Annotated in this window: 44 protein-coding genes (2 of these 44 only partly in view); 21 read left to right on the top strand and 23 right to left on the bottom strand. The window is 41.4% G+C overall.

Annotated features, from left to right (window positions below; translation table 11 throughout):
• A protein-coding gene (locus PSPO_RS14030; protein WP_010561403.1) for a DUF6482 family protein crosses the window boundary here: on the top strand, nucleotides 1-246 show its 3' portion. 54 nt of this gene lie to the left of the window's left edge; 246 of the gene's 300 nt are visible here — the last part of the coding sequence; its start codon lies beyond the left edge, outside the window; the stop codon is at nucleotides 244-246.
• On the opposite strand, the gene PSPO_RS14025 is transcribed toward PSPO_RS14030, so the two are convergent.
• Nucleotides 227-823, bottom strand: coding sequence for an acyl carrier protein phosphodiesterase (locus PSPO_RS14025; protein WP_010561404.1), 597 nt, complete (start codon nucleotides 821-823; stop codon nucleotides 227-229). The two genes, PSPO_RS14030 and PSPO_RS14025, sit on opposite strands and share 20 nt — an antisense overlap.
• A 225-nt stretch (nucleotides 824-1,048) precedes the next feature.
• Here PSPO_RS14025 and PSPO_RS14020 point away from each other — a divergent pair, with 225 nt between their 5' ends.
• On the top strand, nucleotides 1,049-1,594 hold the full coding sequence (locus PSPO_RS14020; RefSeq protein WP_010561405.1) for a glutathione peroxidase: 546 nt from the start codon (nucleotides 1,049-1,051) through the stop codon (nucleotides 1,592-1,594).
• Between the two features lie 179 nt (nucleotides 1,595-1,773).
• The gene (locus PSPO_RS14015; RefSeq protein ID WP_010561406.1) at nucleotides 1,774-4,533 is read left to right on the top strand and encodes a PKD domain-containing protein; all 2,760 of its coding nucleotides are present in this window, start codon (nucleotides 1,774-1,776) and stop codon (nucleotides 4,531-4,533) included.
• Nucleotides 4,534-4,585: 52 nt separating this feature from the next.
• On the opposite strand, the gene PSPO_RS14010 is transcribed toward PSPO_RS14015, so the two are convergent.
• The 4 genes from PSPO_RS14010 to PSPO_RS13995 form a co-directional block, all read right to left on the bottom strand.
• Nucleotides 4,586-7,402 (bottom strand): TolB family protein, encoded by a 2,817-nt coding sequence (locus tag PSPO_RS14010; protein ID WP_010561407.1) that lies wholly within the window; start codon nucleotides 7,400-7,402, stop codon nucleotides 4,586-4,588.
• 96 nt (nucleotides 7,403-7,498) lie between these two features.
• The gene (locus PSPO_RS14005; RefSeq protein ID WP_010561408.1) at nucleotides 7,499-9,010 is read right to left on the bottom strand and encodes a PH domain-containing protein; all 1,512 of its coding nucleotides are present in this window, start codon (nucleotides 9,008-9,010) and stop codon (nucleotides 7,499-7,501) included.
• The gene (locus tag PSPO_RS14000; protein ID WP_010561409.1) at nucleotides 9,000-9,524 is read right to left on the bottom strand and encodes a PH domain-containing protein; all 525 of its coding nucleotides are present in this window, start codon (nucleotides 9,522-9,524) and stop codon (nucleotides 9,000-9,002) included. Before PSPO_RS14000 ends, PSPO_RS14005 begins: the two co-directional genes overlap by 11 nt.
• A gap of 91 nt (nucleotides 9,525-9,615) precedes the next feature.
• Complete coding sequence (locus tag PSPO_RS13995) at nucleotides 9,616-10,467, bottom strand: D-hexose-6-phosphate mutarotase (RefSeq protein ID WP_010561410.1); 852 nt, start codon at nucleotides 10,465-10,467, stop codon at nucleotides 9,616-9,618.
• Between the two features lie 186 nt (nucleotides 10,468-10,653).
• On the opposite strand from PSPO_RS13995, the gene PSPO_RS13990 reads away from it, so the two are divergent.
• The 4 genes from PSPO_RS13990 (at nucleotide 10,654) to PSPO_RS13975 (ending at nucleotide 15,529) form a co-directional block, all read left to right on the top strand.
• The gene (locus PSPO_RS13990) at nucleotides 10,654-11,580 is read left to right on the top strand and encodes an endonuclease/exonuclease/phosphatase family protein (protein ID WP_010561411.1); all 927 of its coding nucleotides are present in this window, start codon (nucleotides 10,654-10,656) and stop codon (nucleotides 11,578-11,580) included.
• A gap of 171 nt (nucleotides 11,581-11,751) precedes the next feature.
• Complete coding sequence (locus PSPO_RS13985; RefSeq protein ID WP_010561412.1) at nucleotides 11,752-12,831, top strand: DUF2157 domain-containing protein; 1,080 nt, start codon at nucleotides 11,752-11,754, stop codon at nucleotides 12,829-12,831.
• Nucleotides 12,828-13,622, top strand: coding sequence for a DUF4824 family protein (locus tag PSPO_RS13980; protein WP_010561413.1), 795 nt, complete (start codon nucleotides 12,828-12,830; stop codon nucleotides 13,620-13,622). The genes PSPO_RS13985 and PSPO_RS13980 overlap by 4 nt, the downstream gene beginning before the upstream one ends.
• 209 nt (nucleotides 13,623-13,831) lie before the next feature.
• Nucleotides 13,832-15,529 carry an alkaline phosphatase D family protein gene (locus PSPO_RS13975; protein WP_010561414.1) on the top strand — a complete coding sequence of 566 codons (1,698 nt, stop codon included), beginning with the start codon at nucleotides 13,832-13,834 and terminating at the stop codon, nucleotides 15,527-15,529.
• A gap of 58 nt (nucleotides 15,530-15,587) precedes the next feature.
• Here PSPO_RS13975 and glmS read toward each other — a convergent pair whose 3' ends face one another.
• Together glmS and PSPO_RS13965 are read right to left on the bottom strand one after the other, a co-directional pair.
• The gene (gene glmS / locus PSPO_RS13970; protein ID WP_010561415.1) at nucleotides 15,588-17,411 is read right to left on the bottom strand and encodes a glutamine--fructose-6-phosphate transaminase (isomerizing); all 1,824 of its coding nucleotides are present in this window, start codon (nucleotides 17,409-17,411) and stop codon (nucleotides 15,588-15,590) included.
• Between the two features lie 74 nt (nucleotides 17,412-17,485).
• Nucleotides 17,486-18,250 carry a DeoR/GlpR family DNA-binding transcription regulator gene (locus PSPO_RS13965; RefSeq protein ID WP_010561416.1) on the bottom strand — a complete coding sequence of 255 codons (765 nt, stop codon included), beginning with the start codon at nucleotides 18,248-18,250 and terminating at the stop codon, nucleotides 17,486-17,488.
• Nucleotides 18,251-18,450: 200 nt separating this feature from the next.
• Between PSPO_RS13965 and PSPO_RS13960 the strand changes: the two genes are divergently transcribed.
• Complete coding sequence (locus PSPO_RS13960) at nucleotides 18,451-19,134, top strand: hypothetical protein (RefSeq protein ID WP_010561417.1); 684 nt, start codon at nucleotides 18,451-18,453, stop codon at nucleotides 19,132-19,134.
• Nucleotides 19,135-19,157: 23 nt separating this feature from the next.
• On the opposite strand, the gene glmU is transcribed toward PSPO_RS13960, so the two are convergent.
• Entirely contained in the window at nucleotides 19,158-20,519 is a 1,362-nt protein-coding gene (gene glmU / locus PSPO_RS13955; protein ID WP_010561418.1) for a bifunctional UDP-N-acetylglucosamine diphosphorylase/glucosamine-1-phosphate N-acetyltransferase GlmU, read from the bottom strand.
• 364 nt (nucleotides 20,520-20,883) lie between these two features.
• Between glmU and PSPO_RS13950 the strand changes: the two genes are divergently transcribed.
• Entirely contained in the window at nucleotides 20,884-23,130 is a 2,247-nt protein-coding gene (locus tag PSPO_RS13950) for a TonB-dependent receptor domain-containing protein (RefSeq protein WP_010561419.1), read from the top strand.
• A 41-nt stretch (nucleotides 23,131-23,171) separates the two neighbouring features.
• On the opposite strand, the gene PSPO_RS13945 is transcribed toward PSPO_RS13950, so the two are convergent.
• Nucleotides 23,172-23,984, bottom strand: coding sequence for a class I SAM-dependent methyltransferase (locus PSPO_RS13945; RefSeq protein ID WP_010561420.1), 813 nt, complete (start codon nucleotides 23,982-23,984; stop codon nucleotides 23,172-23,174).
• Between the two features lie 220 nt (nucleotides 23,985-24,204).
• Here PSPO_RS13945 and PSPO_RS13940 point away from each other — a divergent pair, with 220 nt between their 5' ends.
• Entirely contained in the window at nucleotides 24,205-27,393 is a 3,189-nt protein-coding gene (locus tag PSPO_RS13940; protein WP_010561421.1) for an amidohydrolase family protein, read from the top strand.
• Nucleotides 27,394-27,467: 74 nt separating this feature from the next.
• Here the strand turns inward: PSPO_RS13940 and PSPO_RS13935 are convergent, their stop codons facing one another.
• Both PSPO_RS13935 and PSPO_RS13930 read right to left on the bottom strand, forming a co-directional pair.
• Nucleotides 27,468-28,454: a response regulator gene (locus tag PSPO_RS13935; protein ID WP_010561422.1), complete on the bottom strand. Its 987-nt coding sequence runs from the start codon at nucleotides 28,452-28,454 to the stop codon at nucleotides 27,468-27,470.
• Nucleotides 28,455-28,463: 9 nt separating this feature from the next.
• A complete protein-coding gene (locus tag PSPO_RS13930) occupies nucleotides 28,464-31,781 on the bottom strand; it encodes an MHYT domain-containing protein (RefSeq protein WP_010561423.1) in 3,318 nt (1,105 codons plus the stop codon).
• A 171-nt stretch (nucleotides 31,782-31,952) separates the two neighbouring features.
• On the opposite strand from PSPO_RS13930, the gene PSPO_RS13925 reads away from it, so the two are divergent.
• Nucleotides 31,953-33,026: an ABC transporter substrate-binding protein gene (locus tag PSPO_RS13925; RefSeq protein ID WP_010561424.1), complete on the top strand. Its 1,074-nt coding sequence runs from the start codon at nucleotides 31,953-31,955 to the stop codon at nucleotides 33,024-33,026.
• Between the two features lie 55 nt (nucleotides 33,027-33,081).
• On the opposite strand, the gene sodX is transcribed toward PSPO_RS13925, so the two are convergent.
• From sodX to PSPO_RS13900, 5 genes are all read right to left on the bottom strand, one after another.
• On the bottom strand, nucleotides 33,082-33,372 hold the full coding sequence (gene sodX / locus PSPO_RS13920) for a nickel-type superoxide dismutase maturation protease (protein WP_010561425.1): 291 nt from the start codon (nucleotides 33,370-33,372) through the stop codon (nucleotides 33,082-33,084).
• Nucleotides 33,350-33,484: a hypothetical protein gene (locus PSPO_RS21960; protein ID WP_010561426.1), complete on the bottom strand. Its 135-nt coding sequence runs from the start codon at nucleotides 33,482-33,484 to the stop codon at nucleotides 33,350-33,352. Before PSPO_RS21960 ends, sodX begins: the two co-directional genes overlap by 23 nt.
• A gap of 205 nt (nucleotides 33,485-33,689) precedes the next feature.
• Nucleotides 33,690-34,133, bottom strand: a complete 444-nt coding sequence (locus PSPO_RS13910) for a tetratricopeptide repeat protein (RefSeq protein WP_010561428.1) — start codon at nucleotides 34,131-34,133, stop codon at nucleotides 33,690-33,692.
• A gap of 130 nt (nucleotides 34,134-34,263) precedes the next feature.
• On the bottom strand, nucleotides 34,264-35,646 hold the full coding sequence (ccoG, locus tag PSPO_RS13905) for a cytochrome c oxidase accessory protein CcoG (RefSeq protein ID WP_010561429.1): 1,383 nt from the start codon (nucleotides 35,644-35,646) through the stop codon (nucleotides 34,264-34,266).
• Between the two features lie 203 nt (nucleotides 35,647-35,849).
• Complete coding sequence (locus tag PSPO_RS13900) at nucleotides 35,850-37,271, bottom strand: sigma-54 interaction domain-containing protein (protein WP_010561430.1); 1,422 nt, start codon at nucleotides 37,269-37,271, stop codon at nucleotides 35,850-35,852.
• A gap of 174 nt (nucleotides 37,272-37,445) precedes the next feature.
• On the opposite strand from PSPO_RS13900, the gene PSPO_RS13895 reads away from it, so the two are divergent.
• The 3 genes from PSPO_RS13895 (at nucleotide 37,446) to PSPO_RS13885 (ending at nucleotide 40,009) form a co-directional block, all read left to right on the top strand.
• Entirely contained in the window at nucleotides 37,446-38,402 is a 957-nt protein-coding gene (locus tag PSPO_RS13895; protein ID WP_010561431.1) for an ABC transporter ATP-binding protein, read from the top strand.
• Nucleotides 38,395-39,579: an ABC transporter permease gene (locus PSPO_RS13890; RefSeq protein WP_010561432.1), complete on the top strand. Its 1,185-nt coding sequence runs from the start codon at nucleotides 38,395-38,397 to the stop codon at nucleotides 39,577-39,579. The genes PSPO_RS13895 and PSPO_RS13890 overlap by 8 nt, the downstream gene beginning before the upstream one ends.
• A 220-nt stretch (nucleotides 39,580-39,799) precedes the next feature.
• Nucleotides 39,800-40,009: a hypothetical protein gene (locus PSPO_RS13885; RefSeq protein ID WP_010561433.1), complete on the top strand. Its 210-nt coding sequence runs from the start codon at nucleotides 39,800-39,802 to the stop codon at nucleotides 40,007-40,009.
• A gap of 348 nt (nucleotides 40,010-40,357) precedes the next feature.
• Here PSPO_RS13885 and PSPO_RS13880 read toward each other — a convergent pair whose 3' ends face one another.
• The 3 genes from PSPO_RS13880 to PSPO_RS13870 all read right to left on the bottom strand — a co-directional run bounded on the left by PSPO_RS13880 (nucleotide 40,358) and on the right by PSPO_RS13870 (nucleotide 42,091).
• Nucleotides 40,358-40,831, bottom strand: a complete 474-nt coding sequence (locus PSPO_RS13880; RefSeq protein ID WP_010561434.1) for a Dps family protein — start codon at nucleotides 40,829-40,831, stop codon at nucleotides 40,358-40,360.
• Between the two features lie 82 nt (nucleotides 40,832-40,913).
• Nucleotides 40,914-41,543, bottom strand: a complete 630-nt coding sequence (locus tag PSPO_RS13875; RefSeq protein WP_010561435.1) for a PGAP1-like alpha/beta domain-containing protein — start codon at nucleotides 41,541-41,543, stop codon at nucleotides 40,914-40,916.
• Between the two features lie 11 nt (nucleotides 41,544-41,554).
• Complete coding sequence (locus tag PSPO_RS13870) at nucleotides 41,555-42,091, bottom strand: YaeQ family protein (RefSeq protein WP_010561436.1); 537 nt, start codon at nucleotides 42,089-42,091, stop codon at nucleotides 41,555-41,557.
• 85 nt (nucleotides 42,092-42,176) lie between these two features.
• Here PSPO_RS13870 and ylqF point away from each other — a divergent pair, with 85 nt between their 5' ends.
• Both ylqF and PSPO_RS13860 read left to right on the top strand, forming a co-directional pair.
• The gene (gene ylqF / locus PSPO_RS13865; protein WP_010561437.1) at nucleotides 42,177-43,121 is read left to right on the top strand and encodes a ribosome biogenesis GTPase YlqF; all 945 of its coding nucleotides are present in this window, start codon (nucleotides 42,177-42,179) and stop codon (nucleotides 43,119-43,121) included.
• A gap of 62 nt (nucleotides 43,122-43,183) precedes the next feature.
• Nucleotides 43,184-43,987: a hypothetical protein gene (locus tag PSPO_RS13860; protein WP_010561438.1), complete on the top strand. Its 804-nt coding sequence runs from the start codon at nucleotides 43,184-43,186 to the stop codon at nucleotides 43,985-43,987.
• An 865-nt stretch (nucleotides 43,988-44,852) separates the two neighbouring features.
• Here the strand turns inward: PSPO_RS13860 and PSPO_RS13855 are convergent.
• Both PSPO_RS13855 and PSPO_RS13850 read right to left on the bottom strand, forming a co-directional pair.
• Nucleotides 44,853-45,356, bottom strand: a complete 504-nt coding sequence (locus PSPO_RS13855) for a hypothetical protein (RefSeq protein WP_010561439.1) — start codon at nucleotides 45,354-45,356, stop codon at nucleotides 44,853-44,855.
• Between the two features lie 151 nt (nucleotides 45,357-45,507).
• Entirely contained in the window at nucleotides 45,508-47,523 is a 2,016-nt protein-coding gene (locus tag PSPO_RS13850) for a glycoside hydrolase family 97 protein (protein ID WP_010561440.1), read from the bottom strand.
• A gap of 191 nt (nucleotides 47,524-47,714) precedes the next feature.
• On the opposite strand from PSPO_RS13850, the gene PSPO_RS13845 reads away from it, so the two are divergent.
• The gene (locus PSPO_RS13845) at nucleotides 47,715-49,145 is read left to right on the top strand and encodes an HlyD family efflux transporter periplasmic adaptor subunit (RefSeq protein ID WP_010561441.1); all 1,431 of its coding nucleotides are present in this window, start codon (nucleotides 47,715-47,717) and stop codon (nucleotides 49,143-49,145) included.
• Nucleotides 49,145-51,772 (top strand): glycosyltransferase, encoded by a 2,628-nt coding sequence (locus PSPO_RS13840; protein ID WP_010561442.1) that lies wholly within the window; start codon nucleotides 49,145-49,147, stop codon nucleotides 51,770-51,772. The genes PSPO_RS13845 and PSPO_RS13840 overlap by 1 nt, the downstream gene beginning before the upstream one ends.
• A 13-nt stretch (nucleotides 51,773-51,785) precedes the next feature.
• On the opposite strand, the gene PSPO_RS13835 is transcribed toward PSPO_RS13840, so the two are convergent.
• Nucleotides 51,786-52,988, bottom strand: coding sequence for a hypothetical protein (locus PSPO_RS13835; RefSeq protein WP_148665248.1), 1,203 nt, complete (start codon nucleotides 52,986-52,988; stop codon nucleotides 51,786-51,788).
• A 124-nt stretch (nucleotides 52,989-53,112) separates the two neighbouring features.
• Nucleotides 53,113-53,973 (bottom strand): polyamine aminopropyltransferase, encoded by an 861-nt coding sequence (speE, locus tag PSPO_RS13830; protein ID WP_010561444.1) that lies wholly within the window; start codon nucleotides 53,971-53,973, stop codon nucleotides 53,113-53,115.
• A gap of 172 nt (nucleotides 53,974-54,145) precedes the next feature.
• Here speE and speA point away from each other — a divergent pair, with 172 nt between their 5' ends.
• The 3 genes from speA to PSPO_RS13815 all read left to right on the top strand — a co-directional run.
• On the top strand, nucleotides 54,146-56,020 hold the full coding sequence (speA, locus tag PSPO_RS13825; RefSeq protein ID WP_010561445.1) for a biosynthetic arginine decarboxylase: 1,875 nt from the start codon (nucleotides 54,146-54,148) through the stop codon (nucleotides 56,018-56,020).
• Nucleotides 56,021-56,115: 95 nt separating this feature from the next.
• The gene (locus PSPO_RS13820) at nucleotides 56,116-57,003 is read left to right on the top strand and encodes an acyltransferase (RefSeq protein WP_040641467.1); all 888 of its coding nucleotides are present in this window, start codon (nucleotides 56,116-56,118) and stop codon (nucleotides 57,001-57,003) included.
• Nucleotides 57,003-57,671, top strand: the 5' portion of a protein-coding gene (locus tag PSPO_RS13815) for an acyltransferase (protein ID WP_010561447.1). 243 nt of this gene lie beyond the right edge of the window; only the first 669 of its 912 coding nucleotides appear in the window; its start codon is at nucleotides 57,003-57,005; its stop codon lies off the right edge, out of view. Before PSPO_RS13820 ends, PSPO_RS13815 begins: the two co-directional genes overlap by 1 nt.

The raw sequence follows: 57,671 nt of genomic DNA, 5'->3' as shown, positions 1-57,671 counted from the left end.
ATTTTTGGCTATGCAGATGCCAATCATTATTTAGTTGGCGCAGAAGATGAAGACGGAAATTTTTATTCCCTTTCTGATGAGCAAGATAAAATCATGGTTTTTAACTCGATGTTTGAAGCTGAAACGTGTTTAAAGTCGCTAGGGTTTACCAGTGCAAGTCTGCATTTTCAAACAGCGTATGATGAGATGATTGGTAACGACACAAGCAGTGATACTCGCATTACAATCAGTTTAGGCGAGCAATAAGCTCGTCTCGCTTGCCTAGAGCAAACAAAGTGGTGTCGTGGTAAAGCAATTGAAAGTTTGACTCTATGCGATCAGAATTAACATTGTACCAATCCACTAATATTTCGAGTGGAACAGCATTTCTGAATCGTTTTCCTGTGTTATGCAGGGCGAGTTCAATACCTTGCTGATGACTGTAACTAGCAAACCAGTTTTCGTTAATAATACGCGACGTTTTGGTTTGGTATTTTTCGGGCAAAGTTGCTCCGTACAGAGCAAGCTCAGCTTGCAAAACTTGATAGAAGGAGGTGCACAAAGTTTGATACTTAGTATCTAGCAGTTTTGCCAGTAAATGATCAAATAAAATATCCAGCCCGACACCAGCATAACGACGTATTTCTTTAAACTCACTTTTAAATTGTTGGCACACAGGATGAGCGTCTGTAAAGCTATCGATGCCACGATGTAAACGTATTCCTACCTCTAACTCTACCGGCAGAAAACTAAGCTGACTGCCTTTCACAAAGTCGCCAAGTAAGTTGCCAGTTAAGCTAGTCGATGTTAAGTGAGCCAAGTGTAAATGTGCAAAATAATTCAAATTTTGTTCGATCTTAAAAGTAAAAATAACCGTATACTTGATGTCTGACGATCTTTGTTGCTCCAATGCTCGGTTTGAGCATGTTTTTGTTAAGGCGCTTAATGTATAGCCTAGTAATCTAAACGGACATCAAGCAACAATGACAAAAGCGAGCCTTGCGGCAGCTGCAAAAACGAACTCGAAAGGTCATCAGACCCTAGTATATTAAAATAACTGGAATCACTTATGAAACGTTTAAAAAATATTATTTTAACCTCTTTGCTCGCGCCATCTCTGTTTGCATTTTCGGTTTCGGCTAACGAGTGTAATGACTTTACTAATCAAGATGTCCGCAAACTACGCTCTAAAGAAAGCATCAATTTATGCCAGTTTAAAGATAAGCCACTATTGATTGTGAATACTGCAAGTAACTGCGGCTTTACACCTCAATTTGAACAACTTGAAGCGCTTCATAAAGAATATAAAGAACAAGGTTTAGTTGTGTTGGGTTTTCCATCTGATAGCTTCTTTCAAGAAGAAAATGATGAGAAAGACACCGCAGAAATGTGTTTTATCAATTACGGTGTGACGTTTAATATGATGGCAACGAGTGATGTAAAAGGCAGTGATGCTAATCCTATATTTAAACATTTAGCGAATAAAACGCGTTCGCCAAGTTGGAACTTTAATAAGTATTTGGTCAGTAAAGACCGTCAAACAATCACGCATTTTGGCTCTCGTGTAAAACCACAAAGTGATGAATTAAAGCAAGCGATAGAAAAAGCGCTTTGATTACGTTTTTAAACAATTGATACTGTGCATATGGTTTTAGTCTGACACTATATTTGGTACAGTCTGAACACGTTGCGCCACATGTTGGCGCAGTGAAAATACCTTTAAACATGTAAAAGGAATTACATGCAGGCCATAAACATTGGGTGTTTGTGATTCCTCAGCAATAAGGATATTCAATGAAGTTAACAGCTCCCTCTTTTCGTTTTCTAGCCTACAGTACAGCTCTATCTATATTTTTATCTGGTTGTGGCAGCTCTTCCAATGATGATAAATCACCCAATCCCGATCAAGGTAATCGTGTCCCGTCTGTAACCATTAATGGTGACAACAGCGCGCAGGAGGCGAGTATTGTTACACTCAATGCAGCGGCTAGCGATAGCGATGGCTCGATCAGCAAATATGCGTGGTCTATTACATCTGGTGAGAACGTTACTTTAAACAATAGTGATCAAGTCTCTGTCGATCTAACGTTGCCAGACGTAGATAGTGATACCCAAATCACCATTAGTGTTACAGTAACCGATAATGATGGCGCCACCGCGCGCGATGAACACACACTTACAATTGTCGATAACGTAAATAACCAAGCGCCGAATGTGGTAATTAATGGGGTTACTGAAGTCGATGAGCAGAGCGAGCTCAATCTTACCGCTACCGCCAGTGATAACGATGGCGAAATTGTCAGTTATTTATGGCAACTAGTTGGCGGTGAAGGGGTCACGTTAAGCGATACCGATAAAGCACAAGTAAAAGTCACCACAACAGATATCGATGAAGATCAGCAAGTTGTTATTGCCGTTATGGTAACCGACGATGATGGCGCAGTTGCGACTGCACAGCATCAGCTGCTAGTAAAAGCAGGTGCGCAAACTCAAGTATTTACTTTGAAAGGCCGCGTTAATAACGCTGCTAACTCAACCGTAAATTTAACGGTTGGTGATCAAACATTAACAGCAACAACAAATAGTAATGGTGAATTTAGCTTGCCCGTTGAACTCGATGAAAGCTATGACGCGCATTTGGTTAAGTTATCAGCACCCAGTAATTCGGTATTTTTTCCTGAGTTTAATCTTGTTGCGCAGTTAGTTACTTTAGGCGACCTTAAACAACTTGCTGGCAGCGATAATGTGTTAACGGATGACGAGTATTTTGCGGTTAACGTAAGTAGCTTCTCTACAGCCCTGTTTTATATGTTTGATAGTAAAGATAGTTTAACAACATCTGAACATGTAACGGCTAACTATGAAAATATCAGTTTTGAAATTGTCACATTGCGAGCCACTATGATTGACATGCTGTTAGGAGGAAATTCAGGGTCCGCTTTTGCCTTACCAACAGGTATTACTACGATGGAGCAGTTACTAACAAATGAAAATATTGTGCGAGAATTTGAAACGCGTATGCATGATGTATATGCGCTTGAGGCATCTGAAAGTGCGCAGGCAATTTTTACTACTGATATTGCGAAATTCCCCCAAATAGATAGCACTAAGCAGTTGGTATTTTCGCCGACTATTATTACACGTAGTGTCGGGCGCCACCTAACACTTAACCCAAATGGTACAGGCAGTATTGTTCTGGAGAATGGTAATAGTACAGGGCTTACGTGGCAGATAAATGAACTCGGTAATCTTAAACTTGTTTATAACACTCCGATTACACTAAGGAATGACTTATATGCTGTAGATGGCCGACCAGAAGTGGTTGATGAGCAAATTCTTACCTCTGAATTTTATAATGTGTTTTCGCGAGATAAAACGAAACATGGCATGATGAACGAAGAATTCCGCCGTGTTGATAATAATGGCAATGTGGTAACCGAGTACTATCAGCAATCAGAGTTTGGTGGACTAACAGATAAACAAGACGTTGATAAATTAATGGCTGCGGATATTCCAGGTGTCTGGGTGATTGACGATGTATTTACTCCTTCGAATGCCGTTTACTCAGAGCCCGCGATTGCAACGTTAATGGCTGATGGCTCAGCGACAATAGAGGTACCCAGTTCCGACTTTTATAGTGATACAGTGAAATGGCAGCTAAGTGATGGAAACTTAGAGCTGATTTCGGGAAGTGGTGACAGCGAAATACGTTTCACTTATTACATTGTTTACAAAAACAATTTTGGCTATGCATTTGTTGCTGATGTAACAAATGGCAGTCAACAATTTGCCCGTAATGGCATGATGTTTAAGCAGCAAACTAATTCGGGGTTTAATTTAAACGACGTCTATGGCCATTACAAACTTACATATGCTGATAGAGTATCCGTTACGAATGAATTAATTATTTATCAAGATAACATTGCCCGTAACGGTGTTGATATGGACAGTCATATCGCGCGAGTGGACGAAAATGGAGTTCTACACCTAGAAACCTATCTTGATAACGAAACGCTTGAATTATGTCGCTCTACCGATGGTGGTCGTTGTCGATTAAATCGTCAAGAATCTTATCGTTTGTTTGCAGCAAACGATAACTCTTATCATGTTATGCAAACAGTTTCTGGGTTTACTAATACAGGCTCGCGCGCATATGGTGTAAGTACGTTGCTTAAATTAGAGAAGAAAGAAACATTGGGCTATGACAAATTTGAGTATGGTTTGTTGCAAAACTTGTATTTGGTTGAGCATCTCAATAGTGGCTCTGTTAACGAATACCACTTTGATCAAACACAGTTAGGCGAAGACGCCAGCGCATATAACAATGCGTTAAGTATAAATTACGCTAATGGTGATTATGAAGAAACTGCCTACTATCTTGATAATGGTATTGCTTATTTCACGTTAGCGGGTAAATCAATGCAAATGTCGCTTGAGCAGTTTGAGCGAGATACTTTGACTATTTGTTTGCATGAAGCGGGCGGCACATGTACCGACGCAGATAAAAAGCAGTTAGATATGCGTTGGGGATTGGCAGAAATACCGGCACAATAATTAAAAGAGAGAGGCTTAGCTAAGCCTCTCTTTTTACTTTTCTAGTCTGTTGTTACAGGCTATACCATAGACCAATCCAGCCCCGTACCTCATCTTGAATGGTATCGCCTTCAATTTTGGCAATGCCAAAATCAATATTAATATCATTTAATACAGAAGGTGCGACGGCAAAGTCGAATTGGCTATTTAACTTAATTCCGTAGCTAGTGGCAAGTTCGCTATTATTGAGTTCATGCTGCGATACATAAAGCCATGGTGTATTTTGCTTAAACGCAAACCCAGCCCCAAAGCGCTGATAATCATCACTTAATGCGGTATAAAACGGTAGTTCATTAATGAGTGAGCGATCAGCTTGTGCTTCTGGCTTAATTAAACTGGACGCGAAGCCACCAATATTCATTAGCATGTCATCACGTTGTTTTGTTTGGTAATCAACGTAAAGTGGCATATTCCAAGCTTTACCGAATAGCGCTACGTTTGCATCAAAGCCTTGCCAACTGCCATGTGAGCTATCACCACTGTAGATACGTGCAGATGCAGTTTGACCAATCGCAAATGTTTGCCAATCACGTTGCCAAATTTGATTCGCGCCGAGAGCAAGCCATTGGTTATGGCTATCACCAATATCTTTGTAGCCATAAGCAAGATGACTATTCAATTTAAATGCCCCGTTGCGATAAGGGTAACTGGCCTGCAGATAGGCTCCGGTAGCGTCTTCCTCAGCAGCTAAGACATCAGGGTGTTGATATTGATTTGCGGCTTTAAGTTTATAATCAAATGCGTGTGCTAAAAATTGCCATTTATCGAGTTGATATTTCACGTCTAAATAAGCACCGTTTAAAGCATTTTTATTGTCGATTGCGCCACCAAATTGCCAACTCAACTTATTGAGCAGATCTTTACCTTTTACACCCACGTGTAACAGTGCAGTACTGGCACTATTGTATTGCTCAGCAAGTGTAAACGACATTGTTTGATTTGATGGAGAATAATCGCGCTGTGCGCCAGGCGTTTGCTGATAAATCTTAGCTGGCGGTAAGCTTGGCTGCTCTGCTTTATCGGTTGCGGCTTTTGGTGATAATGCGCGCTCTGTTACTTCAGTTACACTTGCATTGTCACTTAATTGGTAAATATCAGGGCCTTCAGAATTAACCGCTAAATACAGTAAACCATGCTGTTTGCTTGGCATTGGGTATTGCATAACTTGCTGCCCAGCGCTTAGCTGCTCTAACTTATCTGATGCAAAGGTATAACGATAAAGATTAGTTTGACCATTTACCCCTGCAACATAGTAAATACTTTCGCCATTTTCGCTCCATTTCGGGTATGACAAAAATTGGTAGCCCTTTGGCATTGGCACACTTACATCGTTATTTGATGTTAAATCTTTTACCCATAACGCCCAATTTTGGTTTAGCTCAGTTTTAAGATAAGCCAGTTTGTTATTTTGGTATTGTGGGAAGTCGTAAACTGTTTGTAGTGATGGCTGGGTTAAATCGCTCATTTCACCCGACGTTAAATCAATTTTTACCAGCTGTGAGTAGCCATATTCAACGCGCTCGGCATAAGCCGTATTGTTGTCAGCTAAGGTAAAGCGGCGCACATTAGCAAACTGAGTAAGTTGTTTGGTTTCACCAGTCTCGCTGTTCCAGCTGAAGAGATCTTGGTGCAGTGTATTCATTTCGTTGTTAGCAACGCTAAATGCACCGTATACAAGCGTGCTATTATCACGCCAAACTGGGTTTAAAATACCTTTGCGATTAATAGAGTTAAGGGTGTCTTTTGTTTCTTTTTTAAAGCTGGTGGGTTTGCTATTTGCAATGTCTTTTGCGTCGTCTTCTAGCAGCTCTTTTTGCGCTTCTTCAAACTCTTTAATGGCGTCAGCATTTTCTTCTGTTGCATAAATTGTGAGCTTGGTATTGCCTTCTTTGTCTTTACTAACAATGGCAATTTTGTCTTCATCTGGTGACAGGCTCGGCGCCGTTTGAATGTAATTGAGATCAAACCAGCGTTTCGTTTTAAGTGCGGTTTGATTTGCTTCTTGTGTTAGTGCTTTATGGGTATATTCCGCAACAAAACGGCGATACAGTTTACTTGGCTTTTCAAGAAATACGCCGGTAAACGCACTATCAAAGTCACGTTTTTTAACCGCTTGCATACGTGTCCATACTGCATCTAATTGTTCTTTGCTGTAGTTATGCTCAAGCCATTGTAAAAAACGCACACCAACGAGATACGCCATAGAACCTGCCATATAGCCACCATCCTCTTCGCTTAGCTGGCTATAACTTGGCAAACTTCCTTCTTTAGCAAATTGCGTGATGAGCGATTCAACATAGTTATCGTGTAAACGGCCGCGGCCAGTCATTTGCGATTCAAGCAGTGTTGCATAGCCTTCAGCTGCCCAGCGCGGTGTTGGGTTGTGAGCAATATCATAGGCACTTGAGAAGTTACGTAGCTTTTGGCGCCACTCACTGCGTGTTGGCTGTGCTAAATGCACTAAGTGTACGTATTCATGCAATACGAGTAGTTGCTGCCAGCCCGAACTATTTGAAATAACCGTATCTGACTGGGGAGGTGTGGCAAAAAATGCCATCATAGGGTCAACACTGCTTGGAATAGCAAAACCGTTTGACTGGTTATAAGGGTCGAAAACAACTACATCAACTTGTTTTTCTAATACACGATTTTGCTGCTCTTTTACTTTTTCGCGAACAATCTCAAGTTCGTTGGCAGCTGATGTAGCCCAGCTTTGGTAAGCTTTCGGGAAATGAACTTTAAAGTTTTCAGTTTCAATGGTTTGCCAGTTATCGTTGGCTGAGGTTGCAAAGCTTGCGGCAACCATCAATGAGAGTAGCGACTTTTTCATATTATTTGTTCCTTTAATTTTATGCGAGCTAGCTTACTGCACGCATAAAACTAAAAAAAATAATAGTGATAAGCGGTTAATCTTAATTATTGATGGTTACATCCAGCGCTTTTTCGATGTTTCTGCCAGCAGCACTAGCCTGTTCATAACGTCATTTACATCACTTTGTGGTAAATAGGGCACGCTAATGCCACCACTCGCTAACTGAAAGCGCAATGAACTAATGTGTTGTTTGCGCATTGGCGGTGTTTGTGTAGTAGCAATTTGTTGAATTTTAAAGCCTTTAAACACTTTATAACTTACGCCAATCAGCCCTTTTCGAGTAAACACTTGCTCTCCGTCAAAGTAAAAGCCAAAGCGCTTGTAGCGCAAAAAACTCAAAATCATACCCAGTAATAATGGTGCAATTAATACTGGCCACGCGCCATCAAGTAGCGGTTTAAATAAAAAGGCACTAATGATGGAAATAGGCAGAAGCCAATAAAGTACGAAAGTCTTGTAAAAGTAGTTAATGGCGATTGGCTGAAATGGCACATTAGTAATGTCTAACTGTTTATCCCAGCATAAATTCATAACATCGTTTACTTGGCTTTTTGTCAGTACAGGCACAATTAACGACTGTCCTTTTTTTACCGTATTTGCATGGCTGTTATTAATTTGTTTGCAGTTAATGGTGTAGCGTTTAAGCAGTTTTGCAATCCAGTTTTGTTTGACTTCAATTGACTGAATTTTACTAACGCTTAGCGACATTTGATGGCGTTCAAATAATCCTGAAATACGCTTTATTTTGTTGTTTTCTAAGCTAAGTTCATAGTTGTAAAAGCGAATAATTGCGCCCAGTACCGATGCGAATACAAACAAGGCAATACCGCTTAGAATAATGGTGGCACCCGCGGCCATCTCGGCATATTCATTATTGGTCACAAGATTATTAAAAAACTGTGTAAGCGGCGCGGCAAAGTCTTGTTTAATATAGTCAGTAATTTGCTCAGTGAAAGGCGCAAGTGCTGCCAATACTAAAAACATCATGCCTGACATTAAGCCAAACTTTGCTACTTCAAAATTCGCTAATGTTAAATCAGGAGACTGCACAGCTTGTTGCGATTTGCTTTGTTGCTCGGTTTGCTGTGGCTTGGCTCGGTAATTAAATATTTGGTCACGCAACATATTTGCGTAGTGATCCGATACCCCCGGTAACACAACTTCTTGCTGGGCTGAGCCTGCAGCATCAAAGTGACAGTTCACCGCTGAAAATGGCGAAAAGTAAAATGGTATTGCTAAATTAACGTTTTGTACTTTGGCAAAGTTAAGTGTGACGCGCTCTTTTTTAAATACACCTTTACGCAAAATAATTTCGTGCTCGGTAACTTTGTAGCGAAAATTAAAGTAATAAAGAGTCGCGTAAGTCACTAAAATCAATGCTAATACGCTGGCACCTGAAGCAAACCAAAACAGTTTATTCTCAACTTGGGTGACCCAAATAGCAAAGGCTGGCGCAATATTAATGAGTCCGTCTTTCACAAAACGCACGATAAAGTGCAGCACAAAATAAATAATCGCAATTGGCGACAGCTTTTGCCAAGTGGCTGTATTGCTATTACTCATCATCGTGACGCTCACTTGCGGTGTTTGCCAAGATAAACTGTCTTAGTTTACTGGCGCGCTCTTGGCTTAGACCATGAATTTCGAGATCAGCGCCAGCACCGCCAGCGGTAAACAGTTTTAACGTGGCGAGTTTGAGCTTGCGTTCAATAGGATTACGGTGGGTTTCAATATGTTGAACACGATTAAAAGGTATGGCAATGGTGCGCTGCCAAAATACTCCGCGTTTTAATAGTAGATCGTGTTCTCTCAGTGCGATAGATGTCATTGCGACGCTACGCTTGGTAAACCAAGCGACGTATAAGTTTATCAATACTAATGCACCTGCAACCAATGCGGTTATGATATTTTCAACTGGCGATAAAAAATAAAGAAAGATCACAACAGCGATACTTGCTGGTATTAAAAATACAAAGGTGCCAATCAGTGCTTCTTTGCTTGCCAGTTTATCCAAAGGTTTAAAATCTGCTTGGGTAAAGTCTGGTAGTGTTTGTTCGGAAATTTGATGGTTGCTAAACACGTGATGTCTCGTTGTTTTTATAATCTTTGCCTATTAAAGCAAAAAACTCAGCAAATGCTGAGTTTTTATGATTTTCGGCAATATAGCGTGATTAAAGCCAGCGCACAGTATGAATTAACGAATGGCTTTCGCCAGGTTGCAGTGTCACTTTGTCATCCATCACGTTAGCGGCTTCTAAACACAGCATGGTATGGAACTCGTCATCGCGAAAGTTACTAAGGCGCTTTGATTTTTCAACCCACGGATTCCACAGCACACACGAACTTGAATTTTCACGGCCAACTTCAATAATACCGTCAGGCGTATTAATGGTTTGAACCAAAGGAGTGTTTTGATAAACCATATCGGTTTCACGGGCAAAATTGACAATGTCATTTTGTGCAAATGGGCCTTCGCCAAACTCAATATAGTTAGCACCTTGCAGGCCATCGACTGTGGTGTTTTCAATTTTAGGGGTAGGGAAATAGGTATGCAGCGCTTGTGTTAACTCAAATGCCGCATTGCCAGTATTCGTGTTTACCAGCGCGATGTGCAAACTATCGCTCAGCGTGAATACGACTTTTAAACTCGATTGATGTGGCCAGTATTCTGGATTTACTTGGCCCATCGGCAATGAAAAACTCACAACAATATTATTGTCGTTTTCTATCACTTCTTCTGCGCGCCAAAGCATAGTGCGGGCAAATCCGTGTTGCGGCCAACCGTCATTAGCACTCATGCCAAACCAAGGCCAACAAATAGGAATACCGCCGCGAACGCCTTTGCCGACTTGATAGTCTTCATCTTGCGATACCCAAATTAAAGGCTTTTTGCCTTTTGGCGTAAATTCGGTAAGTTGCGCGCCTTGGAGAAAAATTTTAGCGCTGCAAAAGCTCGATTCAACTGATAGGTACTCTAGTCCTGAATCAGTATGCTTAACGGTAACAGAAGGAGATAAATTCATAAGGCATCCTTGTAAAAGGGAACTTAATTTAATGCAGAAAACAAGATAACTAATGCGTGATCAATTAGCAAATCAGTAAATTTCATATAGTTCTAAGTAAACTAACGTCATCTTATCGCAAACTTCATGTGATTTAGTTATTTGCCTTGATATACTGAAATTCTTTTTCACAATATGAACACACACATGAAAAAATCTCTTATTGCACTTGCAGCAGTGGCAGCGTTACTGGGCTGTCAGCAACAAGAACAGGTGTCATCGCCGAGTGTTGTAGCAAGTGATACTACTAACTTAAAATTAGTGAGCTGGAATATTGAGCATTTAGCTGACGAGGTTGGTAAAGGCTGTAAGCCACGTAGCCAAGCTGATTACCAAGCGCTCGCAAGTTATGCCGCAACCTTAAACGCCGACATAGTTGCACTGCAAGAAGTGCAGTCAGAAAAAGCGCTTAAGCGCGTTTTCCCTGAATCACAGTGGCAATATGTGGTTTCAAGTCGTGCCGATAACGAGGCGTATGAGTGCCGCGGTCACGATGGTTTGTTTTCAACGCCGCAGCGTACAGCATTTGTTATAAAAAAAGGTATTAACTTCATCGCTCAAGGTGACTTTAAAGCACTTGCCCTTGATAACCCAGGGTTACGCTACGGTACCTCAATTAGTCTTAATAATGGTCAGCTAGAACTACTGAACGTGCATATGAAAAGCGGTTGCTTTGTTAGCGACTATCGCAAAGATACTAAAAAAGCCTGTACTACTTATCAGCAGCAAGGGCCTATTTTAGAAAATTGGGTTAACCAGCGTGTTGAAAACAAGCAAGCGTTTGTTGTACTAGGTGATTTTAACCATCGCTTGGTTGATCAAAATAATAGTTTTTGGCAAGAGCTAAGCAAAGAAGACGGCGAACGTATTTTGTTAAGCAGTATGCAAAACTTAAAAAGTTGCCATCCTAAATACAAAGCACCAATCGATCACATTATTACCGGCCCAATTTCAACTCAGTGGGTTGTTGATGGCTCTCAAAAAGTAGACGCGTTTGGTAAGCAAGGCGAGCTAGATTACAAAGATATGTTAAGTGATCACTGCCCAATAAGTTTAACGCTATCAATTAAATAGTTGAAAGAAAGCGCACGATAGTGCGCTTTCTTTTCTTTCTAACCTTTCTCTACTCTTCGCATATAAATAAACCTGTACACCCAAGCTAATATCAAACTGGTGTTATATTGCTTGTTTTTTAGCTACCAGTTGAGCCAATATAATACGTACATAACGTGATTGGGCTTTTACATGGATGAATCTCAACTAAATCAAGCGGATGCTCAGCAGAGGGTGGATCAAATACACGCCTTTGAATCTGAACTGGCAAAATTACAACATGCTGGCGTGATCACCATGCCAGTTGATCAGCAACAGGCTGTTTCTCAGTATCATCAGCAGCTTCTCACCCAGTTAGCCAAGCAATTTGACGTTGATACGACAGCTCAGTCTAAGCACCTAACATTAGGTATGAAAATCGCTTCGCTGTTTGGTGCTTTGGCAATGGCAGTGAGTTTATTCTTTTTGTTTTATCAATTTTGGGGCTACTTAAGCACAAGTGTGCAAGTGGGCATCTTGGTTACTACGCCCATTGCATTGCTCTGTGGTGCGATAAAGTTAGCTGAAAATGAATCCCACGGCTATTTTGCCAAAATAGCGGGTTTGGTTGCGTATGCGGGGTTCGTACTTAACGTAATGCTGCTTGGGCAGATTTTTAATTTAATCCCGTCGCCCAATGCGTTTCTGATTTGGTCAGGACTCGCCTTTATTTTGGCGTATGCTGTTAACGCGCGAGTATTGCTGTTTTTTGCAATTGTGAATGTGTGCAGCTTTATTGCAATGAAGGTGGGCGCATGGAGTGGCATGTATTGGATCAGTTTTGGCGAGCGCCCTGAAAACTTTATTGTGCCGAGTATATTACTGTTTTTAGTCCCGCATTTTATCAATCAGCGTGCATTTATTGGCTTTGCTGCAATGTATCGTGTTTTGTCTCTGATCATACTGTTTCTAGTTGTGCTTATTTTGTCAAACTGGGGTGGCGTAAGTTATTTCAATTATGATAATGACCTTGTTGAAGGCGTGTATCAAGTTGCTGGGTTTGCGTTAAGTGCAGCGGCGATTTGGCTTGGAATTCGTAAAGAGTGGTCGGGCGTTGTGCAAACTGGCAATGTATTTTTTGTGCTGTTTCTTTACACCAAGTTCTTTGATTGGTGGTGGGATTGGATGCCTAAGTATCTATTTTTCTTTGTACTTGGGTTATGTGCGCTGCTTGCATTATTGGTATTTAAGCGAATTCGTAAGTTAGACAAACACACGAGGACAAGCGCATGAAAAAGTACTTAATTTACGGTATCGCGTTAATTGTTTTTACCAATATTTTTATTTTAGGTGGTGTTTTTTATAATCGCTCTGGTGAGCCAACGGCGCAGCTAGTTTTATCTGAACGAGAAGCACGCTTGCCATACTTATCTGGTTTTGAAAAAGAAAACTCGGGCGTAGGGCTTTCAATCTCTTGGCGTGCATTGGCAAACAAAAAAGACGAGCTTGCTTATTACAACAACCGCAGTATAAACCTAACCAAGCAGCAGTTAATAGCGTTAGGGTTTACTGAACTTGAAGTCTCTGAAGATGGCTGGGCGCAGGAACGTACGTTATTTTTTGCGCTTGAATACAATGGCGAGCAATATCAAAAGTCATTAGCAAATGCGCAGAGTTATTATGAAAAAGCGCTTGCTCGTTTTGAGTTGGATATTAATGATGAACAGCTCAAATATGCCAAAGAGCGAGCCTCTGAGGCATATCAACAAGAGTTGCATCGCAATAGTCGTTTGTTCTTTTTAGAAGCGGCACAAGACTATAAAACACTTGCAACTAAATATGCAGCGCAAAGCAATATCGTTATCGTAAAAGGAAATGCGAAGCCCTATTTTAATGATTACAGCAAAGATCACTCTTTGCATTTGCGTGCGCTGTTGGTGAACAGAATTAATGTACCTGCTCATTTCGTAGAAACCTTGGCAAGCTTAAAAACATCACGAGGACAAACAAAGCCAGACTATAGCGTGACGGTTAATTGGGGCAAACGTTTGGAACCTTGGATTGTAGATATACAGATGAACTAATACACAGTTTTAAAGCGTATATCTAATAGCTTGATCAAAGCGCAAAATACAATGCGGCTGCAAAGTTACGGCAGCCGCATGTTTATTGTCATTTTCTTGCCGCAAATGTGACACTTAACTGTAGTCAGTTCTCAATATCGGAACGGTATATTTTCTCAAGGGACTATTACGCATCGGATGCGCCAATTCACAACTGAGAAAATATAACAATGAAAAGAGTAATTCTATTAAGCTTATTGCTGCCTAGCGCACTATTTGCAGCACCCGAAGTTCATTATCAAGAATGTAAAACAACCTTTGACTATGCGCTGGCAAAATACCAAGGTACAACCGACAAAAATAATAGCGGTAGCCAGTGGTGCTATTTAAAATCACCGAAAGACGGTGAAAGTTGGGGCAATGTACGCACTGAGTCTATTCCTGAGTTTAAAACAGTTTCTGGTAAAACGTGTTTAGCGCCGTCTAGTTATCAAGGTGAAAAGTTCTATGGCTGTACCACCCGCAATCATTCATCACCATGGTGTTATGTTGCTGAAGGTGATTGGGAAGAATGTGACGCGCCAGCGCCTGAACCGCTGTTAACTCATACACAACCACAGCAAAGCAAACGTTTAGACAGAGTAGCATTAGGTAGCTGCTTTAAAACTAAAGGGGATATGCCAGCAGCGTTAGCGCGTTTGATAGGTCATCAACCTGACCTATTTTTATGGTTAGGCGATAACATTTATGCCGATACCACAAACATGGCCTTAATGCGTCAGAAATACGATGATAAAAAGCGCAACCCTGATTATCAACAGTTTTTAAAAGCCAACATTCCAGTTATGGCAACATGGGATGATCATGATTTTGGGCGCAACAATGATGGTAAATATTATCAAAAACGTGCAGAAAGCCAGCAAGAATATTTACGTCACTTTGATGTTGAAGCATCGGATCCGAGACTTAATGGTCAAGCAGGTATTTACGAAGCTAAATTGCTCGGGCCAAGTGGTGAGCAAACTCATGTGATTACACTTGATGCACGATATTTCCGTTCTCCTACTTTTAGTAACTATGGCACCTGCGAAGGTGATAACAGCACGATTTTGGGCGAACAACAATGGCAGTGGCTTGAAGCAGAGCTCAATAAGCCGAGCGAAATTAAAATTATTGCCAGCGGTATTCAAGTATTACCACCGCTTCACAAAGGAAGAAGCTTAAATAGCTACTGTGCTTACGGAAATGGTAACCAGTTTAATCAAGCGATTGCCAATTTGAATGAAGAAGCAATGTCTGGCACCAGTTATGAATCATGGGCTGAAATGCCAGCTCAGCGAGAAAAGTTATTAAGGCTTGTGCAAAAATCGGTAAATTCAGGCAAGACGAAAGCGGTGATTTTCTTATCAGGCGATCAGCATTGGGGTGAATTGTTACAAAAAGAGATACCAGCCAGTACAGAATTTGGTGCACCGGTCACCGTATACGAAGTGACGGCATCAGGCTTTGGTCAAAATTGGCCGTATCATATTGAAAACCCGTTGCGCTTGCCGATTTATGCCGATTTGCAAGGCAACGGTGACTATTCAAAACAATGTAAATTACCTTACAAATATGCGCTGGTTGAATACCAAGGGTGTATTACACGTGATCACGACAAACCTTGGTGCTATACCGAAGTGGATGAAAACGGAAAAGGCATTGAAGGCGCTTGGGGTAACTGCGCACCAAGCGGCGCTGTAATTCCAACCGGTAAAGTTGGCGTTGTGAGTAACAATATTAGCTCGCTAACAACGGGTAATCGTCATTTGATTAATAAGTCAGGCAGCAACTACGGCATGCTTGATATCGATTGGCAAAACCGAGAAATAAAACTGTCAATTCAAACAGCCAAAGAAGAAGCGGTTTCTACAATTGTGACGTTTTAATACTGCTTAAAAGGGCAATAAAAAAGGCGCTAATGCGCCTTCTTTAGTTTGAAAATGCTTACTCAACCGTAACTGATTTTGCCAGGTTACGTGGTTGGTCTACATCGGTACCTTTAATTACCGCTACATAGTAAGACAGTAATTGCAGTGGAATGGTGTACACAATTGGTGCCAGTACATCGTCAACTTGATTGACGTTAATAACACGCATTGTGTCATCTGAGACAAATTCAGATGCTTTATCAGCGAATACATAAATAATACCGCCGCGTGCACGCACTTCTTCAACGTTCGACTTCAGCTTTTCCAGTAGCTCGTTATTAGGTGCAACAACAATGATTGGCATATCGGCATCAATCAGTGCCAATGGACCGTGTTTTAGCTCACCTGCTGCATACGCTTCGGCGTGAATATATGAGATTTCTTTTAGCTTAAGTGCACCTTCCATTGCGATTGGATATTGATCGCCGCGGCCTAAGAAAAGTGCGTGATGTTTATCTGCAAACTCTTCTGCTAGGTCTTCAATACCTTCAGCAAGAGACAATGACTCTTCAAGCTTGTTTGGCAGTGATTTAATCGCATTGACAATTTCTGCTTGTGGCTGGCCTTTTTCTTGGGCAATTGATGCAACTAACATAAGTAAACCAACAAGCTGAGTGGTAAAGGCTTTTGTTGATGCAACGCCAATTTCAGCACCCGCTTTCGTCATAAACGCAATATCTGATTCGCGCACTAGCGAGCTGCCAGGCACATTACAAATCGTCATTGAGCTCATGTAACCTTGCTCTTTAGCTAGGCGAAGTGCAGCTAAGGTATCGGCTGTTTCACCTGATTGTGAAATGGTTACCAGTAGGCTGTTTTCATGAACAAATGATTTGCGATAGCGGAACTCAGAAGCAATTTCAACGTTACAGCTAACACCTGCGTATTGTTCTAACCAATAGCGTGCGACCATACCTGAGTGGTATGAAGTACCGCAGGCAATAATTTGCACATGCTTTACTTGCTTGAAAATATCCGATGCCGTATCGCCAAATGCGTCAACTGCAACTTTATCGCCATCAATGCGCGCTTCTAGGGTATTGCGCACCGCAACAGGCTGCTCGTAGATTTCTTTGAGCATGTAATGACGGTACTCACCTTTGCCTGACGCATCTTGGGTGATGTTAGACTCAACCACGTCGCGTTCAACAGCGTTGCCATCGATGTCGTAGATTTCAACTGAATCACGAGTAATACGGGCCACGTCGCCTTCTTCTAAAAAGATAAAGCTGCGTGTTACAGGTAGTAACGCTAACTGGTCAGAAGCAATAAAGTTTTCGCCTAAGCCTAAACCGATAACGAGTGGGCTACCAGAGCGAGCCACGACAATTTCATTAGGGTTTTCTTTATCAAAAACCACTGTGCCGTAAGCACCTTCAAATTCTTTTACAGCTGCTTGCACAGATGCAAGTAACGAGTCATGACTTTGACGAAGCTGGTGGATTTTATGCACCATCACTTCCGTATCAGTGTCCGATAAAAACTCGTAGCCATCACCGCGCAGCTGGGTGCGCAATTTATCGTGATTTTCAATAATACCGTTATGCACGAGCGCAAGCTGCTGGCTCGAAATATGTGGGTGAGCATTGGCTTCAGTCACACTGCCATGAGTTGCCCAGCGGGTATGGGCAATTCCCGTTGTGCCTTTTACATTCGCATCTGTAAGTGCTGCATCGAGGTTTGCAACTTTACCGACGGCTTTAACAGTATTAAGTGCTTTATCGTTGTTGCCTAATGCGACACCTGCAGAGTCGTAGCCACGGTATTCAAGGCGCTTTAGGCCTTCAATTAAAATTCGGTTAACTGGGCGTTCTGCCACAGCGCCAACAATGCCACACATAATAATCTCCTTAAATTGCACGGTATGTGAGCGTTAAATGGGTTACAGGTTTGTTGTCGGAACCTGCAAATGCGTTATTCGGCGCAAATAACAGTAACCTGATGTTGTTCAATTGCCTGCTTAGTGTTGTCGTCTAAGCCATCATCCGTTACTAAATAATCTACTTGCTGCCACGGTATTTCTAGATTCGGTATCTTCTTACCAATCTTGTTTGATTCAACAAGCACAATTACTTCCCTTGCTGAATCAGCCATAACGCGACTCAAACCGATCAATTCATTGAATGTAGTAGTACCTCTATCAATATCAATGCCATCGGCACCAATAAATAATTGATCGAAGTCGTATGAGCACACAACTTGCTCGGCAACTTGCCCCTGAAATGATTCAGAATGCGGATCCCAGGTGCCGCCAGGCATTAATAAAGTTGGCTCATTTTCTAATGAAAGCAATCGGTTAGCTACATTTATGGCGTTGGTCATGACGACTAAACCACGCTTGTGTGAAAGCTCAGGGATCATTGCCGCTGTGGTGCGACCGCTATCAATAATAATGCGGTTATGATCTTTAATGAGATCAGCTGCTGCTTTTGCTATTTGCATTTTGCGAATCGGATCGAGCTTTTCGTCGCTATTTGCAACGATCTCTTGTGGCAATGCCATTGCGCCACCGTAACGACGTAATAGCAGTCCACTCTGTTCAAGTGCGGTTAAATCTTTTCGAATCGTAACTTCTGACGTTGCAAACTGTTCAGCGAGCTGTTCAACGCTCACTTCACCAAGTTCATTTACTTGCTGCAAAATAGTATGGCGTCTTTGTTGGGTGTTACGTTTCGTCATTTTTCCAATAAGTTTCGTTTCGAAAGATGTGGTATTTTAATTGAAACTTAACAGATCGCAAGCGCTTATTTTATGGCCGTTATGTGGTTCGTTGAAGATTATTGCTGAACATCTAGTAACAATTGCCAATATGGCTTTGTTGTAGTTGCTTAATGATTTATTTATAGTGCGTAAAGCGTTAATAAAAACAACAAGATGCTATGAAGGAAAAAAAGCAATCCAAACTTCACTTTTCGCAAGATAAGGTGAATCTATTTTTGGCGCTATGCGCCATTATTATTTCAGCAGCCTCATTTTATGCCACTTTTTTACAAGCCAATGCGGCAGAAAAGCAGGTAAAAGCGGCAACTTGGCCTTGGATGCAGTTTGTTTCTGGTAATGCGAATATGGAAAAACGCAGCCAAGAGATTACCTTTACCTTAAAAAACTCTGGCGCAGGTCCTGCCCTTGTTAAATATTTGAAGTACACCTACCAAGGTAAAGAGTATTACGATGTTTATGACTTTATCACTGCATGTTGTTTTGACATTAAGGCCTATGAAACGGCGCTGAAAGAACTGCAAAAAAAGTCACCGAAGGTTAATTTCTTTAAAGAATTTGGCTGGATCACCACCTCATTTGCGCAAAATGCACTTGTGCCACCGGGAGGCTCAATTAGTCTTTTAGCGCTTGAAAAAACCAAGTACAACGAGAAGTTTTGGCAGATTCTTGATAAAAAGCGCTTTAAAGTAAAAGCTGAGGTGTGTTACTGCTCCATACTCGAAAACTGTTACATCAGTAATGGCAAAGGTGATACGCAAGAGGTTGAAATCTGTCCAGCAATTGTCGAATCAAAACCAATTGTAAAAACCACGCCCGTAGAAACAAAAAAAGCCGCTAAATAGCGGCTTTTTCAATAGCGTTGTTGTTAGCTTTTCTTAACAGGGCGCTGCCAACCATCAATGTTGCGTTGTTTTGCACGTGATACAGCTAACTGCTGCTCTGCAACATTGGCGGTAACAACTGAGCCTGCGCCAATTGTGGCTGTTTGACCAATTTCAACAGGCGCTACCAGCGAGCTGTTTGAGCCAATAAACGCGTTATCGCCAATAATGGTTTTAGACTTATTTACACCATCATAGTTACAGGTAATGGTGCCGGCGCCAATATTTACTTTTTCGCCTACTTCCGTATCGCCAAGGTACGTTAAATGATTCGCTTTAGAACCTTTGCCTAAGCGGGTCTTTTTCATTTCGACAAAGTTACCAATGTGCGAGTCTTCTTCCATAATGGCACCTGGACGAAGGCGTGCAAATGGGCCAAGTGTACATTTAGCAGCAACTTTTGCCTCTTCAACAATAGAGTTAGCTTTAATCACCACGCCATCGCCGATTTCGCAGTCTTTTAGCACGCAGTTCGGGCCAATAACAACATCGTCACCAAGTACTACTTTGCCTTCAAATACTACGTTAACATCAATTTGTACGTCTCGACCTGTGGTGACTTCACCGCGTACATCAATACGTGCAGGATCAGCTAAACTTGCGCCATTTAGCATTAAATCTTCAGCTTGCCACGCTTGATAAGCGCGCTCTAATGCAGCTAGCTGCACACGGTTATTAGCACCTTCCACTTCCATTAAATCGCTTGGTTGGGCAGAGGTAATTTCAACGCCATCAGCGTGCGCCATAGCAACAATATCCGTTAGGTAGTATTCGCCTTGCGCATTATTATTTGATAAGCGGCCGAGCCAATCACGTAACAAACCACCGTTAACCGTCATAATGCCTGAGTTGATTTCAGTGATTTTTAGTTGCTCTGGGTTGGCATCTTTTTGCTCAACAATACCCACAATATTGCCATCTTTACGCTCAATGCGGCCATAGCCCGACGGATCATCTAAGTTGACGGTTAAAATAGCGAGGCCTTTACTTGGTGTTACATCAAGTAGTGCTTCTAATGTTGATTTTTTAGTAAGTGGTACGTCGCCGTAAAGAATTAATACGGTATCGTCATTCGCGATATGCTCTTTTGCCTGTGCCACCGCGTGGCCAGTACCAAGTTGCTCTGCTTGTAATACCCAGTTCACATCGTTATGCGCTAGGTGCTCTTTTAATAACTCGCCGCCATGACCGTAGACTAAGTTAGTGGTGTTAGCGCCAAGCGATAATGCATTATCAATAACGTGTTGCACCATAGGCTTGTTGGCAACAGGGTGCAGTACTTTCGGCAGCTTTGAACGCATACGAGTACCTTTACCCGCAGCGAGAATAACAGTGGTTAATGCCATTAAATTAATTTCCTTTTTTCACATCGATAACAATCCAACATGGTTAGCGTTAAATAAACCCACTCCCTGTGCCGATTAAACTCACGTTTTAAGATGAGTACCTAAATCATATTGAATTGTAAAAACGGCGGATATTTTAACCTGCATTGCAATTAGTTAAAACAGTGTAAGCGTAATAATAAAACTCAGTATAAAATCGTATTATTGTCTTAATTTCACCAGTTCTTTTTTAATTAAATACTTATTAATCGTTTGTTAAATACTGATTTTAAATGCTTTTTTAGTAATTTTAGATGTTGAAAGCCTAGAGTAGATACTTTAATCTTAACGCGAGTGCGAATAATTATCGTTAAGGAAAATGTAAATGAACTTCTCTCGTACGCTAGTTTCAACAGCCATTGTTTTAGGCTTATCTACCACAGCGTTTAATGCACAATCCCAAAATAACAATGAAAAATTAGCAGGTGAGCAAGATATTGAAACGATTTCAGTATTTGGTCACAAGCTAACAGTGGCAAAGCATGATGCCGCGGCATCGATCTCACAAGTTAACGACGAACACATTAAGCGTAACCAAGAAGCTGAACTAAGCAATATTTTGAAAGAGTTACCGGGTGTTGATATGACAGGCAGTGTAACGCCACTTTCAGGTCAACCAGCGATTCGTGGTTTGTATGGCGAACGTATTTTTGTATCAATTGATAATGTGAAACGCAAAACAGAATCAGATGGCGGCAGCAATATTGCAACTATTAATAGCTTAGGTATAGATCCAGCCCAATTAAAGCAAGTTCAGGTACTGCGTGGCGCAGATTCGTTAACCGTAGGTTCTGGCGCAGTAGGTGGTAGTATTCGTTTGGTCACTAAAGATGCAAGCGATTACTTAAATGGTGAAGAAGGTTTTGGCGCTCGCGCTCAGGTAATGCACCAATCTGTGTCTGACTCGAATAGTTTTAGCGGTTCTTTATTTGCATTAACTGCGCACACAGACACGGTTTTACATGCCTCTTATGTTGAATTTTCAGATATTGATGTTGTACCAAGCGACGATAAAGGCGACGAAGTTGGCGAGTTAGCCAAGTTGGAAAAAATCAGTAATGACTCAGCTAGAACCAACGCAACAATTAAAAACACGTGGTATTTTGCACCAGAGCATAGCTTACAAACTAAATTAGATTGGAGTGAAACCGAATCGCTTAATCAGCCTTATGGGCAGCGTTTGGATTTAGCACTGCGTTATCCTACTTTGTCTGAAGATTATAAAAATGACTACATTGAATTAATGACTAGTTATACCTATCAGCCAACCTCACCGCTTATCGATTTAGATGTGCAGGCGGTATTCTCAAAGAAAAGTTACGATGAAGTAACCATGGGTTATATTGTTAATCGTGGCAATAAAATAGCGTTTGACAAATTAAGCGACGGTAGCAATACACGTACAGGTTTAAGGGTTGCTAACTTATCTGAATTTGAAGGCGTGATTAATCACAAATTAGCGCTTGAGTTCAATTTTGAATACGAAGAATTTGAACAAAATGAACTTGAAGAAGGTGTCAGCTCAACGTTCTACGGTAAAAGTGATTCAACTAATTTTTCACTTGCGGCAATTGATCAAGCCAGCTTTTTAAACGATACATTACTGACCACAGCGGGCTTGCGCTATGATGTCTTCGATCGCAGTAGTAACACATTTGATGACTACGATAATAGCGATAGCGGCGAGTTATCCAGTGAATTGGGCGTAACCTATAAAGCGACTGATTTCCTTAATTTTTATGCCAAATATGCAGAGGCATTTCGCGCACCTTCGGTACAAGAGCTGTATAAAAAAGACGAGTGGCGCTGCCACATTGGTGGCAAAATTTGTTATCAAGAACCGCAGCCTGATTTAAAACCAGAGCTATCAGAAAATATTGAAGTGGGCTTTGGCTTAGATTGGTCTAACGTTGCTTATGCCGACGTGTTCACTGTTAAGGCTATGTATTTCAATAACGATATCGAAAACTTTATCGATAACGTACCGTTTATGTATTACGTTGACGAAAATGGCAATAAGCAGTTAGGTTCACCTGGCCCTAACCCTAGCAATGGTGTGCCGGTTGCCACGCACCGTGATTACAGCGCGAAGAATATCGGCAAACTTGAAAGTAGCGGTGTTGAATTAGAGCTGCATTACTCGCTTAGTAAGTTTGATGCGTATTTAGGGTATTCCACAATTGAAATGGATGCGTACGGCGTACCTAACTTCTTTTTAGGTACCATTGAAAATGACAAACAAGCCTACACAGAAGCGCCTGCAGATAAGCTCACGCTTAATCTAAATTACCAAGTGCTTGATAGCCTTAATGTGGGTGTGCAGATGCTCGCATATGCTGAGCAAAAACGCTTGCCAGAAGCCTATTTAGACCGAGGTTGGGGCACAGATTCATACCAACTTTATAATTTAAATGCGAGCTATCAAGGCGAAGGTGTGCTTTCAGGGGTAGGCGTTGTTGTGGGGGTGGATAATATTACCAACGAACGCTATTTACGTGCACCAGCGAGTAATGCAACAGATGCGGGTGAACTAGGGCGTAACTACAAAATTACAGTAAGTTATCAATTCTAATATAAAAAAGCAGGCACACTGTGCCTGCTTTACTTGTCTGTTTATAGCTTAGGTTTTACAAACTTAAGCGTGAAACGGTTACTTTCACCAATAGCAAGGTACTTGGCTTTGTCTTTATCACCTAGTGCAAGTGTTGGTGGTAATGTCCATACGCCTTTTTCGTACTGTGCTTGATCAAGCGGATTGGCATTCACGCCCGAACTGGCAACCAATTTAAAGCCCGCTTTTTTAGCAGCTGCTTCAACTACACTTTGTTTAATGTAACCCGATTGGCGAAAGGCTTCTGTGTCTAAGTTCTCAGGTAATTTATGATCAACGACACCTAAAACACCGCCAGGTTTAAGCGCTTTAAATGCAGCATCAAGTGTTGATTGCATCATCTCGTCGCTAGTCATATAAAAATTATGTAAGTTACGGAAAGTTAGCACCATGTCGGCACTGCCTGCAGGGGCCATTTCTGGGCTAAATTTAGGGTGAAATTCGGTGATTTCAGTTTTGCTCAGTGCCGGTGTATTTTTAATTTTTGCCTGATACTTTGGTAAATGTTTATTGAAGTAACCAATATCTGTACCTGACGGAAAATGCGCCGCAACAAACTTACCTTTCTCAGCCACCATAGGCGCGATAATTTCGGTGTACCAACCGCCGCCTGGCCAAATTTCTACCACATTCATATCTTTGCTTAAACCAAAGAAATTTAGCGTTTGTTGTGGGTTACGAAATTCATCACGTGCTTTATTTTTATCGCTGCGCACTTCGCTTTTTACTGTGTCTTGTAGCGTTGTTGCATGTGCGACAGTGATAGATGCGGTCGCAATTGCTGCACTAATCGCTAGGTTAAGTAAGGTTTTCATGTTTAGTCCCTAAAGGTAAATTATCGGTACAAGCTAAACATAAAACTGTTGATTGTTTAAGCATTTTGCGTTGTAACTTGTTGCAAAATATTTCTATTTAGCCAACTGCTAAATTTTTAATCGATTTTTTAGGTGGTTTTAACTCAAGCAAACTAGCTAATTAATCACGATTTTGTTTCAATTCGTTACAGAATAAACGTGACAACTAGAAGACTCCGAGATGAAGCAAATATTAAAGACCTCACTTGCGATGGCAGTGAGCTTAGCGTTGTGCTCACAGGCAGGCGCAGAAGAAGCGAAAAAAGAAGAGAAAAAAGAGTGGCAAGTTGAAGCGCCACAAGGTGAATTTTTAGATGCCAACATCAAAGTGCAACAAGGTACTTGGATGAACGTAGATGTAAGCCCAGATGGAAAAACACTGGCATTTGATCTACTTGGTGATATTTACACAATGCCAATTTCAGGCGGTAAAGCAACTAAGCTAACGTCAGATATTCCTTGGCAAATGCAGCCGCGTTTTAGCCCAGATGGCAAAAAAATCGCGTTTACGTCAGACCAAGGTGGCGGCGACAATATTTGGCTAATGAACATTGATGGTTCAAACCAAGTTGCGGTAACCAACGAAACATTCCGTTTATTAAATAGCCCTGTATGGAGCCCTGATGGTGACTTTATCGCTGCGCGTAAACACTTTACGGGCACACGTTCACTTGGCGCTGGTGAAGTATGGCTTTACCACAAAGCAGGCGGCAAAGGTGTACAGCTAACTAAGCGTGCAAATGACCAAAAAGATTTAGGTGAACCAGCATTTTCACCTGATGGTCGCTATGTTTATTTCTCACAAGACGCGACACCAGGTAAAACGTTTCACTACTCAAAAGATTCAGTTGCGGGCATTTATAAAATTAAACGCTATGACCGTGAAACTGGTGAAATTGAAACCATTATTGAAGGCATGGGTGGCGCAATTCGCCCAACACCATCACCTGATGGCAAAAAGCTTGCTTACGTAAAACGTGATGATTTCCAATCAAGCCTTTATGTATATGACTTTGCTACGGGGGAACACACAAAGCTATATGGTGCGCTTGAGCGTGATATGCAGGAAACATGGGCAATTCACGGTGTTTATACGACCATCGCTTGGACCCCTGACAATGAAGAGCTGATCTTCTGGGCGGGCGGTAAACTTCACAAGCTGGATGTTGAAAGCAAGAAAGTAAGCGACATTCCATTTGAAGTGGAAACTAGCAAAAAGCTACAAACGGCATTACGTGTTGCACAAAATCTTGATACCAAAGAATTTGACGTAAAAATGCTACGCAATGTGCAAGTTTCGCCAGATGGTGAAACTGCGATTTTTGAAGCCATGGGTCATATCTACAAGCGTGATTTAGAGTCGGGTAAAGTAAGGCGCCTAACTAAACAAAGCGACCACTTTGAGTTCTTCCCGTCGTTTTCTCGCGATGGTAAGAAGATAGTGTACGTAACTTGGGATGATAATAAGCAGGGCACTATTCGTGTGGTGTCGGCACGTTCAGGCCGCGGCAAGGACATTGTTGAAACTAAAGGTAAATACGTTGAACCAACCTTTAGTCCAGATGGTGATACAGTGGTATACCGTAAAATTAAAGGCGGTGCGATTCTAGATCCAAGTTACTCGGTAAAACCGGGTATCTATGCTGTAAGCAGCCGTGGCGGTGACGAAGAATTTATTACCAAGCATGGTATTCAACCGCAATTTGGTGCTGAGAACGACCGTATTTATGTAATGCAAGCATGGCCAAAACCATCGCTTTCAGTGGTTGAACTAGCCAGCAAAAAAGAGCGCAAACTATACGAAGCAAAACACGCGACTGAATTCCGTTTATCGCCGGATGGCAAGTACTTAGCGTTTGCTGAGCGTTTTAAAGTATTTGTAACGCCATTTGTGGAGCGCGGCAAAACCATTAATATCGGTCCGAAAGATAGTCAGTTCCCGGTTGAGCAGTTATCAGTTCGTGCTGGTGAAAATATTAGCTGGAACACGTCAGCTGATAAGCTTTACTGGTCGCTAGGTCCTGAGCTTTACCATGCTGACTTAAACGGTGTGTTTGATATTGCCAAAGATGAGTCAAAGTCGTTTAAAGTTGAAAACGGCCAAAACATTGGCTTTAAACAAAAAATGGATGCACCAAAAGGTGTAATTGCACTGACTGGCGCACGCATCATTACCATGAAAGGTGATGAGGTAATTGAAAATGGCGTTATCGTTACCGACGGTAAGCACATTAAAGCAGTTGGCTCTGTGGCAGATGTGAACGTACCAAGTGATGCATTAATTATTGAGATGAACGGCAAAACCATTATGCCGGGTCTTGTTGATGCACACGCGCACGGTTCGCAAGGTTCAAATGAAATTATTCCTCAGCAAAACTGGGAAAACCTAGCAGGGTTGGCATTTGGTGTAACGACAATTCACGATCCATCAAATGACACAACTGAAGTATTCGCAGCCAGCGAAATGCAAAAAGCCGGTAAAATTGTCGCGCCGCGCATTTTCTCAACTGGTACGATTTTATATGGTGCGAACATGCCTGGTTACACTAGTCATGTTGATAGCCTGGACGATGCGAAATTTCATATTGAGCGTCTACAAAAAGTGGGTGCGATTAGTGTTAAATCGTACAACCAGCCTCGTCGTAATCAGCGTCAACAAGTTGTGCAAGCTGCACGTGAACTAGGCATGATGGTAGTGCCAGAGGGCGGCTCATTACTGCAGCATAACTTAACCATGGTGGTGGATGGCCACACGGGTGTTGAGCACTCACTACCAGTGGCGAATATTTATGATGATATTAAGCAGCTGTGGAGCCAAACTAAAGTAGGTTATACACCAACGTTAGGTGTTGCCTATGGTGGTATTTGGGGTGAAAACTACTGGTACGATAAAACAGATGTGTGGTCGCATCCAATTCTGTCGAAATACGTACCTAAGAACAAGCTACTGCCGCGCTCTATGCGCCGCGTTAAAGCGCCTGATCATCATTATAATCACGTAAATAACGCCCGTGTTTCGAAAGAATTACAAGACTTAGATGTACTAGTAAACATTGGTGCTCACGGTCAACGTGAAGGCTTAGCAGCACACTGGGAAATGTGGATGTTCGCGCAAGGGGGCATGGCACCACTAGAGGTGATCCGCACTGCAACCATCGACCCTGCAACGCACTTTGGTTTAGATAAACACATCGGTTCACTTGAAGTCGGTAAGCTTGCCGACTTAATGGTGATCGATGGCAACCCGTTAGAAAATATTCGCGATACCGATAAAGTAACGCACACTATGATTAACGGTCGTTTATTCGATACTGCAACGATGAATGAAGTAGGTAAGAAAAAACGCGAAAAGTTGTATTTTGAAGAATAAGCTTTACGTAATCTGATTTCAGGTTAAATAACGAAAAGGCTGAACTTAAGTTCAGCCTTTTTTATATTGCAGCGTTATTCGTCTTGATACTTGTCTTTAATAGCGAGGATTTTATCAAGCTCCTGGCTAAATAAATCAACCAACTTAGGCTCAAAATGCTTACCTTTTTGCTCGTGTAAAAAAGCCATAGTTTTTTCAATGCTCCACGCTTCTTTGTAGGGACGTTTACTGGTTAATGCATCAAATACATCTGCCAGTGCAACAATGCGCCCTTCAATTGGAATATCTTCGCCCTTAAGGCCTTTAGGGTAGCCGCTGCCATCCCATTTCTCATGGTGGGTCAATGCCACTGTTTTTGCTAACGCGATGAGCTCTGAATCGTCATCACCGAGTATTTCAACACCTATTTCAGGGTGTTTTTTCATAATCGCGAACTCTTCTTCGGAGAGTTTACCGGGTTTAAGCATGATGTGATCGGGAATGCCGATTTTGCCTAAATCGTGCATGGGGGCTGTGTGTAGCAGCAAGTCGGCTCGCTGCTCTGAAAAGCCATAGGCTAAGGCAATAATTTTAGCGAAGTGGCTCATTCGCATAACATGCATGCCAGTTTCGTTGTCTTTAAATTCGGATGCGCGACCTAAGCGTTGAATGATTTGCAGCCGCGTTTCTCTTAGCTCTTCAGCATTGACTAGCGATAAGTGGGTTGCAACTCTGACTCTAACAATGGCAGGTGATACCGGCTTGGTGATGTAGTCAACAGCGCCAATTTCAAAGCCTTTTGTTTCATCGGCTTCTTCTGATAATGCAGTGACAAAAATAACCGGAATATTCTGTGTTAGCGTATTGGCTTTCAGTTGCTGACAGACGTCAAACCCTGTCATATCAGGCATCATAATATCTAATAAAATAAGTTGTGGTTGTTGGCTACAGGCCAAACGCAGCGCTTCTTCACCACTTTTAGCAAAGGCAATACGGTAGTCTTGGTTGAGTATTTGATTGAGTACTCGTAAATTAGCTGGCTCATCATCAACAACTAAAATCAGGGGTGTGTTATCTTGCATTGAGATACCTCATGTCAGCTTATTTAATAAATGCTCAATGGCTTCACAGCCGAGCGCGAAGTCAAAGTCGTTAATTGCATTACTAATGGCCATAATTTCATTATGGTAGTGCTCGTCTTGTAAGGCGAGTAATTGTGATAGTGCCTGCTCATCAATCTCGTTATGCTCTGCGTGATGTTTCAAGCTGTGCAATACGTTTAATAACTGTGGTTGGATGTGCTTGTTATCTTGTTCAATGAGCGCTTCATTCTGCTCGGCCAAGACTTTTTGCTTCACTTGATTGAAGACGGTGTCAATTTGCTGCAATATTGTCTCACCTTGTTCAGGATGACTGCAAATAATCGATTCGAGCAGTTCAACTTTACGCATGAGTTGGGTAAGAGAAAGGTTGCCACACACGCCTTTTAAACCATGTGCGATTTGCAATAATTCGGGCCATTGTTGCTGTTTATAATGAGTTGATAACAGTTCAACAGCACTTTGTTGCTCTGAAATAAAACGTGACAGCTCGTGATAATAAGCCGTTTTGCTGCCCCATAGCGCAATGCCTTTTTTGTCATCAATTAATTTATCATGGTTATTGTTACCATTTACGTGCGTGATTGAGTTATTTAACCCAAGCACTCGGCTGATTTCATTAAATAGCGCGTTTTTATCAACGGGTTTGTTGGCAAAACCATCCATACCCGCATTCTCGGCGGCTTGTTTATCGGCCTCTAACACACTGGCAGTAAAGGCAATGATAGGAAGTCGAGTTAAGTTTTGTTGTTGCTCGGTCGCTCGTCTTTTGGTTGCAGCGGTTAAACCATCCATTACTGGCATTTGAATATCCATAATTGCAAGGTCAATGGCGTCATCCGATGCCATACGAATTAACGCTTGCTGGCCGTCGCGTGCGGTTATTACTGTATGCCCTTCTCGCGACAGTAGCACCGATAGTAACTCGATATTTTGCTGAATATCATCGACGATTAAAATGGTTAACGGTGGCAGTTTTACCTCATCAGACGGTGCCGCAAGAGGTTTGACGTTAGCTGTGGTACTCGCCGCCAGTGGTAAGGTGAAATAGAACAATGAACCTTTATCGAGTGTGCTGGTGGCACTAATTTCTCCGCCCATTAACTCTACTAACTGTTTGCTTATTGTTGTACCAAGTCCGGTACCACCAAAGCGGCGACTCATCGATGAGTCAGCTTGAGTAAACGCATCAAACACATGTTGTAACTGTGATTCGGTCATGCCAATACCCGTATCTTCGATAGCAAAGGACACTTGGTTATCTTTGGTTGGCTTTACGGTTAGTGTGACACTACCTTGCTGGGTAAATTTAATGGCATTGTTAACTAAGTTCGTAAGTACTTGGCGAATGCGTTCTGGCGAACCCAAGTAGCTGGCTTTTAATTTAGGATCGAGATTTAAATTGAGTGCAATGCCTTTGTTACGCGCCTGCAACCACAGCGTGGAAACAACTTCATCGATTTCTTGAACAAGTGAGAAATCTCGAATCTCGAGCTCAAGTTTTCCTTTATCGAGTTTGGCACTATCTAAAATATCATTGAGTAGATGCAACAAAGATTTAGCTGAGTTATTAATTGTTGTTAGATGACGCTGCTGCTCTTGCTGCAAATCGCTTTCCAGTAAAATGTCGCTAAAGCCAATAATGGCATTCATGGGAGTGCGAATCTCATGACTCATATTGGCCATAAAACTAGCTCTGGCAGCTGCTGCTTGTTCAGCGCTCTCTTTCGCATTCACCAGCGCTTGCTCCATTTGTTTGCGCTCAGTAATATCCATAATAAAGCCATCTAACCAAGAATCTTGCGTACTTTCATTACTGGCATGTGTGCCTTGCTCCATCACCCAGCGAACTTCTCCATCACGGTTAATTATGCGGTACTCTAAGCTGAACGCTCCTTGCTCTGGAATACTGGCAAAAATGCGCTCTTTGTCGTCAGGGTGAAACAAATCAGAAAAGCTGCGTTTGGGATTTGGCATTAAAAAGTCGGCTGCGTGATAGCCAGTAATGCTTTGTACAGCATTGCTGATATACATCATTGGCCACTCAGGTGTATTTTTACAACGATAGGCGATGCCTGGAATATTGGTGATCAGCGAGCGGAATTTTTCTTCGTTTTCTCTTAGTGCTTTTTCCATGCGCAGGCGCGGGCGGATATCACTGATAAAAGCGACGAAAAAGTCATTGGTAGAAAGCTTTACATGACCAATTGCAAGACGTATTGCGACAAGCTCACCGCTTTTATGGCGGGCTTTAACCTCCCGCCCTTTTCCAATAATATTTGCTTGCCCAGTAGAAAAGTAGCGGGAAATGTAATCATCGTGATTGTCGTGGTAGGGTGTAGGTACGAGCACGTTAACATTTTTTCCGATAATTTCATCTGTAGACCAGCCAAGTAATTCCTCTGTCGCTTGGTTGATACTGAGTACAGTGCCACTACGATCAATGCTTACGATACCGTCAACAGCGGTATCCATCATGGCACGAATACGGCGCTCGCTCTCGGCTGCTTTGACTGAGATATCTTTGTAGCGATAAAGCATATTAAGGCCCAGCACTAAGCAAATGATTACGGCTGTGGTAATTGAAATACCCAATGCAAGATAAATTGAAATTTCCGATGTTTGTTCACTGAGTTCAAGGCCTGGAGGCCTAACAAAACGCGCCGCTGCCATGCCGGTGTAGTGCATACCAGTAATAGCGCAGCCCATAATAATGCTCGACCACACTTTGGCGTAAGGCAAGGACTTACCTTGTGTGCTAAAAACCGCAAGACCAAAATTAACCCATAACGACAACATAGCCAGTGACACAGCAACCACAATTGATAAACCAAATACCCAAGGTTCGTAGCGGAGCAAAGGTGCCATTTCCATCGCTGCCATACCGGTATAATGCATGGTGCCGATGCCTGCACCGACAAGCACACCACCAATTAGCAGCGGGATAAAGCCTTTGCGGTGGCTATTTATAAAATTTAGCGCGACCCAGGAAGCAAAAATACCTGGCAGCATCGAAAGAAAGGTAATTGCTCCATTGTATTCAACGCGTGTACATAGATCGAATGCGAGCATGCCGATAAAGTGCATGCTCCAAATACCTCCGCCTAACGCAATGCTGCCAATTGCTAGCATGGTGTGGCGTCTTGCTGTTGAATGCGTTTTTGTCACTTGTGACGCGACTTGCAACCCCATGAATGATGCAAAAATAGCAATTAAAATTGAAAGAGTTACCAACCAAGGGTTGTAGCTACCATAAATCAGTAGGCTGTCGGTGGGCACTGAAAAGTGTGAAAATATCCAATCAAGCATCTCTATTTACCAAGGTTTTAGTATAGAACGGCTGCTATATTTAGTAAGTTTAACACTTTACGGTAAAAACCATTACCGATTTGATGTTCTGCTCTGATTAGTTGAGAACATGCAGCTATATTTTTGTTTAAGTTATATACTTATAGCCATCTAGATGCAGTAAGGTATTGTGTGAAAGTGAATAGTGTCGTGCGTGTTTGGTTGTTTTTAATGCTGCTGATGTGGTCAGAAGTTACTAGTGCCAATTCCCATATGAAGGTTGTTTTTATTAACCCGGGTTATGCCACGGACAATGATTCTGGCGACTTTTGGCCAAACGTGAATCACTTTATGGTTGCCGCTGCAAACGACCTCAATATCGATCTCGTATCATTGCATGCTGAGCGCAATCATATTCTGATGAAAAAACTGGTTAGCGACGCGATAGCGCTAAAGCCCGATTACTTAATTCTCGTAAACGAAAAGCAAATGTTACCGCAAATGCTAGAGCAGCTTGTTGGCACCGAGATTAAAGTGTTTTTGCTGCTTAATAAATTTAGCCGTTCACAGCAGGCATCGCTGCCTGAGGCGATCACGAGTAAAGTAATAGGGTGCTTATCGCCGAACAATAAAGAGGTTGGTGAACAGCTTGCTCAGGCATTAATTAAACGCGCTGGTAAGTTTAAAAAACAGCAGCTTACTATGTATGCACTGCTTGGTGATTACAATACACCGGCGGCAGAGGAGCGTCGCTTTGGTTTACAGCGCGCCTTAAAAAAACACCCTCATGTGAGTTTAATAGACTCAACGGTTGCCAATTGGTCTGAGTCGAAAGCTTACAAAAAAACCTATGGCGTATTGTCAAAGTATCCCGCTGATATTATTTGGTCGGCAAATGACGCAATGGCGTTTGGTGCAATTGCAGCTGTAAATAAACTAAAGCAATCAGATAAGGTCATTATTGGCGGCATTAATTGGGATGTTCATGATAAAGGGTATGCGACCGATGTGTCTTTTGGTGGGCATGTAACGTTGGGCGCAAAAGCATTATTGATGCTGCATGATAATCACCTTTACCCAGAAAAAGCAGGCGCTATGAGTCAGCAAATCGCAATTTTTGAGTCCTCGGACTCACCAGCTCGAGCGCCGTTTGGCAAACTATTACGTGAACAAGAATTCGAACAAATCGATTTTTCGCGTTTTTCTGTGTCGGCGCAGCAACCGCTAGAATTTAACTTGCAAAACTTGGTTAATACTCGGCATTAGAATCTTGCTGTGAAAGAGAATTTTTGACGCGCTCGATGCGTAATCATGCAAGGGCTTAGCGCAGGTTGCAAATCATTACGCCGATGATTTGCTCGGCGCTAATCGGTCCTATTTGGCAGCAGGCCAAACTGTTAGGGTCGTCACCAGCTAACCAATAAAGACCATTTTTATCTTGATAGGCAATGCGTTGAATTATGGCGCCAAAAATAGGGTGTGCGACTTTAACTATTTGCCCTTTTTTTAAATGTTTCATACTGCCAAAGCTATGTAATAGCACATAATTATTGGGCATTATCGCGGGCGACATGCTGTTGCCAGTTACTTTATTTATGCTTAATCCGAACATTTTTTGCGTTCTCTGTTTTAAGCGATGCGTCGCAATTTGCCGTAACAACTTCAAATTTAAATAGTTTATCGAGCTGAGTTAGAGCCCTGCTCAAGCTTGCTGCTTTTTTCATCTTCCCTCCTTAGCAAGGTTGCGCATTTTTATCTTGTAACTAACAAAAACAAACAGTAATACCGTTGGTGTTATCCATGCTAGGTGAATGAACAGGTCAAACAATGGGCTATGATCATGCCCTGTATGTGCCACAAGGCTGTGTGGTAGCAATAAACATACTGCTATGATTTTGATGTATAAATTAGACATACCAACTTCCCTAACTAGTGCACTAACGCAGATTTTAATTTTGCGTTTTTAATATCTGCGGGGGCGGCACACACATGATCAAGCACATCCATACAGCGAGTGTAATTTGCATGCTTTCCTTTAAATGCCGAAATGCTTTTAAATGTGACCGAAGACATCTGTAAGGCATGGCTTTGCGCATGCTCAGAGACTGCTTTATTGTTGGCTTGCTGTAATACGCGATAATGGGCGTGCAGTAAACATTGCAGTGCACGTTCTAACTGGCCTTGTTGTTCGTAGGTGGCAGCGAGGTTCTGATAACCGCATACCCAAGCTTGCATCGCTTCTAAGTTGCTAATTTTTTGTTGCCATAGCAAATCAACCAGCTCAATAGCGCGATTATAGTAACGTTCCGCCTCTAGCCAATTATGTGAATCAAAACACTCATTGCCTTTAATCATTGTGGATTGCCAGCTCATATTAAAATACCTAACCTACCAACTTAATGATAATGATTATTGATCGCGTTTGAGCCATTGTAAAGAAAAAAGGCTCAATTAGATTGAGCCTTGCGTGCTAGGGAACTTAGCTATAAATTGATTTTACAGCTTAGGGTTTATAAAACTTAGACTGTTTAATGATTTGGATATCCGGTTGCTCAATAGCTTGAACTTTAAAGCGAACATCCGTCACTTTTTGTTTTAAATCATAGCCATCAGCCGTAATCGTGACTGGGAACTGGCTCATTTCACCAGCTGGAATAACAATGTTTTGTGGTGCGCTTAGTACAAAACGTGAGTCTTCGAGCAGTGTTAGCGTGTAATTCAGGGTATTTTGCGTTTTATTGGTAATTCTTAGCGTGTAGGTGTTCTCAGTTAACCCTTCGTAATTCACGCGATAAAGCGCATTTCGGTCACGTAGAATACTGGTTTCAATAGGTACGCGTAAATTCATCCAAATCAGCATAGTGATGATTACTAAGCCAGTAAAAAATCCATAACCTACGAGCTTTAAACGGAATTTATCGGTCTTTTGGCCAGCTAGTTGGTGTTCACTGGTGTAACTAATTAAACCTTTTTGGTAATTAAACTTTTCCATGGTTTCGTCACAAGCATCAATACATGCGCCACAGTTAATGCACTCGTATTGCATGCCGTTACGAATATCAATACCGGCAGGACACACTTCAACGCATAGGTTACAGTCAACACAATCACCTAAACCAAGTTGTTTCGGATCATCTTTACGTTTGCGGCGACCACGTGATTCACCACGTTTTTCATCGTAGGCAACGACATACGTATCTTTGTCGAACATTACTGCTTGAAAGCGAGAATACGGGCACATGTAAATACACATTTTCTCTCTTAAGAAACCTGCGTTACCGTAAGTACACACGGCAAATAGACCTACCCAAAACCAAATCAAGCCAGACCAATCTAAGGTTACTAAATTGCTATATAACTCTTTAACAGGCACAAAGTAGCTAAGAAAGGTGGTAGCAGTTAAAAATGAAATACTCAGCCAAGCTAAATGCTTGAGGCCTTTTTTGCGAAATTTTTCAAATGACATAGGTGATTTATCAAGCTTAATGCGCTTATTGCGGTTGCCTTCCACTTTTTCTTCAACCCAAATAAACATCATCATCCATACCGTTTGCGGGCAGGTGTAACCACACCAAACTCGACCGAGCCAGGTGGTAACAAAAAATAGTGCAAATGCACCCGCCATAAATATCCATGCTAGCAAGGTGAAATCTTGCGGGAATAAGGTGGTATTAAAAAAGCGAAACTGCTGCGCGCCGATATCGAGTAATATGGCTTGCTGACCTTGGTAAGGAATAAAAGGGATTAAGATAAATGCCAACATCAATGCCCAGCCAATATAGCGGCGTAACTTTTGGTATTTACCTTTTTGTGACCTGACGTAAATTGGCCCCTCAGTTTTGTAGGGCTTAATGATCAGATCTTCTTCTTTGATATCAAACTTCATAATATTTCTCGACAGTAGATAGAGCATTGCGCTTATCTAGTGCTTAACAAATACTATGCCAAAAAGAAGTTGTTGTAACTTTGTGAAATATAAGGTTAATTTTTATTTTTGGTTTTTATCCAAGCCGCGTTATTTCGCGTGTCCGCGATATATCGTGGATTTTAGCTATTCTTTTTATGATAAAAACAGCTAAAAACGTCATTTTATATTCGTGTAATACCGAGCTTTTTCATTTTTGAGCGCAAGGTGCTTTCTGGTAAATCGAGTAGTTTGGCTGCGCCATTGCTCCCGCCTATCTTACCTGAGCATTGTTCAAGCACTTGCTCTATGTAAGAGCGTTCCATTTCTGCTAGCGTAAGTTGTGCAAAGTTACTGGCATCTAAGTTGGCTTGAAAATCTTGCTTGATTTGAATTAGCGAACTTTGACTTAAGATGACTTCGCGCTCTAATACGTTTTGCAGTTCACGAATATTGCCAGGCCAATGATAGGTTGCAAGGCGCTTTAAACTGGCCTTGCTGATGCCTTTGATTGGTTTACTCAATTTGCGAGCAAGCTCCGAAATAATGTTATGACAAAGCAAAGGCAAATCATCTAAGCGCTCTCTGAGGGCTGGCATGGTAAGGGGAAAAACGTTCAGGCGATAATATAAATCCATGCGAAACTCGCCCTGCTGAACCATTTTTAATAGGTCTTTGTTCGTTGCTGCGATAACGCGAATATCAACCTTAATCGTTTGGTTACCGCCAACGCGTTCAAATTCTTGTTCTTGCAGTACACGCAGCAATTTGCTCTGTGCTTCAAGGCTTAGCTCGCCAACTTCGTCTAAAAACAAGGTGCCTTTGTCTGCTAGTTCAAATCGCCCTTTACGTCTTTCGGTAGCGCCAGTAAATGCGCCTTTTTCATGACCGAACAGCTCACTTTCTAACAAGCTAGGTGTAAAGGCCGCGCAATTTACTTTAACCAAAGTATTGTGACAGCGTTTGCTTAAGCGATGAATATTACGGGCTATCAGCTCTTTACCTGTGCCGTTTTCACCTAAGATCAGCACAGTGCTGTCGGTTTTACTGACTAAACTTACTTGTTCAAGCAATTGCTTAAATCGCGGGCTTTGTCCTACTAAGCCAGAGTCGCTCCAGTTTTCGTCGATTTCACTTTGAAGATAAGTATTTTCTGCTTGTAATTGTTCAGATAAGGCTTGCACTTGGGCTAGTGCTTCACGCAGTGCGCGATCGCTTTCTTGCTGCTTAGTTACATCGCGGAAGATTGCAACAGCACCAACTATTTCGCCATTTTTATAAACGGGAGTTGAGGTGTATTCCACTGGAAAGCTTGAGCCATCTTTGCGCCAAAATACTTCATGGCTAATACTGCGCTCTTGTCCGTCTTGCATGGTGGCATAAATATTACATTCATGCGCTGGGTATGGGCTGCCATCGGCGTGGCTATGATGATGATATTGATGAATTTTTTCGCCGAGTAATTCGCCGGCTTGCCAACCTGTCATGCGTTCTGCGGCAGGGTTTATAAATACTGCTTTTCCTTCTAAATCAAATCCATAAACGCCTTCACCAACCGCATTTAACAATAGCTCTGAGTCTGCTAGCAAGTTTTTAAGATTATCCATATATCACAACCCACGAAATATCGAGGGCTAATAATGCCAAGCTTAACATCAAATTACCAGCAACTAATCATCTGTATTTTAATGATAAGTGGCAATATAAAATGACGAGCGATCTGTTTATCCCTTTGTTTACCCGTAAAATATTGCAAACAATAAGAAAAAGCGGGAAAAACAATGACACAGGCAATGATCCGTGTGGAAGAGGTAAGTAAGCAGTACGCCTCAACTAAAGCGGTTAATCAGTTAAGCTTTGCGGTAAATAAAGGCGAAATTTTTGCCTTATTAGGGCCTAACGGCGCAGGTAAATCATCGCTCGTACGTATGTTAGTAGGTTTTACAAAACCTGATAGCGGGAAAATATCAATTCAATTAGATGGTAGCTACTTTAGTGAAATTCCAGCGAATAAGCTGGGCTACTTGCCAGAAGACCGCGGACTCTATGGCGAAAAAACCTTACTGCAAAATCTTCATTACTTTGCTGCGCTGCATGGTGTAAGTAAACAACAAGCAAAACAAAATATTGATTACTGGCTAAAGCGATTTGATTTACTAGGCCGCGAAAATGAACCGCTTAAATCACTTTCAAAAGGTAACCAGCAAAAAGTACAGCTGATCACCGCAATTTTACACAGTCCCGAAATTGTTATTTTGGATGAGCCATTCTCTGGACTCGATCCGATTAACCAAGAAAAAGTTGTATTGTTTTTAGCAGAATTAAAGCAACAGGGAATGACGGTTATTTTAAGTGCCCACCAAATGGCCATGGTAGAAAAAATGGCTGACAGAATGATGTTAATGAACAAAGGCGAAGCTGTTTTATATGGTTCACTTAGTGCGATTAGAGAGCAAATTGGTGGTGCATTAGAGCTAGAGGTGAGCTTTAGCGGTGAATTAAATGCCGAAGCGCTGCAAACGCATTTTGGCGACATTAACTACCGCCTAAATAAAGCGAATACCTTGGTTGTTACGTTAAACGATAAAGCACAGCTAAATGATGCGTTAGCAATTCTGCCGAAGTTAGGTCAAGTAGAGCATTTATCAAGCCGCACCATGGATTTACATCAAATGTATTTAAAAGCAATTGAATCGCACCAAAAGCATGCATTAACTGAGGAGGGTAGTGATGAATAACCAAGTAACACAAGTTGCTAAATGGGAGTTTATGCACTTTTTCAAATGGAAGCAGGAGCTTATTAGCAAGTTAATTATGCTGGTAATCGCTGTGGTTGTGTTTTTTTGGCAAAGTGCGTCAAGTTTTACTAGCAGTGATTATCGTATTGCAGTTTCGGCTAATAGTGCTTTTGACATGACCTTGGACGGTTATGTGTTTACGCAAACACAAGACGATAAAGAAAAACTTACCTCTGCCCTTGAGGCGCAAGAATTTGATGCTGTGTTACTCATTGATGAAGCCGTAAGCCCTGTAAATATTGAGTTTATTAGCAAAGGCAAAATGGCGTGGCAACAAACTCTGCAAAACGCGCTAAAACAGCACTATGTTGAAAAAGTCAGTGATAAACTTTCGCTTTCGGCGCAGCAATTAGCATTGATTAATAACCCAATTGCAGTTTCAGCTGTGTATTTAGACCAAAATATCAAAAATGAAGAAAGTCATTCAAGTGCTACAGCAATAGGTGTTTTAGTGTTGTTATCGGTTGGTATTTTTATGTCGTTTGCTCAGGTATTTGTCTCGATTACAGGCGAAAAGCAGCAGCGTGTAACAGAACAACTCTACGCCACAATGAGTGCACAAACTTGGGTCGACGGAAAAATTCTAGGTCAAGTACTACTGGCATTAAAAGCCATGTTAAGTACTGTTATTTCAGTATTGTTAGGTGTTGCATTTTTGCAGGTGATTATTCAAGGGCAAGCACTCGACTTGTCGTTTATTGATTGGTATTTGTTGCCTTGGGTATTGGCGTTTGCATTGCTCGGCCTTTATTTTTCAACGGCGTTTATGGCAGCAATTGCAGCTGCGATTGATGATCCAAACCACAGTGGCAAGTCGTCGTTTATGATGATCCCGCTTGTACCAATGATTTTAGCGTTTGTATTAATGGATAGCCCCAGCGGTTGGGTTATGACGTTTTTAAGTTACTTCCCACTTACGGCGTTTGCTGTAATGCCTGTTAAAATGGCGTTGGTTGATGTGGCAATTTGGCAACCTATTTTGTCACTGCTACTGACGCTGGCATTGTGCATTTATATGCGTGGTGTGGCTGGACGCTTATTTAAAATGGGCATGGTGATGTATGGTAAAGAGCCAAGCTTTAAACAAATGTTAGGGTGGGCGATTTCAGAACGCTAATATTAAAAAGAGGCATCGGCCTCTTTTTTTAAGCATATTTACTGCCAATTATTTCTGATTCGGTTGAATTTTTGAGCTAAATCAAGTTTCCCATCGGCTGGTAATTGGTTAGGAAATAAACTTGATTTAAGTCAATTCTCAATCTCAAAACGGGCGCATACTTAATTCCAGAAACCGATTTATCACCGATAAGTTGGATAGTTTAAGAAGGAATTTCGTTATGAGAAATGTGCAAAAATCAGAAATTATCGTTACGGTTATAGCAGTATTGGCATTAGTTGTTACTGTTGTGGGTCACTTAGCTGGTGCAAGTATTGCTAACTCAAGTTCGTTTGGCATTATTGCAGCGCCTGTACCTTTGCTACTATTTATCATTGCATTTGCAGCGTATAAGTATGCTGCATCTCATGACGAAGATTCAGGTCATTAAACTTGTCCCAATTAGTTTTACTTTACTTGCGACAAAGGCAGCGTTAGCTGCCTTTTTTCGTACTAGGGTCTGTTGACCTTTCAAGGTCGTTGTTGCAGCAGCTTGATTGGGTTTTATACAAGGCAGAGGCTGTGTGGCATAGTTATTCTATGTGAGTCAGCCGATAACACAGTAGAAAAGCCAATCAAGCGCTGCCGAACGGTTCTTTTGAGCGTACTTTTCTCATTGTTGCTCGATATTTGCTTAGATTACTAGGCCACACATCGAGCGCCGCGATAAAAGCACGCCCAAAAAGAACAAAAATAGAACAGCAAAGGTCAACAGACCCTAATTTAAAAACAATTTAACTTAGTTTAAGTAAGCGTTTAACATCCAAACTAGTTTCTCTTGCTCTTTAATATAATCACTCATTAGTGAGGCTGTACCTTCATCCTCAGCGTCACCGGCTAATGTTAGTAATGAACGCTGTGTTGCAATTAACTCACTAAAGCCTGTTAGTAGGTTACTAATCGCTTCACGCCCCGCACTAATGTTCTTTGCTTCAGTGATCTTGCTGTTGGCAAGGTAGTCTGAAAAACCGTGTAGCGGTTCACCACCTAACGTTAAAATTCGCTCAGCGATTTCATCGACTTTCAACAGTAAATCGTTGTAGATTTCTTCAAATTTAGCATGCAACTCGAAGAAGTTTTCGCCTTTAATATTCCAGTGAAAGCCACGGGCATTCATGTACTGAATTTGGTAACTGCTAAGTAAGGTATTTAGTTCAGCAACTAAGTTGTTTGTGATTGTTTTGTCTAATCCAATAATTGAAACGTTTTTCATAACCCACCTCATATTCAATGTATTTAATATGTTTTATTTGTTTCGATGGGTTTATTATCAGACAAGTTTTTAATTAAATAAATCACTTAAAGTCGATTGCTGTATTCTGTTTTTGTGATGACAAAATGGACTCAATGTAATCCATTACTTTGCGGGAATAAATGAGGCTGGTGTGGCTTAAATGAAAGACTTTGTGCTCTGCCATACCTTTGAGTTTAGTTTCATCAAGCAATACAGTGCCGTCAGATTCACTGTTTTTCTTAATGAGCGGCATTAAACCAAGTGGCAGATCACCTGCAATGCTGTAAAGCTTGGCGCTAAATGGCCAATCGTGGTTTTCAGATAAAAGAAACTCAACACTATTTTTTAAAAATAAGTCAAAGCCCTTATCTTTCATGTGTTTGGCAAGTGTTGCGCCTTTGTGGGGGGTGCCTAATGTGATGACTTTTTTTACACTTGCTGCGTGTTGGCTATTGGCTTCAAGGTAGGCGCGCGCAATTAACCCGCCCATTGAGTGGCAAACAAACGCGGTACTTTCACCGTCAATAAAGCTATCGATTTGCTGAAATATAGTTGCAGTATTTGGCGATAAGCTTTGATAGCTTAAGTTCAAGGTATCAAAGCCAAGTTTTGTGATGCGTTTACTGAGCGGCAGCATAACAAAGCCCGACATATACAGGCCGTGCAAAATAACTACTTTTTTTATCGCCATACTACTTTCACTTATAAAATGGTGATCGGCTCGATAAGTATTGAATCGGTATCGTTGCTGACCCAAACTTGACCATCTTGCACAGTAACAGACAACTGCATATGTCTTGCTGCTAATGGAATAAGTTGTTGAGACTGCTCAAATGGAAGGCTAAACACGCGTAAGTTGGTGTGCTGGAAAAACTTACCTTGGTGCTTTTCAAGCCACACTTTTTGGTCGCCGTCGCCATAGGTATATAAAATGGCTTGTTTTGACTGGTTGCAGGCTTTTTTCAGGCGTTTTTCGTCGGGTAAACCAAGATCGATCCAAGTTTCGATTTCGTCGCTTAATGACTTTTGCCAAATTTCAGGCTCATCGTCAGCGCACAATCCTTTAGTAAAGCTCAACGTATCTGAAGCATTTAATGCAAATGCTAAAATGCGGATCATTAAACGGTGGTCGTTTTCTGATGGGTGTTGAGCAATTGTTAGACTGTAATCACCGTAGTGGTGTCTATCCATGTCGCTTAGGTTAAGCGATAGCTTATGTACTTGTGACTTTAACGCCATAATTTCTATTAATGTAAGAAAGGTTACTGCTATTGTAACTGAATATAGTTAAAATACGCGTACTTTCATGCTTTGGAGAAAATAAATGGCGATTCAGTGGTTTCCTGGTCATATGAATAAGGCGCGCAATGAGATAAAAGAAATCATGCCGCAAATGGACGTGATTATTGAAGTGCTGGATGCGCGTATTCCTTACAGTAGTGAAAACCCTATGGTTGGCGACCTGCGTGGTGATAAACCCGTGATTAAAATCTTAAATAAAGCTGACCTTGCCGACCCTGAAATGACCAAAGCGTGGATGACGTATCTTGAGCGTGAAGCGGGTGTTAAAACTTTACCGCTTGATAACAATAAATCGAGCGAAGTGCATTTAATCAACGACCTCTGCAAAAAGTTAGTACCCCACAAAGTAGGCGCAGATAAGCAAATTAAAGCCATGATTATGGGCATTCCAAATGTTGGAAAATCAACACTCATCAATACATTAGCTGGCCGCATTGTGGCTAAAACAGGTAATGAACCAGCGGTAACTAAGGCGCAGCAAAAGATCCGTTTAGAAGATGGCATTATGTTGTACGACACGCCAGGAATGTTATGGCCAAAAGTTGAAAACGAAAATTCAGGTTACCGTTTAGCGGCAACCGGTGCGATTCGTGATACCGCGATTAACTATGAAGAAGTGGCGAGTTACACTGCTGAGTATTTATTGTCGGCCTATCCAGCGTTATTAAAATCACGTTATAAAATGGATGAATTACCAGAACAAGACTGGGAGTTTATTGAACAAGCAGGGCGTAAACGTGGCTGCATTCGTTCAGGCAACCAAGTTGATACTCACAAAATGTCTGAAATTCTGATCAATGAACTACGTGATGCCGTGATTGGCCGTATTTCGATGGAAACGCCAGAGATGCGTGAAGAAGAAGAGGTTATGGTAGCTGAATTACGCGCCAAAGCCGAAGCTAAAAAGCAGGCACGTGAAGAAGAGAAAAAACAACGTCGTGCTCGCGCCCGTAAAAATCGCCGTTAAGCTTGGATTTAGAGTAATTATTCACTACAGTTAAAATAGTGTTTAACTGTAGTGAATACGTAGTGCGTTACCTATCTAATTGTTTGCCAATTCTTTTTTTAGTCAGCTTTGCTTGCACAGCAAAACAAGAAATTTATTTTGCGACAGATTTATTGCCGGAAGCGGGCATTCGCAAAGCAGATCTTGTATCACAGCTAGTTTATTACGTTACCGATGAGCTTAAAAATGACTACCAAGTTACATTTCAGCAAACTAGTCGCGAACGAGAGTGGCGATTAATTGAAAAACAAAGTAACACCTGTGTTTATAACAAAACCTACACACCCAAAAGAGCAAAACTTGCCGTATTTGCAAGCCAACCGTTAATTGCTTATGCACCTAATCGCCTTATTTTAAACCGTGATATTGGTACGTATCCGTCGCTATCGTTAACAACTGCATTATCGTTTGGTCTTAATATTGGCGTTGTAAAAGGACGCAACTATGGCGAAAAGCTCGATGAGTTAATTACGAAAAATTCTGAGCTGTTGTATGTTGGCGCTGGAAGTTATAAAGCTGAACGTTTAGAAGTGATGCTCAAACAGGGCAAACTCGATGGCATTATTGAATATTCATCGGTATTCAAAAGCCGTCAGCCCGATGCCAATATTGGTAAAGACTATTTTATTTATGCGTTAACGGAAGCCCAGCAAGCAGTAAAAGGTTATTTAGCGTGTGCAAAATCAGATGTTGGTGAAAAGTTTGTTGCCGACTTTGAAAGTGTTATGAATAGCGCTGGCTATCGTGCATTTGCCATAAGTAAATTGCGTGAAGCGGGCAGTTTAATTGAGGCTGATTTTATTATTGAACAGTTGGGATACAAATAAAAAAGACCTCGTTGTGAGGCCTTTTGGTTTCATATCTACCGTCACCGATATGAGCAATGTAGCAAGTAATTCGTATAAATATTGGCTACTAGCAACTTAACTTCAGGGGCGTGAAGCGCTGCTGCTAGCAGCCGTAGCTTGTTAATTAAGTATAAAAAGCTACTAAGGTCGAGAAACACAAAGAAGTGTGAGTGCGAGTTATGCTTCTTTGTTGAGATTGATTATCAATTAGATCTTAATGGCTGTCAAATATTTTTTGATAATAATTCTCATTAATGTTGTAGCAAATAAATTGCATCTAATAAAAATAAAAAAGGCCTCGTTCTGAGGCCTTTTGGTTTCATATCTACCGTCACCGATATGAGCAATGTAGCAAGTAATTCGTATAAATTGGCTACTAGCAACTTAGCTTCAGGGGCGCGAAGCGCTGCTGCTAGCAGCCGTAGCCTAAAAAGCTACTAGGGTCGAGAAACACAAAGAAGAGTGAGTGCGTGTACTTCTTCCTTGTTGAGATTGATTATCAATTAGATCTAAAAAACTGTCAATACCTTTTTGAGAATAATTCTCATTATTTTTAAAGGTTTTTGGTGGGTTGGTTTTAATTTTTTGATTTATATAGCTTTATTGTATTTAAAAATATTGAATATTTTTTTGTTTCTGAACTGGTTACAGAGTTGGGGGCTTTTTGTGCAGTGGTTTTTCTAAAAAAAGCATAAAATTTTATATTCTGGTTACCCTCTTTGTAATAAAAGTGAAACTTACTGGCCGTATACTAATTTCAAATACTTCGCTGCTGAACGAACTATTTCCCTTAGGTTATTTGGCCGACTTCGCTTTTTGCAAAGTCGGCTTTTTTATGTCTAATTTATTTGAATTTTACTGTTTTTGTACTGCGGCTATAACTGCGAGATTCAGGTTTAGTCCACTCACCTTGTTTGAAGTAGCTAGTGCTTACCACTATTTTACCGTCGCTTAAGCGGCTTGAAGATTTTACTTTGGTAATGCCATCTTTATTGCCCGTGACATCCTCATATGCGATAAACTCATTTTCTGCCGTTATTTCTAGTTCGCCTTGAGTATAAAATCCCGCCGTAGTGAAGTAGAAAAACACCAGTTTTTGCTTTTTGTTATCCCAAAAAATTAGCGACTCACCACCGTATGCACCGTCATTAATTGAGTGTAGGGTGCGTAATGTTGTGCCATTTAGTGCGCTTTCCCAGTGGCTTACATCAACGGCGCCATTACTAAAAGTAGACTCCCATGTGCCTAAATAAGGCTCAAAAATTTTCAGTTTTTCGTCTAATGCTTGAGCTTGGTTAGCGAATGTTTGCAGCAACAAACAGATGGCTATAACAAATAGTTTTTTCATTCGGTCTCTCTTTCGTCTTATTATTATTGAGTAAGTGTGTATTAAAAACACACAACTTACTTTGCGATCACTTAAGCTTAGTTAAAATTAGGCAAAAGAAAAGCCCTAACATTTGTTAGGGCTTTGGTATGCCATTTGGCATGAGCAAGTATTAAAGCGCTTTAAAGCGAATTGCTACGCCACCGCCCGCCGCCATTTTCAGGACAAGTTCGTCATTTTGCGTTACGGTTTTGTTGTAGATCGCCATTTCGTATGGTTTGTCGACCCAATTAGCGTTTTCGCCATCGCTATACACTTGGGCAATGTATTTGCGATTTGGTTCGAGAAAGTTAAGTTTAATTTTTTCGCTGCGTGCATTTTCATCAGTTACTGCACCTAAGTACCAATCATCAGAATGCTTATCTTGTCGTGCAAATACAATGTATTCACCTACTTCGCCAGCAATTGCGCTACTTTGATTCCAGTCTGTCGGTACATCTTTGATAAACTGGAATGCTTCTGGTTTTGCGCGGTAATTACGCGGTAAATCGGCTGCCATTTGAATCGGGCTGTAGAGCACTACATATAAGGCTAACTGTTTCGCTAGCGTGGTTTGCGGTCGATTAGTGTCGCTGCCCAAACCATTAAACGATAAATCAAAAATACCTGGCGTAAAATCCATTGGCCCAGACAGCATGCGGGTGAACGCTAAGGTAGGTACATGACTTGGCGGATTAGGCGGCGTACCCCACGCATTGTATTCTTGTCCGCGTGCGCCTTCACGAGAAATCCAATTTGGATAAGTACGGCGTAAACCTGTGTCTTTAATAGGTTCATGGGTATTGATGCTAATTTTATGTTTGGCAGCAAGTGTTACGTTGGCTAAGTATTCATTTACCATAAATTGGCCGTCATGCCACTCGCGCTTTACTTGGCCTTTTTCGTCGATTCGTTTGATATTGCCGCCATCGGCAACGTAGCCGGTTTTAACTTGGCTAACACCGTGTGTTTGGTAAAGTGCAAAGGCATCTTGCATTTGGTTTGCATAGTTACTTACATTGCCAGATGTTTCATGATGACCAACAATTGCCACGCCTTTGGCTTTGCCATAAGCCGCTAGCTCGGCAAAGTTAAAGTCAGGATATGCTTGGGTAAAATTAAATACATCTCCATTGTGGAACCAGTCTCCATCCCAGCCAATATTCCAACCTTCAACCAATACACCTTTAAAGTCATTTTCGGCAGCGAAATCGATGTATTCTTTGGTTAGCTGGGTTGTGGCTCCGTGTTTATCACCGCTGCCCCAAGTATTTTCGCCAATATGCATGCCCCACCAAATACCTACGTATTTGCTTGGCTCGACCCAATCAACATTCCCTAATTTATTTGGCTCATTGAGGTTTAAAATTAAGTCTGAATTAGCAAGGCCAACTGCCGAGTCGCTGATCTGAATAGTACGCCATGGTGTGGTAAATCCATCGTTTGTTTTGACTAATGTGCCATCGCTCCAAGGAGTTAAGTCGGCGCTAAATTGTCCATCGCGGCCTTGCTTTAACGTCATCGCAGCAAAATCAACGAGCGCGGCTTCATGAATGCTAAGGTGAATATTGTCGTCGCGCTTAAGGGTTATTGGTGTATGAACATGACGCGCTAAATTAAGTGGTGTTTTGTTGTAAACATATTCATAGCGATTCCATTCACGTGCAGGGATCCACCAAGATTGTGTCGCGTGTGACTCGGTAAGGTTAAACTGTGTCAGTTCTTTGCTGATTTCTGCACCAAGATAGCCTTGTTTAGTGGGTAGTTCGTATCGAAAACCAATGCCATCATCAAATACTTTAAATGTGATGTTAAACGTGGTGTCAGCTTGTGAAAAGGTTAACGCGAGTTTGTTGTGATTATCTTGAACTGACTGGCGCTCCCCCCAAGGTTGTTGCCATGTTTCATTATGTGAGGAAATAGCCGAATTGCTGATTTTTGCGTTATGGCCAAGACTTGGGTGCTGGCGAAAATCAAAACCAAGACTGGATGGACTAATCAGTGTTTGATCGTTGAAAATTACTTGGTAGCTCGGTAGTTCTTGCTCATCGGATACAACTACTTTAATTTGCTGATTCGGCGAACTTACAGTAACAGTTTTTGCTTGCAGGCACGGCGCAAGCATAAGCAGTAAAAGCGCTTTTTTCATCTTGTTTCACTTGTTGTCAATGTGGGAGCATCAAGAGTAAAAGCTTGCGAAAAATCACACCAGCGCTTGCAAACGTATTCATTTTTTTGAGTTTGCTGTTCTACTTTTAATATTTTTGATTGAAGATCATTTCAGTCGGTAGTTGTGTGTTAAAATTAGCGTGTTGATGTAACTCTTGCTGAGGGTCCATTTTGGCTCATATTGTTTCAGAAAAAAATTCCAAACGTAAAGCACATCGTATCTCTGTTCCATTACTAGTGGAGATAGATAAACACGTATACGAAAGTAAAGATTGGTCTGTAGATGGAATTGGAATTCTAGAATGTCCACTTGAATTAGAAGTTGACCAAAAAATTCCAGCAAGAATAATTTTTCCAATTACTGACTCGACACTGGCGATCAGTGTGACGCTCATTTGCAAAAATACGGTTAATGGTAACATTGGCTTTGCGTTTGATAACTTAAGCCATAAACACAAGCGTTTATTGCGTCACTACATAGAGCAAGTTATTGAAGGAAAGTTGGAAAATGTTGAAGATCTAGTAGCAATCGCTACGGCTCCGGTCGTCTCTAGTCCAATAAATACAGCGCTCAACCTCAGCGACGCTAATACTCTTGCACTTACGCGTCAATTTAGCTTTCGTAGTAAGCTAGTTTTGTCGTTTGCGGTGCTCTTCTTATTGGTATTGGGGTTATCTCTTTTTTACAAAATAAAGTATGAAGTCAAGAGCACAGGGGTCGTGCTCGGTAATACCTATGTTGTAAAAGCTAGTAAGTCAGGTGTATTAGAGTCGATGTATCTAAAAGAAGGGGCATCGGTCGAAGAAAGTGATGTTATTGCAACCATTATTGATCCTGATATTACTACTGAATTGGCAAAACTAAATAACAAAATCACTGTTTTAAAAAGTAGTAAACAAGCACTTTTAAATGAAGCACCTGAGTCGATAGCGATAGAGCAAGGGCTGCTCGCGCCGCTAAAGCAACAAGAAAGCAGGCACTTAGCAAGCCTAGAACGAGCGCGCTTATTATTGAAAGACAATGTGCTTACCCAAAAAGACTATGATTATATTGAAAATCGCTGGTTACAATCATTAGTCAGCTTACGAAAAGAACAGCAAAGGATTGAGCGTGTTAAATTAGAGACCGAGCAAGCGTTATCAAAAAGCAACTTGCTTTCGTCTCAGCGCATTACTGAGCAATTGTTGATCGCACAGCAAGAGCTTAGTTTATTAGAAATGCAACACAAAAGACCTGTTACTAGCCTTGTCGCAGGTCGTTTAGTAAATACGCCTTTCAACACCGGAGCTAATGTAACTGAAAATGATGTGGTTGCAATTGTTGAAACCAAACAAACGCCATTTTTAATAATTGTTGTACCTAATGAGCAAATGTTATCTCTTAAATTAGGGCAAAGTGCTAGGGTGTATATCCCAAAAACAAAGACCGAACTTAACGCTCATATAGTATCTTTCGGGCGTCAGTCTATCCCCATGGACCTAGCAGATTTTTACCCTAAAAATACAAACCAAGGCATTGTGAAATTGTCTTTTGACAGCGCTGTTTCGTTACCACCATTTACCCGGGCAAAAGTTTGGGTTGATACTTTTGAGATGTTTTAATGTTACAGCGTTATGGGCGTAGAGAAGGACTGATTTCACTTGTATGGCCTGCATTATTTTATCTATCAATCGCATTTGTTTTAATCGCGCTGTTATTGCCGCATATTGCTGAGATTAAAGGCGAGGCAATTATTGTGGTGGGTGCGTTTGCCATGTGGCGATATGGCTGGCAACTCATCAATTATGTACGCGCATTTATTTATGGTCACTACTATTATCCCAAGCTAAAAAGGCAAGTAGACCAATTATCTGAGCAAGATAAATTTCCTGAGCATATCTTTTTTGTTATTCCCTCATACAAAGAAGAAGCATGGGTATCAATTGAGACGTTTCAATCTATTCTTTCAAACTTGTCTGATGTGCCATGTACTGCGACATTAATTGTTGCAACAGGCTCAGATGAAGACGATGCGATAATAGCGCAAACCTTTCAGGCTCACCCAGCTCACACTAAAGCCGAGCTTGTTTTCCAAAGGCAAAGTGAAGGCAAACGCATTGCAATGGGGCATGCCTTACGTGCCGTAACTAGGCGTTATAATGAAGAAGCTAATAGCGTCACTATTTTTATGGATGGCGATAGTTACCTTGAAGCTGAGACTTTGCGTAACACTTTACCATTTTTCAGCTGTTTCAATGATTTGGGCGCGCTTACGACCAACGAATTAGCCTACATTAATACTCAGTCTAAATGGTATAAAGACTGGTTTAACTTGAAGTTTGGCCAACGCCATGTGCTATTTCAATCGCACGCGCTATCTAATAAGGTATTGACGCTGACTGGGCGGTTTTCGATGTTTCGTACCAAAGCGATTTGTACGGAAGAGTTCATCGGAAAAATGGAAAATGATGTGGTCAGCCACTGGGCGCATGGCACGTTTCGATTTTTAATGGGGGATGATAAAACCAGTTGGTTTATGTTATTGAAAGACGGCTGGAATATGCTGTATTTACCCGATGTACTGGTTTACTCACTCGAGAGCCGTGACGCTTCGTTTCTTAATTTGAGCGTTAACTTACCGTTTCGCTGGTATGGTAATACGTTAAGAAATAACAATCGCACGCTGCAACTGGGTTGGAAAAAAATTGGGGTATTTATTTGGTTTGCGGTACTCGATCAGCGTTTGTCGATGTGGACCTCACTGGTGGGGTTGGTTGGGGCGATTTGCCTTGCGATTAGTAAAAGTATTTTTTACTTACCGTTTTACCTCGCTTGGGTATTAATCGTAAGAACGACTCAGATGATGGTTATCGCCTATCGTGGTCACCCTGTAAGCCTGCTTACTATTCCACTAATGCTTTATAACCAGTGGGTTGGCGCATTTATTAAAATTAAAGCGTTTTACCATTTGGGCGAGCAATCATGGTCCAAAGGGAGCGAAGTGCAAAAGGCGGATCACAACCGCGTGATGATAAAGCATTGGTTTGCGCCTTACTTACCAACATTTTTGTACCTACTTTCCTTTACCGTGTTTTTTGCATTTATGGCGTATGCTTATAAATTAATTAGTTTGCCTCAAGCTTGGGCGCTTACCTCACAAGTTCCGTCAAATGTACTGCAAGCAAGTGATTTTGGTGTTACCGCGAATGATCATCGCGATGACACGGATGCATTACAAAATGCTATTTTGCAATTGCAGCAGGGACAAACATTAGTGTTGCCAAGCGGCACGATTAACCTTGCTAAGCCGTTACTGATTACACAATCTAATATCACAATTTCAGGAAATAACAGTCAGTTAGTAGCTGAATTTTCAGCCGACGAAAAAGAGCGTAGCGTGATTAATATTGTTGGTGGTGGTCAGTTAGATTCACTGAAGTCGATAAAAAATTTAGCGCGTTTAAGCTTTAATAGCGAAAGCGTCGGGCGCTTAAAGATTGGGCAAGGCCTATTATTTACCATGGAGAATGATGTGCAATTTCTCCATCAGATTAATAGTATTAAGTGGGCAAAAAAATACCCGAAACTAAGGCGGCAAATTAATCGAATAGAGAGTATTGAGGGTAATACTGTGACTTTAGCCTATCCGCTGGACGAGGTGTTATTGGATAGCAGTAAAATTCAAATTTATCCGTTAGATATGGTGTCTAATACTCATCTCTCAGGCTTAACAGTGCGCTACAACGTACCGCAGCAAAATATCACAGATGTGGCTTATAAGTACGAAAACGTACATAACAATCATCTCGTAAACTTAGTTAGCTTAAAGTGGACAGACCGCATCACGATGGAAAGCATCAATTTGTTTGATGCTGGCAATCATCCGTTAAAAATAGATGATAGTTTGGCGTGTGTTGTTGATAATGCACGCATTAAAAATGCGTGGAATAAAGGCGTTGGCGGCCGCGCTTATGTGCGCTTGGCGCGCTCGCACCATTGTCAGTTGACTAGCTTCACCGTATCTGGAATTCGCCACATTGTTTTTCAGTGGGGCGCTAGTTATAACCAGATAAGCAATTTGAACACAGCGGTTGATATTAACTTCCATGGTGGTTACAGCCACCATAATCGTGTCTCTAAGGTTTATTTTACGCTTCCTGAGCAGCATCCTTGGCCAGCGGTGTATCGCACGCCTAACGATGCGCATTGGGCGCCACCTGATGGGCCTGGCAACAAAGTAGATCAATAAAAGAGATGAACCGTTATTGCAAAAGTTGATCTAATTGTGATGATCCTACAGTACTTTGTATGTGTTTAAGCAGCGCTAAATTATCCAGACGTGCTAAAAGTATTGCTTGTTGTGACTTTACTTTTTCAAGCGCTAAGTGGTTGAGTGTATTTTCAGGTGTATAACGTAACCCCGTTAAATCAACCTGGAGCTGCTGCACAGCTTCTAGCCTTTGAACTTCAAGCGCTTGGTGCTGGTTTAGTAAATGTTGTAATTTACTTTGCTGATAGAAAAACTGGTTTTTTAAGCTATCAACTTTTTGCATTAAACGTTCTGTAATCACTCGTTTCTGCAGGCGATAGCTATTTTTTTTCAGTGTTACGAGTTCGTCGCGAGAGGTATTAAAATCGATAGGTATGCGAGCTTGTAAACCTATCACTGATTCTTTATCTACATTGAGTCTGCTGTCGTCTCGTTGTTCGTAAAATACTTTTACTTTAAGGTTATCAAGATAACCAGGGTGATTATCTGAGCGCGCGATCATTAGGTCTTGTATCTTTGCATCTACTGAACGTTCTAGCGCCATCTCGATGAGTTTAGAGGAAGCTTTTAGTTCTAGATTTTCAATATTATTGAGCCATATTAACCAGTCTTCAGGTATTTTTTCGATAGCGGCCTTCTGTGTATATTGCTCTAATAAAATAGATTGCTTTAATGCGAGTTCAATCTCAGAGAATTGCGATTTTGTAATTAAGGATTGTTCAAGCTGACGTTTGTTGTTTTCTTTTAAAGCGTATAGAAGTGCCGTTTGTTTTCGTTGTAACTTACGATTAACTAGGTTTTTCATCAAATTTAGGCGATGAAATGTTGCATCGAGGGCTTTAAGTTGAATATTGTTTTGCTGTTGTAAGTTCTCTAGCTGACTTTCTTGGCGCTTTTTTAAGTTTTCTCGATAAGATTCGTAGTAACCGTTTTCAAAAATTTCGAAGTCTATCCCAACTCTTTTATCGAAATAATCACTGTCTAAGCTTTTTTTGCCTTCAACTCTAAGATAAAGCCCTGTAAACGGAGCGTCATCATCTAATAATTCTTTAATTTTAAGGTTACTTGCATTGTTTTGCGATGCTAGTTGGGCAACTCCTTGGCTTTGAGGAGCTTGTTGATAAGATTGGTCAAACTTAACGTGTGCAAGCATTTTTAAAGGCAAGACGAGACAGAGCAGGAATAAATATTTCATTACGAATTTCGCTAGTGAAGCCGTGTATGTATTGTAAACAATAACTGCAGAAGTAACAGGGAATTGTATCGGTTTTAATAAAAGATAGAGGCGAACACGAATGAAGTTATCGCCTCTGTAACGCTTACTTAGCTAATGCACGCTTTAAGAAGTTGGGTGTTGCTAGTGCGCCTTGATGAATACCTACGTTGTAGTATTCAGTGTCAAATGCTGCATTTTCAACATCTTGTACTCTAAACGCTGTGAAGTTTTCGCCTTTGCGCGCCATCGTTGCTGACCATAAACCCGATGGATAAATTGGTTGCGGGAATGGCAGTGTTTGTAAATCGGCAAAACCAACGTCTAACATTGCTGCGCGGGTTTCACGCAGTAATTGTTGGTGCATTAATGGTGATTCGCTTTGTTGAATCAAAATGCCGCCAGTACGCAATGCTTTTAAACAGCTAGTATAAAATGCATGGTTAAATAACCCCTCGCCTGGGCCTACTGGATCGGTGCCATCAACAATAATGACATCAATTGATTCTGGCGCTGCTTCAGCCATAAATTTAATGCCATCATCAAACATTACCGATGCGCGTGGGTCATCGTTTGATTCACATAATTCAGGGAAGTACTTTAACGACATTTCAGTTACTACTTCATCAATATCAATTTGATGAACGGTTTCGATGTCCGGGTGTTTTAGTACTTCACGTAATGTGCCGCAATCACCACCGCCAATGATCACAACATTTTTTGGTGCAGGGTGTGAAAACAGCGCAGGATGGCTCATCATTTCATGATAGAAAAAGTTCTCGCGTGTACTTACCATAGTACAGCCATCAATAATCATTAAATTACCAAAGTCTGTTGTTTCGTACATTTCAACAAGTTGAAAAGGCGATTGTTTTGACTCTAGTTTTTTATTAATGCGCAGTGAAAAAGCACTGCCATCACGATCACTTATTTCAGTGAACCAAGTATTAGCATCTAAATTAGACATAGTAGTTTTCACTTACCATTTATGTGTTTAAAAATTGCGGCAATTTTGCCAGCGAAATGCGTGTTACTCAATTAGAAAATAAAATTATAGCCGAACAAATTAATTTTTATGGCTAGTGTGTAAAAAGCAAATTAAAATATCGCTAACTATCTGACTTTATGAAGACCTTACATTGGCTATAACTAACGCACGTGAAACATACAATATCGCTCATTGGAGTGAAGGCTACTTTGATATTAATGAGCAAGGTGAAGTGGTAGCATTTCCAGATAAAGATCACAGCAAACAGGGTGTTTCGCTGGCAACCTTAACAGAGCAATTTAAAGAGCAGGGGTTAACGTTACCTGTGCTTGTGCGTTTTACCGATATTTTGCAATCGCGTGTTGATACGCTAGTTAATGCATTTTCTGATGCTAAAAGTAATCGTAATTACCAAGGTAATTACACCTGTGTCTACCCGATTAAAGTGAATCAGCAATCATCTGTAGTTAAAAAGTTACTCGCCCACCAAAGTAATAAAGTAGGGTTAGAGGCAGGTTCTAAACCTGAACTAATGGCTATTTTGGGTGTAGCGGATAAGCCTATTCGCATTGTATGTAATGGCTACAAAGACAGTGAATTTTTACGTTTAGCGTGTATTGGCCAAGCAATGGGACACGATGTAAATATTGTGGTTGAGAAACTTTCGGAGCTTGATGTACTGCTGCAAGAAATTGAAAAGTTAGGTATCGAGCCGGGAATTGGTATTCGCATTCGCTTAAATTCAGTAGGCAAAGGCAAGTGGCAAAATACCGGTGGTGAAAAAGGGAAGTTTGGCTTAACTGCTAGTCAGGTACTAAGTGCAATCGAACGCTTAAACAAAGCGGGCAAAGGGCATTTATTAAATTTAGTGCATTTTCATATTGGCTCTCAAATTGCCAATATTCGTGATATTCATCGCGCCTTAAAAGAATGTGCGCGCCATTACGCAGAGTTGTGCCAAATGGGCGTAGCTCTAAAAACCATTGACGTGGGTGGTGGCCTAGGTGTGGATTATGAAGGTTCAGGCTCGCGTAATTCATGTTCAATGAACTACACGGTTGCCGAATATGCACGTAACGTAGTGAATACCTTTGCCGATACCTGCGAAGCACTTAACTTACCGCAGCCAGATATTATTACTGAATCAGGGCGCGCACTTACGGCGCACCACGCAGTATTGATTACCGATGTGATCGATGTTGAAGAAGCGCCAAAGTTACACAGCGATATTGTACTTTCAGATAATTCGCCGCAAGTATTACAAGAAATGTGGCAAGCCAAACAGCGTTTAACACCGCGCCTAGCGCTTGAAATTTATCACGATGCAATGCACTTGTTCAGTGAAGCGCATGAACAATATGTACACGGTTTATTATCGATGACCGATTGGTCACAGATTGAAACCTTGTATTTTGATATTTTGCGTGCAGTACGAGGCCAGCTTAATGCCAGCGCCCGTTCACACCGAGAAGTAATTGATGATTTAAATGAAAAGTTAGCAGATAAACTCTTTGTTAACTTCTCTTTATTCCAATCATTGCCAGATGTATGGGGTATTGAGCAGCTGTTCCCGGTTATGCCAATTGATCGCCTCGATGAGTCATGTTCACAGCGTGCAATTATTCAAGATATTACTTGTGATTCGGATGGTCAAATTCGTGAATACGTTGATGGTGCAGGTGTTGAAGCAAGTTTACCGATTCCGCCTTACCGTCCGGGTGAACAGTATCACCTAGCAATGTTTATGGTTGGCGCGTACCAAGAGATTTTAGGTGACCTACATAACTTATTTGGTGATACAGATTCAGTGCATATCGAGCTAACCGAAGACGGCTTTACTACCACTAATGCGCTGAAAGGCGATAGCGTTGAAGATGTACTGAAATACGTGCATTACAATGAGGGCGCATTAAAAGCGAACTATCAAAGTCGCCTTGCTGCGAGCAATTTATCAAGCGACACCCAGCAAGCGTATTTCGATGAATTGGCCGCAGGCTTAAGTGGTTACACTTACTTCGAAGACTGACCTGTTGGTTAGGCTATTTATTGCTGAGTGAAAAAAGGCTAAAATATGGCCTTTTTTAGCTTGTTCATCCAGTAAATTCGATAAGTTGCGTGATGTTGTATTATATAAGAGCCGTTATTTCACTACTGTTTTATACCGTTAATACCTTATTTTGGTTTGTGCCAATTTTTATTTCTGGGGTATTAAAACTTTTACCGATCAAGCCATGGCAAGCAATGTGGAGTGCCGTTGCTAAGTGGTGCGCGAGTCGTTGGGTTGGTACTAACAGTATTATTCAATACATTTTCACGCCAACTAAAATGGTGGTAACGGGCGATCACGATTTTACCTATAAAGATTGGTACCTAGTGGTTGCCAACCATCAATCTTGGGTTGATATTTTAGTGATGCAGCGCGTTCTGCATAAGAAAATTCCATTTTTAAACTTTTTTTTGAAAAAAGAGCTTATTTACGTGCCATTTTTGGGTTTAGCTTGGTGGGCGCTTGATTTTCCATTTATGAAGCGCGCGAGTAAAAGTCAGCTAAAAAAGAACCCATCACTGCGCACCAAAGATATGGAAACGACCAAAAAAGCGTGTGCAAAGTTCAAGCATGTTCCTGTAAGCATTGTGAATTTTGTAGAAGGTACGCGCTTTACAAAAGATAAGCATACACGCCAAAAAAGCCAGTTTGATAACTTGCTAAAACCTAAAGCGGGTGGTGTTGCGTTTGTAATGGAAGCAATGGGCGAACAACTTAATAAACTTGTTGATGTGACTATTTGCTATCCAAACGGCACACCAAGCTTCTTTGATTACTTAGCGGGTAAAGTGCCAGAGATTCGTGTGCACATTGAGGTAAAGCCTGTTTCAGCAAGCTGGGTAGGTAATTACTCGAGTGACTCAGAGTTTCGGGTGCAATTTCAAAACGAATTAAATGCGCTTTGGCAAGGTAAAGATCAGCAGCTTGTTGAGCTAAAACAACAGCAAACTGAGGAGTTCTAATGTTATCGAGATTCCTGCCAGGAGTGCTGTTAGCACCGATTATTTTTACCATTTTAGTCGGTAACGTCGTACTGTGGGGCGGTGTTATTTTTGTTATTGGTTTACTTAAAATTGTATTACCACTACAAATTATCCGAGATATTTTACACATTGCTTACGCGGCCTGGTGCAAGGGCAACTATTTAGGCGTGTGGTTGGCGTGTGACAACTGGCAAGTTGACATTGAAGGTGAGGTCGACGAGAAAGCGTGGTATTTGCTTATCGCAAACCACCAAAGCTGGCTTGATATTATGGTATTGAGTGGCTTAGGGCGTTTACCTGCACCTAAGTTCTTTTTAAAAGATGAATTAAAATGGGTGCCTTTTGTTGGTGCTGGCGCATGGGCCATGGACATGCCGTTTATGAAGCGCGTAAGCAAAGCTAAAGTGGCTAAAAACCCAAAACTTAAAGGCATGGATGTAGAGCGTACTAAACGCGCTTGTCGTCATTTTAGATTAAACCCTACAACCATTATTAATTTTGTTGAAGGCTCACGCTACACCGAAGCGAAACACAAAAAGCAGCGCAGTCCATTTAAATATTTACTTAAACCTAAAGCTGGGGGCATTGCCTTTGCCCTTGAAGTACTTGGTGAAAAAATGGATGGCTTGTTAAATACCAGTATTGTG

Origin of the sequence: Pseudoalteromonas spongiae UST010723-006 (genome assembly GCF_000238255.3) — a bacterium.
In the GTDB taxonomy this organism is placed as follows: domain Bacteria; phylum Pseudomonadota; class Gammaproteobacteria; order Enterobacterales; family Alteromonadaceae; genus Pseudoalteromonas; species Pseudoalteromonas spongiae.
The sequence above is the reverse complement of the archived record's forward strand: the minus strand, read 5'-3'. Positions and strand labels throughout refer to the sequence as shown.

Coding starts and splice junctions, on each gene's coding strand:
- PSPO_RS14010 (WP_010561407.1), bottom strand. CDS start 7,402: ATGAAAAAGTCGCTACTCTCATTGATGGTTGCCGCAAGCTTTGCAACC.
- PSPO_RS13895 (WP_010561431.1), top strand. CDS start 37,446: ATGACACAGGCAATGATCCGTGTGGAAGAGGTAAGTAAGCAGTACGCC.
- PSPO_RS21960 (WP_010561426.1), bottom strand. CDS start 33,484: ATGAAAAAAGCAGCAAGCTTGAGCAGGGCTCTAACTCAGCTCGATAAA.
- PSPO_RS13995 (WP_010561410.1), bottom strand. CDS start 10,467: ATGAATTTATCTCCTTCTGTTACCGTTAAGCATACTGATTCAGGACTA.
- PSPO_RS14005 (WP_010561408.1), bottom strand. CDS start 9,010: ATGATGAGTAATAGCAATACAGCCACTTGGCAAAAGCTGTCGCCAATT.
- ylqF (WP_010561437.1), top strand. CDS start 42,177: ATGGCGATTCAGTGGTTTCCTGGTCATATGAATAAGGCGCGCAATGAG.
- PSPO_RS13840 (WP_010561442.1), top strand. CDS start 49,145: ATGTTACAGCGTTATGGGCGTAGAGAAGGACTGATTTCACTTGTATGG.
- PSPO_RS13965 (WP_010561416.1), bottom strand. CDS start 18,250: ATGACGAAACGTAACACCCAACAAAGACGCCATACTATTTTGCAGCAA.
- PSPO_RS13910 (WP_010561428.1), bottom strand. CDS start 34,133: ATGAGCTGGCAATCCACAATGATTAAAGGCAATGAGTGTTTTGATTCA.
- PSPO_RS14015 (WP_010561406.1), top strand. CDS start 1,774: ATGAAGTTAACAGCTCCCTCTTTTCGTTTTCTAGCCTACAGTACAGCT.
- PSPO_RS13885 (WP_010561433.1), top strand. CDS start 39,800: ATGAGAAATGTGCAAAAATCAGAAATTATCGTTACGGTTATAGCAGTA.
- PSPO_RS13880 (WP_010561434.1), bottom strand. CDS start 40,831: ATGAAAAACGTTTCAATTATTGGATTAGACAAAACAATCACAAACAAC.
- PSPO_RS13930 (WP_010561423.1), bottom strand. CDS start 31,781: ATGCTTGATTGGATATTTTCACACTTTTCAGTGCCCACCGACAGCCTA.
- PSPO_RS13855 (WP_010561439.1), bottom strand. CDS start 45,356: ATGAAAAAACTATTTGTTATAGCCATCTGTTTGTTGCTGCAAACATTC.
- PSPO_RS13975 (WP_010561414.1), top strand. CDS start 13,832: ATGAAAAGAGTAATTCTATTAAGCTTATTGCTGCCTAGCGCACTATTT.
- PSPO_RS13835 (WP_148665248.1), bottom strand. CDS start 52,988: ATGAAATATTTATTCCTGCTCTGTCTCGTCTTGCCTTTAAAAATGCTT.
- PSPO_RS13900 (WP_010561430.1), bottom strand. CDS start 37,271: ATGGATAATCTTAAAAACTTGCTAGCAGACTCAGAGCTATTGTTAAAT.
- PSPO_RS13850 (WP_010561440.1), bottom strand. CDS start 47,523: ATGAAAAAAGCGCTTTTACTGCTTATGCTTGCGCCGTGCCTGCAAGCA.
- PSPO_RS13890 (WP_010561432.1), top strand. CDS start 38,395: ATGAATAACCAAGTAACACAAGTTGCTAAATGGGAGTTTATGCACTTT.
- PSPO_RS13875 (WP_010561435.1), bottom strand. CDS start 41,543: ATGGCGATAAAAAAAGTAGTTATTTTGCACGGCCTGTATATGTCGGGC.
- PSPO_RS13935 (WP_010561422.1), bottom strand. CDS start 28,454: ATGCAAGATAACACACCCCTGATTTTAGTTGTTGATGATGAGCCAGCT.
- PSPO_RS13870 (WP_010561436.1), bottom strand. CDS start 42,091: ATGGCGTTAAAGTCACAAGTACATAAGCTATCGCTTAACCTAAGCGAC.
- PSPO_RS13985 (WP_010561412.1), top strand. CDS start 11,752: ATGGATGAATCTCAACTAAATCAAGCGGATGCTCAGCAGAGGGTGGAT.
- ccoG (WP_010561429.1), bottom strand. CDS start 35,646: ATGAAGTTTGATATCAAAGAAGAAGATCTGATCATTAAGCCCTACAAA.
- PSPO_RS14020 (WP_010561405.1), top strand. CDS start 1,049: ATGAAACGTTTAAAAAATATTATTTTAACCTCTTTGCTCGCGCCATCT.
- glmS (WP_010561415.1), bottom strand. CDS start 17,411: ATGTGTGGCATTGTTGGCGCTGTGGCAGAACGCCCAGTTAACCGAATT.
- PSPO_RS13950 (WP_010561419.1), top strand. CDS start 20,884: ATGAACTTCTCTCGTACGCTAGTTTCAACAGCCATTGTTTTAGGCTTA.
- PSPO_RS13940 (WP_010561421.1), top strand. CDS start 24,205: ATGAAGCAAATATTAAAGACCTCACTTGCGATGGCAGTGAGCTTAGCG.
- PSPO_RS13960 (WP_010561417.1), top strand. CDS start 18,451: ATGAAGGAAAAAAAGCAATCCAAACTTCACTTTTCGCAAGATAAGGTG.
- PSPO_RS13980 (WP_010561413.1), top strand. CDS start 12,828: ATGAAAAAGTACTTAATTTACGGTATCGCGTTAATTGTTTTTACCAAT.
- speE (WP_010561444.1), bottom strand. CDS start 53,973: ATGTCTAATTTAGATGCTAATACTTGGTTCACTGAAATAAGTGATCGT.
- sodX (WP_010561425.1), bottom strand. CDS start 33,372: ATGTTCGGATTAAGCATAAATAAAGTAACTGGCAACAGCATGTCGCCC.
- PSPO_RS13945 (WP_010561420.1), bottom strand. CDS start 23,984: ATGAAAACCTTACTTAACCTAGCGATTAGTGCAGCAATTGCGACCGCA.
- glmU (WP_010561418.1), bottom strand. CDS start 20,519: ATGGCATTAACCACTGTTATTCTCGCTGCGGGTAAAGGTACTCGTATG.
- PSPO_RS13990 (WP_010561411.1), top strand. CDS start 10,654: ATGAAAAAATCTCTTATTGCACTTGCAGCAGTGGCAGCGTTACTGGGC.